General features: G+C 45.5%; 53 protein-coding genes, 3 tRNA genes and 1 pseudogene (1 of these 57 running past the window's edge). 40 read left to right on the forward strand and 17 right to left on the reverse strand.

Annotation, left to right across the window (positions count from 1 at the left end; all coding sequences use genetic code 11):
- Nucleotides 1-310: 310 nt before the first annotated feature.
- The 9 genes from QJ036_RS09365 to dnaA all read right to left on the reverse strand — a co-directional run bounded on the left by QJ036_RS09365 (nucleotide 311) and on the right by dnaA (nucleotide 10,416).
- Nucleotides 311-398: transfer RNA gene (locus QJ036_RS09365), tRNA-Ser, on the reverse strand.
- Between the two features lie 71 nt (nucleotides 399-469).
- A complete protein-coding gene (locus QJ036_RS09370) occupies nucleotides 470-1,018 on the reverse strand; it encodes a Fe-S-containing hydro-lyase (RefSeq protein ID WP_283231132.1) in 549 nt (182 codons plus the stop codon).
- Nucleotides 1,019-1,031: 13 nt separating this feature from the next.
- Entirely contained in the window at nucleotides 1,032-1,877 is an 846-nt protein-coding gene (locus QJ036_RS09375) for a fumarate hydratase (RefSeq protein WP_283231133.1), read from the reverse strand.
- An 18-nt stretch (nucleotides 1,878-1,895) separates the two neighbouring features.
- On the reverse strand, nucleotides 1,896-4,409 hold the full coding sequence (gene gyrA, locus QJ036_RS09380; protein WP_283231134.1) for a DNA gyrase subunit A: 2,514 nt from the start codon (nucleotides 4,407-4,409) through the stop codon (nucleotides 1,896-1,898).
- A 20-nt stretch (nucleotides 4,410-4,429) separates the two neighbouring features.
- Nucleotides 4,430-6,349, reverse strand: coding sequence for a DNA topoisomerase (ATP-hydrolyzing) subunit B (gyrB, locus tag QJ036_RS09385; protein ID WP_283231135.1), 1,920 nt, complete (start codon nucleotides 6,347-6,349; stop codon nucleotides 4,430-4,432).
- A gap of 11 nt (nucleotides 6,350-6,360) precedes the next feature.
- Nucleotides 6,361-7,455, reverse strand: a complete 1,095-nt coding sequence (gene recF, locus QJ036_RS09390) for a DNA replication/repair protein RecF (RefSeq protein ID WP_283231136.1) — start codon at nucleotides 7,453-7,455, stop codon at nucleotides 6,361-6,363.
- Between the two features lie 10 nt (nucleotides 7,456-7,465).
- Nucleotides 7,466-7,675 carry an RNA-binding S4 domain-containing protein gene (locus tag QJ036_RS09395; protein WP_283231137.1) on the reverse strand — a complete coding sequence of 70 codons (210 nt, stop codon included), beginning with the start codon at nucleotides 7,673-7,675 and terminating at the stop codon, nucleotides 7,466-7,468.
- Nucleotides 7,676-7,684: 9 nt separating this feature from the next.
- Entirely contained in the window at nucleotides 7,685-8,782 is a 1,098-nt protein-coding gene (dnaN, locus tag QJ036_RS09400; RefSeq protein WP_283231138.1) for a DNA polymerase III subunit beta, read from the reverse strand.
- 251 nt (nucleotides 8,783-9,033) lie between these two features.
- Nucleotides 9,034-10,416 carry a chromosomal replication initiator protein DnaA gene (dnaA, locus tag QJ036_RS09405; protein WP_283231139.1) on the reverse strand — a complete coding sequence of 461 codons (1,383 nt, stop codon included), beginning with the start codon at nucleotides 10,414-10,416 and terminating at the stop codon, nucleotides 9,034-9,036.
- 386 nt (nucleotides 10,417-10,802) lie between these two features.
- Between dnaA and rpmH the strand changes: the two genes are divergently transcribed.
- The 8 genes from rpmH to rsmG all read left to right on the forward strand — a co-directional run bounded on the left by rpmH (nucleotide 10,803) and on the right by rsmG (nucleotide 17,717).
- Nucleotides 10,803-10,937 (forward strand): 50S ribosomal protein L34, encoded by a 135-nt coding sequence (gene rpmH / locus QJ036_RS09410; protein WP_283231140.1) that lies wholly within the window; start codon nucleotides 10,803-10,805, stop codon nucleotides 10,935-10,937.
- Between the two features lie 51 nt (nucleotides 10,938-10,988).
- A complete protein-coding gene (gene rnpA / locus QJ036_RS09415) occupies nucleotides 10,989-11,324 on the forward strand; it encodes a ribonuclease P protein component (protein ID WP_283231141.1) in 336 nt (111 codons plus the stop codon).
- A gap of 16 nt (nucleotides 11,325-11,340) precedes the next feature.
- Nucleotides 11,341-11,553 carry a membrane protein insertion efficiency factor YidD gene (yidD, locus tag QJ036_RS09420; RefSeq protein WP_283231185.1) on the forward strand — a complete coding sequence of 71 codons (213 nt, stop codon included), beginning with the start codon at nucleotides 11,341-11,343 and terminating at the stop codon, nucleotides 11,551-11,553.
- A gap of 16 nt (nucleotides 11,554-11,569) precedes the next feature.
- Nucleotides 11,570-12,796 (forward strand): YidC/Oxa1 family membrane protein insertase, encoded by a 1,227-nt coding sequence (locus QJ036_RS09425; protein WP_283231142.1) that lies wholly within the window; start codon nucleotides 11,570-11,572, stop codon nucleotides 12,794-12,796.
- A 14-nt stretch (nucleotides 12,797-12,810) separates the two neighbouring features.
- Nucleotides 12,811-13,509 (forward strand): RNA-binding cell elongation regulator Jag/EloR, encoded by a 699-nt coding sequence (jag, locus tag QJ036_RS09430; RefSeq protein ID WP_283231143.1) that lies wholly within the window; start codon nucleotides 12,811-12,813, stop codon nucleotides 13,507-13,509.
- A 103-nt stretch (nucleotides 13,510-13,612) separates the two neighbouring features.
- Nucleotides 13,613-15,004: a tRNA uridine-5-carboxymethylaminomethyl(34) synthesis GTPase MnmE gene (gene mnmE / locus QJ036_RS09435; protein ID WP_283231144.1), complete on the forward strand. Its 1,392-nt coding sequence runs from the start codon at nucleotides 13,613-13,615 to the stop codon at nucleotides 15,002-15,004.
- A gap of 55 nt (nucleotides 15,005-15,059) precedes the next feature.
- A complete protein-coding gene (mnmG, locus tag QJ036_RS09440) occupies nucleotides 15,060-16,982 on the forward strand; it encodes a tRNA uridine-5-carboxymethylaminomethyl(34) synthesis enzyme MnmG (RefSeq protein ID WP_283231145.1) in 1,923 nt (640 codons plus the stop codon).
- An 18-nt stretch (nucleotides 16,983-17,000) separates the two neighbouring features.
- Entirely contained in the window at nucleotides 17,001-17,717 is a 717-nt protein-coding gene (gene rsmG / locus QJ036_RS09445; protein ID WP_283231146.1) for a 16S rRNA (guanine(527)-N(7))-methyltransferase RsmG, read from the forward strand.
- A 67-nt stretch (nucleotides 17,718-17,784) separates the two neighbouring features.
- On the opposite strand, the gene QJ036_RS09450 is transcribed toward rsmG, so the two are convergent.
- Nucleotides 17,785-18,741, reverse strand: a complete 957-nt coding sequence (locus QJ036_RS09450; protein ID WP_283231147.1) for an alpha/beta fold hydrolase — start codon at nucleotides 18,739-18,741, stop codon at nucleotides 17,785-17,787.
- A gap of 317 nt (nucleotides 18,742-19,058) precedes the next feature.
- On the opposite strand from QJ036_RS09450, the gene QJ036_RS09455 reads away from it, so the two are divergent.
- The 4 genes from QJ036_RS09455 (at nucleotide 19,059) to adhE (ending at nucleotide 24,255) form a co-directional block, all read left to right on the forward strand.
- Entirely contained in the window at nucleotides 19,059-19,838 is a 780-nt protein-coding gene (locus QJ036_RS09455) for a ParA family protein (RefSeq protein ID WP_283231148.1), read from the forward strand.
- 38 nt (nucleotides 19,839-19,876) lie between these two features.
- A complete protein-coding gene (locus QJ036_RS09460) occupies nucleotides 19,877-20,809 on the forward strand; it encodes a ParB/RepB/Spo0J family partition protein (RefSeq protein ID WP_283231149.1) in 933 nt (310 codons plus the stop codon).
- 24 nt (nucleotides 20,810-20,833) lie between these two features.
- Entirely contained in the window at nucleotides 20,834-21,355 is a 522-nt protein-coding gene (locus QJ036_RS09465) for a DUF4446 family protein (RefSeq protein ID WP_283231150.1), read from the forward strand.
- 251 nt (nucleotides 21,356-21,606) lie between these two features.
- On the forward strand, nucleotides 21,607-24,255 hold the full coding sequence (gene adhE, locus QJ036_RS09470; protein WP_283231151.1) for a bifunctional acetaldehyde-CoA/alcohol dehydrogenase: 2,649 nt from the start codon (nucleotides 21,607-21,609) through the stop codon (nucleotides 24,253-24,255).
- A gap of 115 nt (nucleotides 24,256-24,370) precedes the next feature.
- Here adhE and QJ036_RS09475 read toward each other — a convergent pair whose 3' ends face one another.
- Nucleotides 24,371-24,586 (reverse strand): hypothetical protein, encoded by a 216-nt coding sequence (locus tag QJ036_RS09475; protein ID WP_283231152.1) that lies wholly within the window; start codon nucleotides 24,584-24,586, stop codon nucleotides 24,371-24,373.
- A 198-nt stretch (nucleotides 24,587-24,784) separates the two neighbouring features.
- Between QJ036_RS09475 and QJ036_RS09480 the strand changes: the two genes are divergently transcribed.
- Genes QJ036_RS09480 through QJ036_RS09495 form a run of 4 tightly spaced genes read left to right on the forward strand, consistent with a single transcriptional unit; the run spans nucleotide 24,785 to nucleotide 29,550 of the window.
- Nucleotides 24,785-26,140, forward strand: coding sequence for a TrkH family potassium uptake protein (locus tag QJ036_RS09480; RefSeq protein WP_283231153.1), 1,356 nt, complete (start codon nucleotides 24,785-24,787; stop codon nucleotides 26,138-26,140).
- A 29-nt stretch (nucleotides 26,141-26,169) separates the two neighbouring features.
- Nucleotides 26,170-26,814 carry a potassium channel family protein gene (locus QJ036_RS09485; protein ID WP_283231154.1) on the forward strand — a complete coding sequence of 215 codons (645 nt, stop codon included), beginning with the start codon at nucleotides 26,170-26,172 and terminating at the stop codon, nucleotides 26,812-26,814.
- A gap of 59 nt (nucleotides 26,815-26,873) precedes the next feature.
- Nucleotides 26,874-28,856: an ATP-binding protein gene (locus QJ036_RS09490; RefSeq protein WP_283231155.1), complete on the forward strand. Its 1,983-nt coding sequence runs from the start codon at nucleotides 26,874-26,876 to the stop codon at nucleotides 28,854-28,856.
- Nucleotides 28,849-29,550 (forward strand): response regulator, encoded by a 702-nt coding sequence (locus QJ036_RS09495; protein WP_283231156.1) that lies wholly within the window; start codon nucleotides 28,849-28,851, stop codon nucleotides 29,548-29,550. The genes QJ036_RS09490 and QJ036_RS09495 overlap by 8 nt, the downstream gene beginning before the upstream one ends.
- A 154-nt stretch (nucleotides 29,551-29,704) precedes the next feature.
- Here the strand turns inward: QJ036_RS09495 and gdhA are convergent, their stop codons facing one another.
- From gdhA to QJ036_RS09515, 4 genes are all read right to left on the reverse strand, one after another.
- Nucleotides 29,705-31,039, reverse strand: a complete 1,335-nt coding sequence (gdhA, locus tag QJ036_RS09500) for an NADP-specific glutamate dehydrogenase (protein WP_283231157.1) — start codon at nucleotides 31,037-31,039, stop codon at nucleotides 29,705-29,707.
- Between the two features lie 150 nt (nucleotides 31,040-31,189).
- A complete protein-coding gene (locus QJ036_RS09505; RefSeq protein WP_283231158.1) occupies nucleotides 31,190-32,188 on the reverse strand; it encodes an asparaginase in 999 nt (332 codons plus the stop codon).
- Between the two features lie 13 nt (nucleotides 32,189-32,201).
- Entirely contained in the window at nucleotides 32,202-33,368 is a 1,167-nt protein-coding gene (locus QJ036_RS09510; RefSeq protein WP_283231159.1) for a hypothetical protein, read from the reverse strand.
- A 16-nt stretch (nucleotides 33,369-33,384) separates the two neighbouring features.
- Nucleotides 33,385-34,638: a dicarboxylate/amino acid:cation symporter gene (locus QJ036_RS09515; protein WP_283231160.1), complete on the reverse strand. Its 1,254-nt coding sequence runs from the start codon at nucleotides 34,636-34,638 to the stop codon at nucleotides 33,385-33,387.
- 300 nt (nucleotides 34,639-34,938) lie between these two features.
- On the opposite strand from QJ036_RS09515, the gene QJ036_RS09520 reads away from it, so the two are divergent.
- From QJ036_RS09520 to QJ036_RS09565, 10 genes and pseudogenes are all read left to right on the forward strand, one after another.
- Nucleotides 34,939-35,130: a hypothetical protein gene (locus QJ036_RS09520; protein WP_283231161.1), complete on the forward strand. Its 192-nt coding sequence runs from the start codon at nucleotides 34,939-34,941 to the stop codon at nucleotides 35,128-35,130.
- Between the two features lie 38 nt (nucleotides 35,131-35,168).
- Nucleotides 35,169-36,461 carry a serine--tRNA ligase gene (gene serS, locus QJ036_RS09525; protein WP_283231162.1) on the forward strand — a complete coding sequence of 431 codons (1,293 nt, stop codon included), beginning with the start codon at nucleotides 35,169-35,171 and terminating at the stop codon, nucleotides 36,459-36,461.
- A gap of 28 nt (nucleotides 36,462-36,489) precedes the next feature.
- Complete coding sequence (locus QJ036_RS09530) at nucleotides 36,490-37,371, forward strand: DUF3881 family protein (RefSeq protein WP_283231163.1); 882 nt, start codon at nucleotides 36,490-36,492, stop codon at nucleotides 37,369-37,371.
- 347 nt (nucleotides 37,372-37,718) lie between these two features.
- A tRNA-Arg gene (locus QJ036_RS09535) sits at nucleotides 37,719-37,790 on the forward strand.
- Between the two features lie 361 nt (nucleotides 37,791-38,151).
- Nucleotides 38,152-39,048, forward strand: coding sequence for a ParB/RepB/Spo0J family partition protein (locus tag QJ036_RS09540; protein WP_283231164.1), 897 nt, complete (start codon nucleotides 38,152-38,154; stop codon nucleotides 39,046-39,048).
- Between the two features lie 12 nt (nucleotides 39,049-39,060).
- Nucleotides 39,061-39,228 carry a ParA family protein gene (locus tag QJ036_RS14345; protein ID WP_283231165.1) on the forward strand — a complete coding sequence of 56 codons (168 nt, stop codon included), beginning with the start codon at nucleotides 39,061-39,063 and terminating at the stop codon, nucleotides 39,226-39,228.
- A gap of 165 nt (nucleotides 39,229-39,393) precedes the next feature.
- Nucleotides 39,394-39,771: a hypothetical protein gene (locus tag QJ036_RS09550; protein ID WP_283231166.1), complete on the forward strand. Its 378-nt coding sequence runs from the start codon at nucleotides 39,394-39,396 to the stop codon at nucleotides 39,769-39,771.
- A 27-nt stretch (nucleotides 39,772-39,798) separates the two neighbouring features.
- Nucleotides 39,799-40,803 (forward strand): type II toxin-antitoxin system antitoxin SocA domain-containing protein, encoded by a 1,005-nt coding sequence (locus QJ036_RS09555; RefSeq protein ID WP_283231167.1) that lies wholly within the window; start codon nucleotides 39,799-39,801, stop codon nucleotides 40,801-40,803.
- A gap of 155 nt (nucleotides 40,804-40,958) precedes the next feature.
- Nucleotides 40,959-41,093: a hypothetical protein gene (locus QJ036_RS09560; RefSeq protein ID WP_283231168.1), complete on the forward strand. Its 135-nt coding sequence runs from the start codon at nucleotides 40,959-40,961 to the stop codon at nucleotides 41,091-41,093.
- Nucleotides 41,094-41,338: 245 nt separating this feature from the next.
- Nucleotides 41,339-43,163, forward strand: a pseudogene (locus tag QJ036_RS09565) (DNA topoisomerase).
- 593 nt (nucleotides 43,164-43,756) lie between these two features.
- Here the strand turns inward: QJ036_RS09565 and QJ036_RS09575 are convergent.
- Together QJ036_RS09575 and QJ036_RS09580 are read right to left on the reverse strand one after the other, a co-directional pair.
- Complete coding sequence (locus QJ036_RS09575) at nucleotides 43,757-44,290, reverse strand: HdeD family acid-resistance protein (protein WP_154433055.1); 534 nt, start codon at nucleotides 44,288-44,290, stop codon at nucleotides 43,757-43,759.
- Between the two features lie 72 nt (nucleotides 44,291-44,362).
- Nucleotides 44,363-44,803, reverse strand: a complete 441-nt coding sequence (locus QJ036_RS09580) for an Hsp20/alpha crystallin family protein (RefSeq protein WP_283231169.1) — start codon at nucleotides 44,801-44,803, stop codon at nucleotides 44,363-44,365.
- Nucleotides 44,804-45,143: 340 nt separating this feature from the next.
- Between QJ036_RS09580 and QJ036_RS09585 the strand changes: the two genes are divergently transcribed.
- The 14 genes from QJ036_RS09585 to QJ036_RS09650 all read left to right on the forward strand — a co-directional run.
- Complete coding sequence (locus tag QJ036_RS09585; RefSeq protein ID WP_283231170.1) at nucleotides 45,144-45,575, forward strand: MarR family winged helix-turn-helix transcriptional regulator; 432 nt, start codon at nucleotides 45,144-45,146, stop codon at nucleotides 45,573-45,575.
- Between the two features lie 211 nt (nucleotides 45,576-45,786).
- Nucleotides 45,787-46,071: a co-chaperone GroES gene (locus QJ036_RS09590; RefSeq protein WP_154433058.1), complete on the forward strand. Its 285-nt coding sequence runs from the start codon at nucleotides 45,787-45,789 to the stop codon at nucleotides 46,069-46,071.
- Nucleotides 46,072-46,099: 28 nt separating this feature from the next.
- Entirely contained in the window at nucleotides 46,100-47,713 is a 1,614-nt protein-coding gene (gene groL, locus QJ036_RS09595) for a chaperonin GroEL (protein WP_283231171.1), read from the forward strand.
- 105 nt (nucleotides 47,714-47,818) lie between these two features.
- Nucleotides 47,819-48,322, forward strand: coding sequence for a flavodoxin family protein (locus tag QJ036_RS09600; protein WP_283231172.1), 504 nt, complete (start codon nucleotides 47,819-47,821; stop codon nucleotides 48,320-48,322).
- A gap of 72 nt (nucleotides 48,323-48,394) precedes the next feature.
- Complete coding sequence (locus tag QJ036_RS09605) at nucleotides 48,395-48,901, forward strand: helix-turn-helix domain-containing protein (protein WP_283231173.1); 507 nt, start codon at nucleotides 48,395-48,397, stop codon at nucleotides 48,899-48,901.
- Complete coding sequence (locus QJ036_RS09610; RefSeq protein WP_416388544.1) at nucleotides 48,885-50,216, forward strand: citrate/2-methylcitrate synthase; 1,332 nt, start codon at nucleotides 48,885-48,887, stop codon at nucleotides 50,214-50,216. Before QJ036_RS09605 ends, QJ036_RS09610 begins: the two co-directional genes overlap by 17 nt.
- A complete protein-coding gene (locus QJ036_RS09615) occupies nucleotides 50,210-51,088 on the forward strand; it encodes a DUF445 domain-containing protein (RefSeq protein WP_283231175.1) in 879 nt (292 codons plus the stop codon). The genes QJ036_RS09610 and QJ036_RS09615 overlap by 7 nt, the downstream gene beginning before the upstream one ends.
- A 381-nt stretch (nucleotides 51,089-51,469) precedes the next feature.
- A complete protein-coding gene (locus QJ036_RS09620) occupies nucleotides 51,470-51,655 on the forward strand; it encodes a helix-turn-helix domain-containing protein (RefSeq protein ID WP_075671598.1) in 186 nt (61 codons plus the stop codon).
- Nucleotides 51,656-51,736: 81 nt separating this feature from the next.
- Complete coding sequence (locus tag QJ036_RS09625; protein ID WP_283231176.1) at nucleotides 51,737-52,708, forward strand: helix-turn-helix domain-containing protein; 972 nt, start codon at nucleotides 51,737-51,739, stop codon at nucleotides 52,706-52,708.
- 3 nt (nucleotides 52,709-52,711) lie between these two features.
- Nucleotides 52,712-54,103, forward strand: a complete 1,392-nt coding sequence (locus QJ036_RS09630; RefSeq protein WP_283231177.1) for a tyrosine-type recombinase/integrase — start codon at nucleotides 52,712-52,714, stop codon at nucleotides 54,101-54,103.
- 120 nt (nucleotides 54,104-54,223) lie between these two features.
- Nucleotides 54,224-55,285: a Fic family protein gene (locus tag QJ036_RS09635; RefSeq protein ID WP_334305451.1), complete on the forward strand. Its 1,062-nt coding sequence runs from the start codon at nucleotides 54,224-54,226 to the stop codon at nucleotides 55,283-55,285.
- 526 nt (nucleotides 55,286-55,811) lie between these two features.
- Nucleotides 55,812-55,883, forward strand: a tRNA-Arg gene (locus tag QJ036_RS09640).
- A 361-nt stretch (nucleotides 55,884-56,244) separates the two neighbouring features.
- Nucleotides 56,245-57,141, forward strand: a complete 897-nt coding sequence (locus QJ036_RS09645) for a ParB/RepB/Spo0J family partition protein (protein ID WP_283231178.1) — start codon at nucleotides 56,245-56,247, stop codon at nucleotides 57,139-57,141.
- Nucleotides 57,142-57,153: 12 nt separating this feature from the next.
- A protein-coding gene (locus tag QJ036_RS09650) for a ParA family protein (RefSeq protein WP_283231179.1) crosses the window boundary here: on the forward strand, nucleotides 57,154-57,671 show its 5' portion. 268 nt of this gene lie beyond the right edge of the window; the window shows 518 of its 786 coding nt (coding positions 1-518); the start codon lies at nucleotides 57,154-57,156; the stop codon falls past the right edge of the window.

Raw genomic sequence — 57,671 nt, forward strand, 5'->3', positions numbered from 1 at the left:
AGCTCTAGCTTTTCCTTTTATCCCGTTTACTTTACTTAAAGGTGATGCTTTCGCATCTGTTCTCTGAAACTTCTTTTTTAGAATTTTCAGGGGTTGGAATATACTGTTCAGTTATCAAGGTTCGTTTTTGTTGCATTAGCGACAACTTCTATATCTTAGCACAGTCATCACATTTTGTCAACAACTTTTTGAAGATTTTTTTCACCGTTTTTCGCGGTGGAACTTTACTATATCATGTGCATTCTTTTTTGTCAATATGTTTTTTAAAAAACTGCAAAAAAATAACGACACATGATGATGGAAAAAGGAGCGGAGAAAGAGGGATTTGAACCCTCGCGCCGGTTGCCCGACCTACACCCTTAGCAGGGGCGCCTCTTCGGCCTCTTGAGTATTTCTCCGAACTTTACTTTCCATATGTTACGCCACATGACGCATAGGTAATTATACTAAATCACTTTTCCATTGTCAATCACTTTTTATAATCTTTTATCGCGGTTTCATACAAATTATGACCTTCGCTGTCGATGACTACAATGGCAGGAAAATCTTTTACCGTCAGTCTGCGGATGGCTTCTGTTCCCAGATCATCATAAGCCAGCACCTCTGCCGAAGTGATACATTTGGAGAGAAGCGCTCCTGCTCCTCCCACTGCTGCAAAATAAACCGCCCCGTTTCTCACAATGGCATCAATGACTGCCTGGGAACGCTTTCCCTTTCCGATCATTCCCTTAAGTCCCATATCAAGAAGTGTCGGTGCATATTTATCCATACGGCTGGCCGTGGTGGGACCTGCGGAACCGATCACCTGGCCTTCTCTTGCGGGAGAAGGCCCCATATAATAGATTACATTATCTGCCACGGAAAGGGGAAGCTCCTTCCCCTTTTTCACAGCTTCGTACATTCTTTTATGAGCTGCATCCCTGGCCGTATAAATGGTTCCGGAAATATAGACATAATCTCCGGCCTTTAATTTTTTTGCTTCATCCCCCGAAAAAGGAACGGTAATATGCTGATTCATAAGTCTGCCCCCTTTATCCGATGACTCTCGTCACATGACGGTTCACATGGCAGCAGATATTGACAGCCACCGGAAGTCCCGCGATATGAGTCGCATAAGTTTCAATATTTACCGCAAAGGCAGTTACTCTTCCTCCAAGACCGCCGGGACCGATTCCCAGACTGTTGATCTTTTCCAGGAGCTCCTCCTCCATTTCCTTCACATAAGAGATGTTGGAATGGGTGAGCGCATTTCTTGTAAGGGCTTTCTTTGCCAGAAATGCACATTTTTCAAAGGTTCCGCCGATTCCAACCCCCACGATCATGGGAGGACAGGCATTGGGACCAGCATCCTTCACTGCCGTCAGCACTGCTTCCTTCACACCTTCGATACCGTCAGCCGGTTTCAGCATGAAGACACGGCTCATATTTTCGCTGCCGAATCCTTTCGGAGCCACTGTGATCTCAATCTTATCGCCGGGCACCATCTCATAATGGATGACTGCGGGAGTATTATCCTTCGTATTTTCACGGATCAGCGGGTCTCCCACCACCGATTTCCGTAAAAAACCTTCCACATATCCACGGCGAACGCCTTCATTGACCGCGTTTTCCACAAAATCCCCCTGGATATGCACATCCTGTCCTATTTTCAGGAACACGACTGCCATGCCGGTATCCTGGCAGATGGGGATCTGCTCTTCACCGGCAATGGCAAGATTTTCCTTAAGCTGATTCAGAATCTGTTTTCCAAGGGGAGCCTCCTCCCTTTCCAGAGAAGCTGCAAAAACTTCCTGCATATCGGCAGAAAGGTGAAGATTCGCCTCGATACACATTTCCTTTACGGCATTTACGATTTCATCTGAATGAATGATATTCATAAAGAAATTGCTCCTTCTTTAATTCCCTTCCGGCAGCTCCAGAGTCAGCTGTTCGTTTTCTTCTTTTTTCTCTTCGTCGGCGTTATTGGGATTTTCCCGAACCTTCGCTATGCTTGCCACGGAAATATCCTTATCGTCAATGTTGATCAGCTTCACACCGGAGGTGATTCGTCCGAGGATGGAAATATCCTCCACATTGATACGGATAATGATTCCCTCTGTGGTAATGATCATGATCTCCTGATCGGGCTTAACCACCTTGGCGCCTACGATTGCACCTGTCTTATTGTTGATCTTGTAGCACTTCACGCCTTTGCCGCCGCGAAGCTGAGGGGTAAACTCTTCCAGAAGCGTTCTCTTGCCCATGCCGTTTTCCGACACAATGAGAAGCGCCTCTCCCTGAGTATCCATCTGCATGCCCACAACCTCATCATTTTTGGAAAGCTTCATGCCGATCACACCCATGGAAGCGCGGCCGGTGGGTCTTACATCCTTTTCATGGAACCGGATACACTGTCCTTCCTTGGTGACAAGGATAATATCCTTCTGATCGTTGGTAGATTTTACCTCGATCAGCTCGTCATCCTCCCGCAGGTTGATCGCCTGAAGGCCGGATTTTCTGATATTTTCATATTCAGTGATGGCAGTCTTCTTCACCATGCCGTTTTTGGTGGCCATAAACAGATACCGGCCGGGCTCATATGTGCGGATGGGAATGATGGCCGTTACCTTTTCACCGGGCAGAAGCTGCAAAAGGTTTACGATTGCTGTTCCTCTGGCCGTCCGTCCGGCTTCCGGAATCTCGTAGGCCTTGAGCCGGTAGACCTTTCCTTTGTTGGTAAAGAACATCAGGTAATGGTGGGTGCTGGTCATGAGAAGATCTTCAATGTAATCCTCCTCAATGGTCTGCATTCCCTTGATTCCCTTTCCGCCTCTGTGCTGAGCCTTGAAATTATTCTCGGACATTCTCTTGATGTAACCGAGATTTGTCATGGCAATAATGGTATTCTCATCAGCGATCAGATCCTCCATGGACATATCGCTTTCGTCAAAGCCGATGGTGGTTCTTCTGTCATCTCCGTATTTTGCGGAAATAATGAGAATCTCTTCCCGGATCACGGCAAGGAGCTTCTTCTCATCAGCCAGGATTGCCTTCAGCTCTGCAATGCGGATCTGAAGCTCTTTATATTCATTCTCGATCTTCTCCCGCTCCAAGCCGGTCAGAGCACGCAGACGCATATCTACGATGGCCTGAGCCTGAGCGTCGGAAAGACCGAATCTCTCCATCAGATTCTGTTTTGCATCCTGCGTATTTTTGGAAGCCCGGATGATGCGGATCACTTCATCGATGTTGTCCAGGGCGATGAGCAGACCTTCCAGGATATGAGCCCGCTCCTCCGCCTTATTCAGATCGTATTTTGTTCTTCTGGTAACGACCTCCTCCTGATGGAGAAGGTAAACCTTCAGCATCTCCAGAAGATTCATGACCTTCGGCTCATTGTTTACAAGAGCCAGCATGATCACACCGAAGCTGTCCTGCAGCTGGGTATGCTTAAACAGCTGATTTAAAATAATCGTCGGGTTTACATCACGGCGAAGCTCGATGCAGATGCGCATACCGCTTCTGTCGGACTCATCCCGAAGATCGGTAATGCCGTCAATTTTTTTATCTCGGACAAGCTCGGCAATTTTTTCGATCAGCCTTGCCTTGTTGACCATATAGGGAAGCTCCGTCACAACAATGCGGTGCTTTCCGTTTGCCATGGGTTCAATATCTGTAACAGCACGGACACGAATCTTTCCGCGGCCGGTCCGATAAGCGTCTTCAATTCCTGTTTTTCCGAGAATCTGTGCTCCGGTCGGGAAATCGGGACCCTTTACAATATCAAGGATCTCATCGATATCGGTATCCCGATCCTCCATGATCCTGTTGTCAATGATCTTTACTACCGCATCGATCACCTCACGAAGGTTGTGAGGCGGAATGTTGGTAGCCATACCTACGGCAATACCGGAGGTTCCGTTGACTAAAAGATTTGGAAATCTGGAAGGCAGTACCGAAGGCTCCTTTTCCGTATCGTCAAAGTTGGGAACAAAGTCCACCGTATCCTTGTTGATATCAGCCAGCATCTCCATGGAGATCTTGCTCAAACGGGCCTCCGTGTAACGCATGGCTGCTGCGCCGTCGCCGTCAACGGAGCCGAAGTTTCCATGGCCGTCCACCAGAGTATAACGCATGGACCATTCCTGAGCCATATTGACAAGAGCTCCGTAAATGGAACTGTCACCGTGGGGATGATATTTTCCCATGGTATCTCCGACAATACGGGCACATTTTCTGTGAGGCTTGTCGGGACCGTTGTTAAGCTCAATCATGGCATAGAGGACACGCCGCTGAACCGGCTTCAGTCCGTCCCTTGCATCGGGCAGGGCACGGGCCGCGATGACACTCATGGCATAATCGATATAAGATTTTTCCATGGTCTTCTGCAGGTCGACCTCATGGATTTTATCGAAAATCGTGTTATCCATCGTTTCTTCCTCCATTTATTCTAAATATCCAGCTCTCCGTATTTTGCGTTGAGCTCAATGAATTCCCGGCGGGGTTCCACCTTATCTCCCATCAGGGTCGTAAAGGTGAGATCAAGCTCCGAGGAAGTCTCCTCATCCATAGTTACCTTGAGGAGAACTCTTCTCTCCGGATCCATGGTCGTCTCCCAGAGCTGTTCCGGATCCATTTCACCCAGACCTTTGTACCGCTGGATCTTGTTGCTGTTGTCGCGGCCGATCTCCTTTAAAATCTGGTTCAACTCATTGTCATCATAGGCATACCAAACCTTTTTATTCCGCTCTATCTTGTAAAGAGGCGGCTGCGCCAGATACACATACCCCTGCTTGATAAGCTCCGGCATGAACCGGTAGATAAAGGTCAGAAGCAGTGTATTGATATGGGCGCCGTCCACGTCGGCATCAGTCATAAGGATGATCTTATGATACCTCAGCTTGGAAATATCAAAATCATCATGAATTCCGGTACCAAAGGCTGTTATCATGGCCTTGATCTCCGCGTTGGCATAGATCTTGTCAAGACGTGCCTTTTCCACATTGAGAATCTTTCCGCGAAGTGGAAGAATCGCCTGAGTATTCCTCGACCTGGCCGTCTTTGCGGAGCCGCCGGCGGAATCTCCCTCTACGATGTAGATCTCACAGTTTTCCGGATTCTTGTCGGAGCAGTCTGCCAGCTTGCCGGGAAGGGCTGCGCTCTCAAGGGCCGTCTTTCTTCTTGTCAGATCCCTTGCCTTTCTTGCTGCTGCTCTTGCTCTCTGAGCCACAATGGACTTCTCACAGATCACCTTGGCCACAGCAGGATTCTGCTCCAGGAAATAGGTGAGCTGCTCACTTACCACGCTGTCCACTGCATTTTTTGCTTCGCTGTTTCCAAGCTTCTGCTTTGTCTGTCCCTCAAACTGAGGATCGCTGATCTTAACACTGATGATGGCTGTCATTCCTTCACGGATATCCTCACCGGACAGATTGGACTCCTTCTCCTTTAAGAGTCCGTTCTTTCTTGCATAATCGTTGAAGGTCTTGGTGAGGGCATTCCGAAAACCGGTCACATGGGTACCGCCCTCCGGCGTATTAATGTTATTGACAAAGCTGTAGGAGCTTTCCGTATAGGAATCATTGTGCTGCATGGCAATCTCGACAGCCACACCGTCAACAGTTCCCTCACAGTAGATGATCCCAGGGTAAAGTGCCTCCTTGCTTTTATTGAGATACTGGACAAATTCCTTGATTCCTCCGGTATAATGGAATTCCCGCTTCTGTTCCTTGCCCTCTCTCTTATCTTCGAGAGTAATCTTGATTCCTTTCGTGAGAAAAGCCATCTCCCTGAGACGCTGTTTCAGGATATCATAATCATAAACAGTCTCCTCAAAGATCGTGCCGTCCGGCTTAAAGGTGACTGTGGAACCGTGTCTGGATTTTCTGCAGGTTCCGACGATCTCCAGTTTAGAAACCGTATCACCCTTTTCATATCTCTGCTTATACACATTTCCATCCCGGTAAATGGTAACCTCCAGCCAGTCGGAAAGAGCATTTACCACCGAGGCGCCTACGCCGTGAAGTCCGCCGGATACCTTATAGGCCCCGCCTCCGAATTTTCCGCCGGCATGCAGCTGGGTAAAAATAACCTCTACGGCCGGGATTTTCATTTCCGGATGCTCATCTACCGGCATTCCACGTCCGTTATCTACAACAGTAATAGAGTTATCCTGATTAATCGTCACTTCGATCGTGTCGCAGAAGCCTGCCAGTGCCTCGTCGACGGAATTGTCCACAATCTCGTATACCAGATGATGAAGGCCTCTGGCCGAAGTGCTGCCGATATACATACCGGGTCTTTTCCTTACGGCTTCCAGTCCTTTTAACACCTGGATTTGTTCTGCGCCATAATCAAATTCGGAACTCATAAGTCTCCTCCTCAAATTTTTTCTTTTTCACACACAATACTGCCGTTCACCACTTTGAAAACCTGATTAATAGAAAAATGATTATTAACAAAATCATCCAGACCGGTACAGGTTATGATGGTCTGAATATTTTTAATACTTTCCAGAAGATGATTCTGTCTTCCGCCATCCAGCTCAGAAAGGACATCGTCAAGAAGCAAAATGGGCGTATCCCTGATTTCTCTCCTGATCATTTCAATTTCCGATAGCTTCAGAGACAGCGCAGCGCTTCTCTGCTGTCCCTGGGAACCATATTTCCGGATGTCGATCCCATTGACCAGAAACATAATATCATCTCTGTGGGGACCTCTTGTGGAAACTTTATTTCTGATATCCTTTTCTTTGACCTCAGAAAGCACGGTCTCAAACAACTCCGGATCCGTGTCCGGCTCATAGGATATTTCCAGCCTCTCCCGGCCGCCGGTCAGCCTTTCGTGGATTCCCCGGATCAGTTCATTGAGCTCCTCAAGAAATTTCTTCCGGATCTTCATGAGCTCCTGTCCGTATTTCACCAGCTGCATATCCCACACAGGAAGAGTATCCTCGTATTCCGGCCGGAAAGGAAGATCCTTTAAAAGCCGGTTTCTCTGGGCCAGTATCTTATTATAGCCCACAAGCTGCGCCGTATAAACTTTATCCAGCTGACAAAGCTCCATATCCAGAAAACGCCGTCTCTCAGCCGGTCCGTTTTTGATAATGTTGAGATCCTCCGGTGAAAAAAAGACCACATTAATATTACCAAAAAGCTCGCTTGCTTTCCTGATCGGTATCCCGCCGATGGCAATTCCCTTCGCCTTATTCTTTTTCAGGTGCATGTCAATGCGGGTCTCAACTCCTTTTTTATCCACCAGAAGCTTAATGTGTGATTCTTCGTCGTTGAAATGAATGATTTCTCTGTCCTTGCTTCCCCGATGAGATTTGGATGTGGCGCACACATAAATCGATTCCAGGATATTTGTTTTTCCCTGAGCATTGTCCCCGTAAAGGATATTTGTTCCGGAATCAAATTCAATATGCAGTTTTTCATAATTCCGGTAATTTTTAAGCTCCAGGGATTTTACAAACATGCCTGCACCATTAATTTTCTATTTTGATCAATTTTCCTTCAAACTCAAAGATATCTCCGCCGTACAGCTTTTTGCCCCGCTGAAGGCAGATTTCTCCGTTTACCTTTACTTTTCCGTCCTGGATCACAAGCTTGGCCTCCACACCGGAATCCACCAGGCGCGCAAGCTTCATGGCCTGTCCCAGTTTGATAAATTCATCTCTTATCGCAATCGTTTCCATAGCTTCTCCTTAAATATTGACAGGAAGAATCAGATAAATATAGCTTCCCTCGCTGTCCTTGATAAAGCAGGGAGCCTTGGAATTCACCATATAGATATCCACAGTCTCATCGTCGATTACCCTGAGGGCGTCGATCAGAAATCTGGGATTGAAACCGATGGTAATATCCTTGCCTTCCTTGCGGATCATGATATCCTCCTTCAGGGAACCGATGGCAGAACGGATCGCCACCTCCATTCCCATTTCGGTAACGGTTAGGATAATGGGTTTTTTATCACTTTCCCGGATCAGAAGGACTGCACGCTCAATGGCATTTAAAAATTCCTGCTTATTCAGAGACATTTTTGTCTCGTAATCGTTGGAAAGCATCTGATCCACATTGAAGTATTGACCTTCAATGAGTCTTGAAACCACAATGGTATCATCAAATTCAAAAAGAATATGATTGTTGGTGAAATAGATCAGAACCTCTTTCTCCGCATCTCCGGACAGAATCTTGCTCACTTCATTGAGGGTTTTCCCGGGAACGATCACCTTCTCATCCTCGTAATGATCCTTTAACTGTACCTTCCGGATGGAAATACGGTGTCCGTCCAGGGAAATGACCCGCAGGAAATCATTCTTTACCTCGAAAAGCTCACCGGTCATCTGCTTGTTGTTTTCATTGGCAGCGATGGAAAAAATGGTCTGCCGGATGATCTCTTTCAGAGTAAACTGGGAAACACTGATGTAATGATTCCTCTCGATGTAAGGGAGATAGGAAAATTCATCTCCCGGCTTTCCTGCAATTTTGAAATTGGACTTTTCACAGTTAATGGTCACATTCAGACTGTCATCCGTCTCGATCCAGACCTCGCTGTCAGGAAGCTTCCGGATGATTTCAGAAAAGAGCTTTGCATCAATGGCAATTTTCCCCTGTTCCAGAATGTTTCCTTTTACTTTTGTCTCGATTCCAAGCTCCATATCGTTGGCTGTCAGCTTGATCTCCTCATCGGAGGCGTCAACGAGGATACATTCCAGAATCGGCATGGTGGTCCGGGAGGGAACCGCCTTCATAACGATGTTTATGGCATTCAAAAGAGTTGATTTTTCAAATGAGAGTTTCATGTTGTGCATAACTCCTTTCGCGTAGAAATACAGATATATATTAAATGATTCAGTAGCAGTAGTAGTAGGCGTTGTGGATTTGTTGATAAGTGGCTTGAAGGCCCTTAATCAAAGGGTTTAAGCTATGGATAACTTTGTGGACAGGTTCTTGATTTTCTGTGGATAAGGGTTATTTTTTCCACAGCCTGAAAGAAAAATTTTTTTATCCACAAATCATCCACAGGATATCCACATGGTTTTCCACATATTAATTAAGAAGGATTCAGCTTCTTTTTTAAAATTTCGATGGTATTCTGCATGCCCTCATCCACTTCTAGAAGGTTCTGGATCTTCCTGATACCGCTCATAACAGTACTGTGGTCCTTGCCGCCGAGAAAAGCACCGACTGCCTGGAGGGAAAGGCCTCCCACAAAGCGGATCAGATACATGGATACCTGTCTCGGAAGAACGATTTCCTTATTTCTTCTGGTGGAAATGATATCCTCGGGTGTACATTTATAATGGTCAGCCACTACCTTCAGGATAAATTCCGGAGTAATGGCTTTTTTCTGGTCAGGAGAGAAGAAATCCTTTAGGGCTTCCTCCGCCAGTTCCATATTGATCTCTTTATTGTCGAGCCTGGAGAGGGCAATAACCTTGGTGAGCGCTCCCTCCAGTTCACGGATATTGGATTTAATGTTGGTGGCAATGTATTTGATGACTTCATTGTCGATGTTGTAGCCTTCCATATCCTCCTTCTTCCGGAGAATTGCCATTCTGGTCTCGTAGTCGGGAGACTGAATGTCAACGGTGAGGCCCCATTCAAACCGGGAAACAAGTCTGTCCTCCAGGGTCTTAAAATCTCTGGGAGGCCGGTCGCTGGAAATAATGATCTGTTTTTTCGCCTCGTGAAGGGTATTAAAGGTATGGAAGATCTCCTCCTGGGTACTTTCCTTTCCTATTATAAACTGGATATCGTCCACAAGGAGGACATCATTATTTCTGTATTTTTCACGAAACTGGGTGGCGGTTGCCTGGTTTTTGTTTCGGATGGCGTCGATCAGCTCGTTGGTGAACTTTTCCGAGGTCACATACATGATCTTTTTTGTCGGATCGTTTTTCAAAATAAAATTGGCAATGGAATGCATCAGATGAGTCTTTCCAAGGCCGACACCGCCGTAAATAAAAAGAGGGTTATAGATCTCGGCGGGGGACTCGGCCACAGCCAGGGCTGCTGCATGAGCCATTTTATTGTTGGATCCAACAACAAAGGTATCAAAGGTGTATTTCGGATTTAGGTTTGCACTCTGCATAATGCCGAGAAGGGAGGAATCCGCTGCTTCCTGAACAGGAGCTGTCTGTGGATTCAGATTCTCGGCCTGATTTTTAGAGTAGAAATTGACCGTACACTTGAAACCCGTCACTTCCTCAATGGAAATGCTGAGGATGAAGGAATATTTCTTCTTAATGAAATTCAGTCCTATGGATTCAATGTTGGGGTCTGTTATGACAATATTTACGATATGATTGTCCTCGTCGACAGATTCCACCTGAAGGGGTTTTAACCAAGTGTCATAGACAACGGGAGCCAGATCATAGTTTTCTCTCATCAGCTGTAAAATTTTTTCCCAGTTTTCCTGTATTTTCTGAAGCATTTTTTTGTCTCCTGAACAAAAGATCATTTGTGGATAAGTCCCGCTTCGGAATAAAGCGCAAAATAATCCATATACTCTTATATTCTATAACAGATTGAGAAAATTTTCAACGAGAATATTGTGGATAACTTTTATACACAGTAAAAACCCTGATAAAATGGGCTTTTTATATAGTTATAAACAGGAAATCAACAAGAAAACCACATGGTTATCCACAAGTAATCCACAATTTGTGGATAAACTGTTGATAACTATGTGGAAAGCATGTGTATAAGCTGTGTATAACTTTTTTCTTAAAAATAAGCTTGACGGAATACTCATCCTTGCATATAATTGAAATGATGTTTTATTTTACGCAAATTTGAGAAAAAGGAGGTGTCCGTATTATGAAAATGACATTTCAGCCTAAGAAAAGATCCCATGCAAAGGTTCACGGCTTCCGTGCAAGAATGAGCAGCAAAGGCGGAAGAAAGGTGCTGGCCGCCAGAAGAGCAAAGGGAAGAAAGAAATTATCCGCGTAGGCCGCAGCTTTGTGGCCTTTTGTTTTCTCTTCATATGAAACAGGTAATAGTATGCAAAAATTTCATTCGCTTACGAATAACAGGGACTTTCAGTCCGTTTACCGAACAGGGAAATCCCTTGCAAATCAGTATCTTGTCATGTATGTGAAAAAAAGAGACGATGAAGAAGAAAACAGAGTAGGGATTTCCGTCAGCAAAAAAGTCGGAAACAGTGTGGTGAGACACAGGCTCAAACGTCTCATCCGGGAAAGCTATCGTTTAAACTGCGGACAGGCAGCGAGAGGCTTTGATTTGGTGATTATTGCCAGAGAAAAAAGTAATGGAAAAACATACCAGGAAATAGAGGGAGCCCTTTTAAGCCTTTTAAAAAATCATCATCTTATTTGAGTGTGGGAAAGCCATGATGAAAAAGCTGTTGATTGGAATGATACGTTTTTATCGGAAGTATCTGTCGGGTCTGAAAACAAGGACCCGCTGCATGTATACTCCGACATGTTCTCAGTATGCCATCGAGGCGCTGGAGAAATATGGAGCATTAAAGGGCTCATTTCTGGCAATAAAAAGAATCTTGAGATGCAATCCTTTTGCAAAGGGAGGGTATGACCCGGTTCCCTGATTTGGAGGTCAGAACATTGGATTTTCTATTATTGACAAAAAGCACGACATTTATTATAGGGCCCATTGCCACACTTCTGGGTTACATCATGGATGGGATTTACAGGATCGGCGTTCATAATGTGGCCTGGTGTATTATTATCTTTACTGTTATTGTTAATATCCTTCTGCTGCCGCTCACCATTAAGCAGCAGAAATTTATGAAGCTCAATTCCATTATGCAGCCGGAGCTTATGGCGATCCAGAAGAAGTATAAGGACAAAAAGGATCAGGCTTCTGTGCAGAAGGCTCAGCTTGAGCAGCAGGCCGTTTATGACAAGTATGGTGCAACGCCTACCGGCGGCTGTATGACTACTTTTATCCAGCTTCCCATTCTGTTTGCACTCTATCAGGTTATATACCGGATCCCTGCTTACATTACCGGAATTAAGGACATGCTGATGAATGTGGTCACTCCTGTGATGCAGCAGCCGGATTATATCAATAAGATCGCGGAGCTGGCTGAGGCCAACAAGCTTCCCATTGACAAGATCGATTATACAGTTGCAGACAAGCTGGTGGATCTGTTTGGTAAGTTCAATGAGGCTGCCTGGGAACAGTTAAAGGGAATTTTCCCTGCACTGGAAAATGTGATCACACAGAGCTCTCAGGAGTTTCTGAAGGTCAATTCCTTCCTTGGAGGCCTGAATCTTACTGAGGCGCCCGGCTTCAAGTTCTCCATTGCTCTCATTATCCCCATTCTGGCCGGTCTGACCCAGTGGCTCAGCGTCAAGACCATGGGAAACAATCAGACTCAGAGCGATGATATGCCAGGTGCAGGCGCCATGAAGTCCATGAATACCATTATGCCGATCATGTCCGTGTTCTTCTGTATCACCTTCCCCATCGGTATCGGTATTTACTGGGTGGCCAGCAGTACGGCACGTATGCTGATGCAGATCGGCATCAACCAGTATATGAAGAAGATTGATGTGGATGACATGATCAAGAAAAACATTGAGAAGCGCAATAAAAAGCGTGAGAAAAAGGGACTTCCGCCCATCAATGCCAACGCTACGATCAAGAGTGCCAACAAGGCTGCAGAGGCAGCTGCAAGGAAGAAGGAGCTGGAGGAGGAGCGCGCAAAGAAGCCTCTGACCAATTCCACAGAGTATTACAAACAAAAGAGTGAAAATATGGGAACCATCGCTTCCAGAGCCCGTATGGTACAGGACTATGAGGAGAAGAAGGGGAAAAAGAAATAAAGGAGGCTGCTGTCATGAGTGATTATATCGAAATATCGGCAAAGACTGTTGATGATGCGGTAACAAAGGCTTTGATTCAGCTGGAAACGACCAGTGACAAGCTGGAGTATGTAGTGATTGAAAAAGGCAGCACAGGAATTCTGGGTATATTCAACAGCAAGCCTGCTGTGATCAAGGCCCGGAAGATCATGACCGTATGCGATGTGGCAGAAGAATTTCTTCTTAAGGTATTCGAAACTATGAATATGACAGTTACCGTTTCCTGCGTCATGGATGAGGAAGAGGGATGTCTGAATATCGATCTGAGCGGCGATGATATGGGCGTTCTCATTGGAAAAAGAGGACAGACTCTGGATTCCCTTCAGTATCTGGTAAGCCTGATCGTAAATAAGGATCGGGAAGAATATCTGAGAGTGAAGCTGGATACGGAAAATTACAGGGAAAGAAGAAAGGCAACCCTTGAGAGCCTGGCGAAGAACATTGCAGCGAAGGTGAAGAGAACAAAACGTCCTGTTTCCCTGGAGCCGATGAATCCTTATGAAAGAAGAATCATTCATTCCGCTCTCCAGAATGACAAATATGTTGTGACCAGGAGCGACGGAGAGGAGCCTTACCGTCATGTGATCGTTTCCCTCAAGAGGGAAAACAGAAGAGACCGTTATGACAGGTATGAAAAGAGAGCTCCCAGAGAGCGTCAGAATTATCGGGCATAGGAATAATGGAAATGATAAAAGGGGTTGCGCAAGGGATTGTGTCAGCCCCTTTTCTGAATACAAAACAGATTTCTCTGAGGTCATATAAAACAGGAGTTTAAGTATGAGTGTAACAAATCAAGTCACGGAGACCATTGCTGCTGTTTCCACAGCCATGACAAATTCCGGTATCGGAATTGTACGGATAAGCGGAAATGAGGCTCTGGATGTTCTTTCGGCCATGTTCCGTCCGGCAAAAAAGGAACGGAAGGTGAAGGAGATCGAAAGCCATACAGTCACCTATGGTCATATTTATGACGGAGATACCATGATCGATGAGGTTCTTGTCATTTATATGAAAGGGCCTCACAGCTATACAGCGGAGGACACTGTGGAGATCGACTGCCACGGCGGTGTGCTGGTAGTGAAGAGGGTGCTGGAGACAGCCCTGAAAAACGGAGCCAGGCCGGCTGAGGCAGGAGAATTTACAAAGAGGGCTTTTTTAAACGGGCGGCTGGATCTTTCCCAGGCGGAAGCAGTCATGGAACTGATCGATTCCAAAAATGAATATGCAAGAAAAAACTCCTTAAAACAGCTGAAGGGATCTGTCTCTGAAAAAATCGGCGCTCTCAGAAAAACGATCATCTATGAAATTGCTTATATTGAGTCCGCTCTGGATGATCCTGAGCATATTTCTCTGGACGGATACGGGGATCATCTTTTTGACGTTGTGAAAAAAGTGAAGGATGAGATCGATGGATTGGCTGCTTCGGCGGATAACGGAAGGCTTCTCTCAGAAGGAATCAAGACGGTTATTTTGGGAAAGCCCAATGCGGGAAAGTCTTCGGTTTTAAATCTTCTTCTCGGTGAGGAGCGGGCAATTGTGACAGATGTGGCCGGAACGACGAGGGATACTCTGGAGGAGCATCTCAATCTGAACGGGATCAGTCTGAATCTGATGGATACGGCAGGTATTCGGAATACAGAGGATATTGTAGAAAAAATCGGGGTGGAACGGGCTTTGAACCACGCAGAGGATGCAGATTTGATTCTGTATGTGGTAGATTCCTCGGTGGCGCTTACCGCGGAAGATGAAACGATCATGGACATGATAAAGGATAAGCAGGCAATCATCCTTTTGAATAAGTCGGATCTTGCTCCCGTTGTTGACGGAGCATATCTGGAAGAAAGGACAAAGAAGCAGGTGATATCCTTTTCTGCCACAAGGGAGTTTGGACTTTCGGAGCTTTCCGATGCCATCTCCGGCCTGTTTTTTTCCGGTTCCCTTGCATTCAATGACGAGGTTTATATTACCGGGGCCAGACAGAAAAATGCTTTTTTGAAGGCTTCCGATAGTCTCAGACAGGTCCTGTCTTCCATTGAGGCAGGAATGCCGGAGGATTTTTATTCCATTGATCTGACTGACGCCTATGAAGCTCTCGGTTCCATTACCGGTGAATCCGTGGGAGAAGACCTGATCAACGAGATATTCAGCAAGTTTTGTATGGGAAAATAGAGAATTTCCCGGACTGCAGTCGTTGCAGCCTGAGAAATTTGATGTGGAGGAAAGTATGTCAGATAAGGTGTTACGAGAAGAATACGATGTGGTGGTGGTAGGCGCTGGCCATGCGGGCTGCGAAGCAGCACTCGCCTGTGCCAGACTGGGTCTTGAGACCATCATGTTTACCGTTAGCGTGGACAGTATTGCACTGATGCCCTGCAATCCAAATATCGGAGGAAGCTCCAAGGGACATCTGGTAAGAGAACTTGATGCGTTGGGCGGTGAAATGGGAAAAAACATAGATAAGACCTTCATTCAGTCCAAAATGCTGAATCAGTCAAAAGGGCCTGCCGTTCATTCTCTTCGGGCCCAGGCAGATAAACAGAATTATACGAGACAGATGAGAAATACCCTGGAAAACACAGATCATCTGACGATCCGTCAGGCGGAGGTCTCTGAGATCATCGTGGAGAATGGAAAACTGACTGGTATAAAGACGGTATCAGGGGCAGAATATTCCTGCAAGGCGGCAGTTCTTGCCACAGGCGTGTATCTAAGGGCAAGATGTATTTTTGGCAATGTCAGCAATCCCACAGGACCGAACGGACTTCAGGCTGCCACCCATCTTACGGATTCTCTGAAGGCAAACGGGATCACCATGTACCGGTTCAAGACAGGAACACCTGCCAGAGTTGATAAACGAAGCATTGATTTTTCAAAGATGGAGGAGCAGTTCGGAGATGAGCGGATCATCCCCTTTTCGTTTACCACAGATCCTGAATCGATCCAGAGGGAACAGGTCTCCTGTTGGCTGACCTATACAAATGAAGAGACTCACCGGATCATCCGGGAGAATCTGGACCGCTCTCCCCTCTTTTCCGGTTTTATTGAGGGAACCGGCCCCCGCTACTGTCCTTCCATAGAGGATAAGGTGGTAAAATTTGCTGATAAAAACCGTCATCAGGTATTTATTGAGCCGGAGGGAGAGTATACAAACGAAATGTATCTGGGTGGTATGTCCAGCTCTCTTCCCGAGGATGTTCAATATGCCATGTACCGGACAGTTCCCGGTCTGGAGCATGTAAAGATCGTCCGCAATGCCTATGCCATCGAATATGACTGTATCGATGCAAGGCAGCTCTATCCGACTTTGGAGTTTCGAAAAATCGAAGGCCTTTTCAGCGGCGGCCAGTTTAACGGAAGCTCCGGATATGAGGAGGCGGCAGCCCAGGGACTTATGGCCGGAATCAATGCCGCCAGAAAGGCAAAGGGACTGGAAGGAATCGTCCTTGACCGTTCCCAGGCATATATCGGTGTACTGATCGATGATCTTGTGACTAAGGAGAGTCATGAGCCTTACCGGATGATGACCTCAAGAGCAGAATATCGTCTTTTGCTCCGGCAGGACAATGCAGATCTTCGCCTCTCGGAGATCGGTCATGAGATCGGTCTGATCGATGATGAACGCTATGAAGCAGTTCTCAGGAAAAAAGAAGAGATCGGGAAGGAAATCTGTCGTCTGGAGCATACGACCGTAGGTGGAACAGAAAAAGTCCAGAAATTTCTGGAGACTCACGGCAGTACGCTTCTGAAAAACGGAATCACTCTGGCAGAGCTGGTGAAGAGGCCGGAGCTTTCCTATGAGGCAGTCGGCGAGATCGATCCGGACCGCCCTGCTCTCTCACCACAAGTCTGCGAGCAGGTGGACATTAATTTAAAGTATGAAGGTTACATTAAGCGTCAGGAAAATCAGGTAAAGCAGTTTAAGAAGCTGGAGGGAAAGAAGCTTCCGCAGGAACTTGATTATATGCAGATTAAGGGACTCAGGAAGGAAGCAATGCAGAAGCTTGATCAGTTAAAACCGGTGAATATTGGTCAGGCTTCCAGAATATCCGGCGTTTCTCCGGCAGATATCTCCGTGCTTCTTGTATATCTGGAACAGCTCAGGGCAAAAACCAGGGAAGAAAAAAAGCAGACAAATCAGCCTGTCTGATGCAGAGAGGGAAAGAAAATGGGTTCAGGTTCAGAATATATCAAGCAGAGATTTGCAGAGGAAGGCATAGCAGTCACCGACAGACAGGCGGCTTCTTTTGAACGCTACTATGAGCTTTTGGTGGAAACAAACAAGGTGATGAATCTCACTGCTGTCACAGAATTTAAAGAGGTGGTAGGCCGTCATTTTGTGGACAGTGCACTGATCACAAAGTATTATGATTTTTCTTCTGTGAATAAAATGATCGATATGGGAACGGGTGCTGGATTTCCAGGCATTCCCCTGAAGATCCTTTATCCACATTTATCTGTTACTCTGCTGGATTCTTTGCGCAAAAGAGTGGATTTTTTGCGGAATGTTGTGGATAACCTGGGATTAAAGCAGGTAACAGCGGTCCACGGCCGTGCGGAGGACTTTGGAAGAGATCCGGAATATCGGGAAGCATACGATTTGTGCGTTTCCAGAGCTGTGGCAAATCTTTCCACGCTTTCTGAATATTGTCTTCCCTTTGTTCAGGTGGGAGGTTTCTTTATTTCTTACAAATCGGGAACAGTGGATGAGGAGCTGGAACAGGCAAAGCCAGCCATAAAGATGCTTGGCTCCAAAACAAAAAAGGTGGAAAAATTCTTCCTTGAGGATGCGGGAAGAAGTATGATTCTTATTGAAAAGAAGGAGAAGCTGTCAGGCAGATATCCGAGGAAAGCCGGCCTGCCCTCAAAACAGCCTCTGAAATAAGAAATGATTCAAAAAATGTACGATTTACAGGATAAATTAAATATCCTGTAAATCGTACATTTATGCTTTATACTGCAAGAAAGTCTTCCATCAGCTTTGCTGTTTCTTCCGGACGCTCCAGCTGCGGAAGGTGTGCACATTCCTTTAAGATCTCTGATTCTATAGCAGGATTCAATGCGCTATATTCCGATATGATTTCTGAAATATTCTTTTCATATTCCCCGCCGATAATAAAAAGACTATTGTCAATTTTCCTGAGAGCGTGGGAAATACTTAACCTTGTATAATTCCCCTTTATACTGGAATAAAGAGCCCTGGCAACGGAATCTCCCAGATGAGATGATTCATGATATACGGAAATGACCTTGGGATCAATTTCACAAGGATTGGCAAAATTGACGGTCAGGAATTTTTCTGTAATGCTTTTTTTACTGTTTGCGATATTGTAGATCAGAGTGCCAATGACAGGCAGATCGATGAGAAACTTGTATGCCTTCACATATTGATTGGGAGTCTGGCCACATTGCAGCATGGAATCCGGATTGATCATAAGGATACGGTCAAACAGTTCTGCATTGTTGTTACAGGTAGTTATTACAAGGGGGCAGGAGCTTCCACTCACTGCCACATCGGTTCGATGGCCGATGACAGATTTGATAAAATCAGTCAGAAGCTGAACATACAGAAAATTGGTGTAAGTAATATTCGGCTTTTGAGAGCGTCCACAGCCAAGCAAATCGATGGTATACACCGTGTGGGATTTAGAAAGCTCTTTGATGACTCTGCTCCATTCATATCCGGATGATGCAGTCTGAAGATCATGGATCAGAAGAAGAGGCTTCCCCTCTCCCGACTTCGTGTAATAAACATCACCAAATCTCCAGTTATACACACAGAACTTTTCCTGGTCAAGAAGCTTTCCTGAGATGGCTTTCATAAATAGGGACTTATTGATAGCGGCAATCACACCGGCAGTTGCTGCACTTAAAAGAATTCCTTTTGCAAAATGACTTTTCTTACTCATAACGGACTCCTCATAATGTGTGAGAGTGAATGAGGTTGCTTCTATATTATAGTATATTCTAACAGAAGATACAAGAAGAGGAAATCTTAAAAAGTGATTAACATAAATGTTTCACGTGAAACAATGTAGATTTATGTCTGAGCAATGTTTCACGTGAAACATCGTGAATCTATCCTATAATCATGTGAAATACATTACCGTCAGACTTCTGAATGTTTCACGTGAAACAAAATTATGAAAGAATTAATAATATTTCTATGGCAATGCCATTTGGATGATGTTATAATAAAAAAGAATTGTAGAAAGGACTTTTGCTTATGGGAAGAATTATAGCTATCGCCAACCAAAAGGGCGGTGTCGGAAAAACAACTACAGCCATTAATCTTTCAGCTTGTCTTGCCGAAGCAGGTAAAAAGGTATTGACCATTGACCTGGATCCACAGGGAAATACTACCAGTGGTTTGGGAGTAAACAAAAATGAGCAGGAAAAGACTACATATGAGCTTCTCATCGGGCAGAATTCCATCGAGGAGTGTTTATTGAAGGAAGTCCTTCCCGGACTCGATGTGCTTCCGTCCAATGTGAATCTTTCAGGCGCAGAAATTGAGCTGATCGGCATTCGGCAGAAGGAATTTATTTTAAAGAAAGAAATTGATAAAGTACGGGATAATTATGATTTTGTTATCATTGACTGTCCTCCATCCTTAAATATGCTGACAGTCAATGCCATGACGACGGCAGATACGGTTCTCGTTCCAATCCAGTGCGAATATTATGCACTGGAGGGATTGTCTCAGCTGATCCATACGATCAATCTTGTAAAGCAGCGTCTGAATCCAAACCTGGAACTGGAGGGGGTTGTCTTTACCATGTACGATGCAAGGACAAATTTGTCGCTCCAGGTAGTGGAAAATGTCAAGAGCAATCTGAAAAACACTGTATATAAAACAATTATTCCAAGGAATGTGAGACTGGCAGAGGCGCCCAGCCATGGAATGCCCATCACGCTCTATGATTCAAGGTCTGCCGGTGCAGAAAGCTATCGTCTGCTGGCAGAAGAAGTGATCCAAAGAGATGAGGAGAGTGGACAGCAGTAAACGCAATTGTTTGAATGACAGAGGAAAGGAAAAACAATATGGCGCGAGTGAAGAAAAGTGGTTTGGGGAAGGGATTGGATTCGCTGATACCCATGGGACTGGAGCTGGAATTGACGGAGAAACCGATCAGTACACCTGGAAAAACCGTTGAGAATCCGACCGAAACAGACGAAAAGAGACAGCCGGTCTTTTTAAAAGTCAGCCTGATCGAGCCGAACAGAGATCAGCCGAGAAAACAGTTTGATGAGGAGGCTTTGGCTGAACTCGCAGAGTCTGTAAAGAGATATGGAATTCTTCAGCCTCTTCTGGTTCAGAAAAAAGGAGATTATTATGAGATCATTGCAGGCGAAAGACGCTGGAGAGCTGCAAAGCTGGCCAAGCTGAAAGAAGTGCCGGTGATCATTAAGGATTATACTCCACAGGAAATTATGGAGATCTCTTTGATTGAGAATATTCAGAGAGAAGATCTGAATCCCATCGAGGAAGCTTCTGCATATCAGAGACTGATCGATGAGTTTCATCTGAAGCATGAGGAAATTGCAGCAAGAGTTTCCAAGAGTCGGACTGCCATTACGAACTCCATGCGGCTGCTGAAACTGGACAAGAGAGTACAGCTGATGCTGATCGAGGGAGAGATATCCGGAGGGCACGCCAGAGCTTTGCTTTCCCTTGAAGACAAAGAAATGCAGTATGTGGCGGCGGAACGGATCATTGAGCATAAGCTCAGCGTCCGGGAGACAGAAAAGCTGGTAAAATCCCTGCTTAAGCCGAAGACTGCGGAAAAACCGGCATCCCAGGATGCAGGTGCAGATCTCGTTTACAGAGAGATCGAGGGAAAAATAAGGGAAATACTGGGAACGAAAGTAAGCATTAATAGAAAAGATGAAAATCGTGGAAAAATAGAAATAGAATATTATTCTATGGAAGAGCTGGAACGGCTTATGGATTTATTCGGAAATTTAAAAGGATAAGAATCTGCATCAGGAGGAAAGACAATGGACAGCAGCATTTTGAATAATTTGGGATTTGATCCGGTATTTATCATACTGGGACTGGTTGTATTGGTGGCGATTCTGGCGATTCTGGTGATCGTCCTGATCGCTAAAACATCCAGGCTGGCAAAAAAATACGATAGATTTATGCGGGGACGGGATGCAGAATCTCTGGAAGATGTGTTTGCACAGGCTTTTGATGACATTCATGCGCTTCAGGCAGAGGAAAGGGCGACAAAAGATGCTCTGAAGGTCGTCAACAAGGTTCTGCTCAAATCCTTTCACAAGACAGGCCTTGTGAAATATGACGCCTTCCCCGGTATGGGAGGAAAGTCAAGCTTTGCACTGGCTCTCATGTCTCAGAATAAAAGCGGCTATATTCTCAACGCTGTACACAGCCGCGATACCTGCTATGTGTATGTGAAGGAAATTATCAAGGGAGAGACCGATGCTCCTCTTGGAAGAGAAGAGGAGAAGGCAGTGAGAATCGCTCTCGGTCTTGAAAAGCCGGAACCCTGGTCATAAAAAGTTTGGAAAATAATTAAAACGAGCTATCAGAGGGAGTGTTGTTCAATGTCCTGAAATCAGAATGATTTCGTGGCAGGGCAGCACTCCTTCATTTTATTTTCAAACTCTGTTAAAAATATATCATATAAATATTGACAAAGAATTAACACAGTGCTATAATCCGAATAAATTGTTAATAAGTTATCAAACAAGGCGACCATTGATCGGAAGTGAGATATATCATTTCCACAGCTTCAAGGAGGAAAAGCATGGACAGAAAAGAGAGACAGGAAAGGAACACACAGGAAACGGAAATGGCCATGGTCATTGACAATGTGGAGAAACTCCGGGAGAAAATGGACAGAATGCAAAAGGCCCAGAGAAAATTTGCTTCCTACACCCAGGAGCAGGTGGACCGGATCTTTTATGAGGCTGCCATGGCGGCCAATCACCAGAGGGTTCCCCTTGCAAAAATGGCTGTGGCAGAAACCGGAATGGGAGTTGTGGAAGATAAGGTCATCAAAAACCACTATGCGGCTGAATATATTTATAATAAATACAGAAACGAGAAAACCTGCGGAGTTCTCGAGGAGGACAAAGCCTTTGGATATAAGAGGATCGCTGAACCCATCGGTCTCATTGCAGCGGTGATTCCCACCACGAATCCTACGTCCACTGCGATCTTTAAGACGCTGATTGCGCTGAAAACCAGAAATGCAATCATCATTTCTCCCCATCCCCGGGCAAAAGAATGTACCATTGCGGCAGCTAAAATCGTTCTTGAAGCGGCAGTGAAGGCGGGCGCCCCGGAGGAGATCATCGGATGGATCGATGTGCCGTCTCTGGAGCTGACCAACGAGGTCATGAAGGAGGCAGATATCATTCTGGCTACCGGAGGCCCCGGAATGGTGAAGGCAGCGTATTCCTCCGGAAAACCGGCCCTTGGCGTAGGTCCCGGAAATACTCCGGCGATCATCGACGATACGGCAGATATTCTGATGGCAGTCAATTCCGTTATCCATTCCAAAACCTTTGACAACGGTATGATCTGCGCATCGGAGCAGTCGGTGATTGTTCTGGAGAAAATTTATAAGGAAGTGCGGGCTGAATTCAGACGGAGGAAATGTTACTTTTTAAATAGGGAAGAAACAGAGAGGCTGCGGGGAATCATCCTCACAGAGGCGGGAACGGTCAATGCGAAGATCGTGGGACAGCCGGCATCGGTGATCGCCGGGATGGCAGGCATTGATGTTCCTTCAGATACAAAGATCCTTATCGGCGAGGTGGATTCGGTGGATGTGACTGAGCCCTTTGCCCACGAAAAGCTTTCTCCTGTTCTTGCCATGTATAAAGCAAAGGATTTCGACGATGCGGTGGCGAAGGCCGAGCGGCTGGTGGCAGACGGCGGATACGGACACACTTCCGTGCTTTATGTAAATACGGCCACCGAAGATGGAAAAAAGAAAATGGAGAAGCATCAGGCAGTTATGAAGACCTGCCGGATCCTTGTGAATACGCCTTCTTCCCAGGGCGGGATCGGTGACATCTACAATTTCCGCCTGACACCCTCCCTGACCCTCGGATGCGGCTCCTGGGGAGGCAACTCGGTATCGGAGAACGTAGGAGTGAGACAGTTGATCAACATTAAGACCGTTGCCGAAAGGAGAGAAAATATGCTGTGGCTCAGGACGCCGGAAAAGATCTACTTTAAAAGGGGCTGTATGCCGGTGGCTCTTGATGAGCTGGGTACGGTTATGAATAAAAAACGGGCCTTCATCGTGACTGACACCTTCCTTTATAAGAACGGTTACACAAAGCCCATCACCGATAAGCTTGATGAGATGGGAATCGTATACACCTGCTTCTACGATGTGGAGCCGGATCCCAAGTTGAAGTGTGCCAAAGCGGGAGCAGAGCTTATGAGAAGCTTTGAGCCGGATACGATCATCGCCCTGGGCGGCGGTTCCGCCATGGACGCGGCGAAGATCATGTGGGTCATGTATGAACATCCCGAGGTGGATTTCATGGATATGGCTATGGATTTCATGGATATCCGGAAGAGAGTCTACACCTTCCCCAGGATGGGAGAGAAGGCATATTTTGTGGCGATCCCCACCTCCGCCGGAACCGGTTCCGAGGTAACGCCCTTTGCCATCATTACCGACGAGAAAACAGGTAAGAAATGGCCTCTTGCGGATTATCAGCTGCTTCCCAATATGGCCATTGTGGATGCGGACAATATGATGAATATGCCGAAGGGACTGACCAGCGCGTCCGGTATTGACGTTATGACCCATGCACTGGAGGCTTATGTCTCTGTGATGGCTTCCGACTATACTGACGGCCTCGCCCTTAAAGCCATCAAAAATGTGTTCACCTATCTGCCCCGCGCTTATGAATACGGAGCGGCGGATGCCGAGGCCAGAGAGAAGATGGCCGACGCTTCCTGCATGGCCGGCCTTGCCTTTGCCAATGCGTTCCTGGGTGTAAACCACTCCCTGGCCCATAAGCTGGGAGCCTTCCATCATCTGCCCCACGGCGTAGCCAACGCGCTGGTGCTGACTTATGTGATCCGCTACAACTCGGAGGAGGCGCCTGCAAAGATGGGAACCTTCCCCCAGTACAAATATCCACATGCCTTCGAGCGTTATGTGGAGGCGGCCAGATTCGCGGGAATTACAGGAAAAGATGACCATGAGGTATTTGAGAACTTCATAAAGGCGCTGGAGGATTTAAAGGAGAAGATCGGAATTAAAAAGAGCATTAAGGATTACGGAATCTCCGAAGAGGACTTTATGGCGACTCTGGACGAGATGGTGGAACAGGCCTTCGATGACCAGTGCACCGGAGCCAATCCCAGATATCCGCTGATGAGTGAGCTGAAGGAGATTTATCTGAAGGCTTATTACGGAAAATAAAAAAGCCTGCTGCTTTGTCAGAAGATCAGGCGGGCTTTCAGGCGGGAGGCTTCCCTTTACAGGGAGGTCTCCTTTTTATCAGCGTCGGTGAACAGGGGACTGTACTGCCCTCTGTTCACCGACGTTTATCCGTTTTTTTATTGATCTGTTTATTTTCGGAAGCTTTCTTCTTCCCGGAGGGCGGTTCATACGGCTCCAGAAGGGAATCCAGATCCAGATCGAAACCTTTCGGGGAGCAGTTTTTCTTTATGAAACGATCTACGCCGCCGGTGGCGAAGTAACCGACAAAAAACACAAATACAAACAAAAGAATAATGACAAGAAGCTTCATGTGACATTCACCCGCTTTTTCTTTCTTTCTTTTAAAATAGCATGTTTCATATTAAGGTTGCGTTATGGCATTGGCCGGTGATGTAAAGATTTTGTTAAGAAAATCTCAGTCTTTATGGAATCTTAATACCATTCCGATATGTTTAATTCTTTCTTTATTATGCGGACTGTAGAATAACGGTATACGGAGGATGGAGGTATGGGAGAATTTCGGAAAAAATTGCATCGCGTTTCTCCGATGAAAATTATTCTTACGGGGTATTTGTTTATTATTCTTGTGGGGGCCGGGCTTCTCTGCCTGCCGATATCAGTGAAGGCGGGAGAAGGCCTTACTTCATTTTCGGATGCTGTTTTTACGGCTGCCTCGGCAACCTGTGTCACCGGCCTGGTCCGGTTTGATACATACACCCACTGGTCTTTCTTTGGCCAGCTGGTGATTCTGGGGCTGATCCAGGTAGGCGGCATCGGATTTATGACCTTTGCCATTTATGTGGTATCGATGACAAAGAAGAAAATAGGGCTTACCACCCGGGTGGTCATGCAGAATGCGATTTCGGCGCCGCAGATGGGCGGTATCGTAAAAATGACCCGCTTTATTTTAATGGGATCCCTGTTGATGGAGGGAATCGGCGCCCTTCTTTTAAGTTTTTATTTTTGCCCGAGGCTGGGGTTTTTCAAGGGGATCTGGTTTGGAATCTTTCACAGCATCTCTGCCTTCTGCAATGCAGGCTTTGACCTGATGGGAAATATGGCAGCCTTTTCCTCTCTCACAACGGTGGGAAATAACTGGTATGTGAACGGGATCATTATGGCGCTGATCGTTATCGGCGGTCTTGGCTTTTTTGTCTGGAAGGATCTTCTGAACAATCGGTTTTCCTTCAAAAAGCTCCGGCTTCACAGCAAGCTGGTGGTGACCATGACCGGGGCTCTGATCCTGATCGGAGCAGTGCTTTTGTTCCTTTTTGAGCAGGGAAATCAGAATTTTGTCAATATGCCGGCTTCAGAAAAAACCTTATCGGTGCTGTTTCAGTCGATCACAGCAAGAACGGCCGGATTTAACAGTATGGATCTGACGACGATGACACAGGCGGGACAGTTCCTCTTGATCTGTCTGATGTTTATCGGAGGCTCTGCCGGTTCCACGGCAGGCGGCATCAAGACAACGACCTTTGCCGTTTTTCTGATGAGTATCACGGCTACTATGCGCCAGAAAAAGAATATGGAAGCTTTCGGAAGAAGGGTGGAGGACAGCGCAGCCAGAGTAGCGGCCAGCATTTTCTGCATGTATCTGCTGCTTACGCTGGTGGTTTCCATGACGATCTCGTCTCTGGAGGGACTGCCGCTTTTGACAGCGCTGTTTGAAAGTGTTTCTGCCATGGGTACGGTGGGTCTTACTCTTGGTGTGACTACGAGCCTTGGCATGGTATCCAAATGGCTGCTGATTCTGTTGATGTTTATCGGACGCGTCGGTTCCATTACCTTCCTGATCGCTTTTTCGTCGGATAAAAACCGGGCGGTCTCCAGACTGCCGGTGGAAAAGATCCAGGTGGGTTAGATTGAGAAATACAGTAAGGGGGAAGCATTATGAAGTCAATACTGGTCATTGGCCTTGGAAGGTTCGGGCGTCATATGGCTCAGAAGCTTTTGGAGGAGGGGAATGATGTCCTGGCAGTGGAAAAAAACGAGGAGCGGGCGGATAAGGCGGCTTCCATTCTGCGGGACATTCAGATCGGGGATGCCACCGATGAGGAGTTTATTGCATCTCTCGGTGTGAATCTTTATGACATGTGTGTGGTGGCCGTGGGAGATAATTTTCAGAGCGCTCTGGAGATCACTGTGCTTTTAAAGGATATGGGTGCACGGTTTATTCTGGCCAGAGCCAGTCGGGATGTACACAGAAAGCTGCTTCTTCGGAACGGTGCGGATCACGTGGTATATGCCGAGCGGGAGATGGCAGAGCGGCTGGCAGTCAAATATGGAGCAAAAAATATTTTTGATTATATTGAGCTGACGGAGGATATCGGCATTTATGAGATCGCAGTGCCCGCTTCCTGGTATGGAAAGAGTATCGTGGAGAAATCCATCCGAAACCGGTATAATGTCAGCATTCTGGCAACGAAAAGAAACGGTAAAATTTATCCGCTGCCTCCGGCAGACCACCGGTTCTCCCCGGAGGAGACATTGATGGTCATGGGTTCCGAGGCGGATCTTCGTGCTCTTGTAAAATAATACTTTCTTTCGCCGCCTGATAAGCTTATAATGAAGGGGAGAAAGGGAGGCGAAGACTTATGGAGATGACCGGAAATTATAATAAGGAAAACGAAGAGCATATTCTGGTCTGTCTGTCCACTTCTCCCTCCAATGAAAAAATCATCCGGACGGCTGCCAGACTTACCGGAGCGTTCCGGGGCACGATGACGGCTGTGTTCGTGGAAACGTCCGGATTTCGGACGGCGTTGGCGTCTGATAAAAAACGGCTGGCAGACCATATTCATCTGGCAGAGGAGCTGGGAGCCAAGGTTGAGACGGTGTACGGTGATGATGTGCCGTTACAGATCGCAGAATATGCCAGACTTTCCGGGGCTACAAAGATCGTCCTGGGAAGGAGCAATACAGGAAAACATTATCCCATAGGGAGGCAGACCTTCGCGGAGCGGTTGGCGGAGCTGGCTCCCCATCTGGACATTTATATTATTCCCGATGACCAGGCTGTTCGTTACCGCAGGCTGGCAGCCAGGCCCTCGGCAGAAGCACTTTCGCTGATCGACTGGTTAAAAACTCTCGGGATCCTGGTGGGGGCTTCCCTGCTGGGGATGATATTCCATCAGATCGGTTTTAATGATTCCAATATTATTATGGTGTATATTCTGGGTGTTCTGCTTACAGCCATTGTCACCACCGGAAGGATATACAGCATCGTCCTTTCTATTATCAGTGTTCTGGTGTTTAATTTTCTCTTCACGACGCCGAAGTTTACCTTCCGGGCTTACGGACCGGAATATCCGGTGACGTTTCTTGTCATGTTTCTGGCAGCCTTTATTACAAGCTCCCTGACGACCCAGATCAAAAGGCAGGCAGTCCATTCCACAGGAATGGCTTACCGGACGCAGGTCCTTCTGGACACCAATCAGCTTCTGCAGCAGCAGCGGGATGCAGGGGAGATCATCGAGGTGACAGCGGGACAGCTGACAAAGCTGCTTCACAGGGATGTCGTGTTTTATGAGGTGAAGGATCAGGAGCTTAAGCCTCCTGTGCTGTATCTGGCTGACAAGGAAGCCTCCGGCGGAGAGGATTATCGGAAGGAAGAGGAACGGGCGGTTGCGGCCTGGGTATTTCAGAATAACCGGCGGGCAGGAGCGGGAACCGATGTCATGGAAGATGTCAGGTACCGGTATCTGGCCGTGCGCACCTCAGATGTGGTTTATGGAGTGGTGGGCATTGATATGAGGGGAGAAAACTTCGGCACCTTTGAAAACAGTCTGCTCCTTTCCATTCTGGGAGAATGTGCCATGGCCCTGGAGAAGGAATTCCTGGCAAGGAAGAGGGAGGAAGCTGCCGCTCAGGCGAAAAATGAGAAGCTGCGGGCCAATCTTCTGCGGACGATTTCCCATGACCTGCGAACACCGCTTACCAGCATTTCGGGCAATGCGGGCGTCCTTCTGGCCAGCGGGGAACGGCTGGATGAGGAAAAGAAAAAGAAGCTTTATGAGGATATTTATGACGACTCTCTTTGGCTGATCAGTCTGGTGGAGAATCTTCTCTCGGTTACCCGCCTTGAGGACGGGACCATGCATCTGAATCTGCAGACGGAGCTTCTGGAGGAGGTCGTGGCCGAGGCCATGCGCCATGTGGGAAGGAAGAGCGAGGAGTATGAAATTTCTGTCGTTCAGGAGGACGAGCTCATTCTCGCCGCCATGGATGCCCGGCTGATCATTCAGGTGATCATTAATCTTGTGGACAATGCGGTCAAGTATACGCCGCCCGGTTCCCATATCACAGTGTCTGTCCGAAAGGACGGGGAGGAAGCTGTGGTGGAGGTGGCTGACGACGGACCGGGCATTGCCGATGAGGCCAAGGATAAGATTTTTGAGATGTTTTATACGGTAAACAACGGGATCGCCGACAGCAGGAGGAGCCTGGGGCTGGGACTTTCCCTCTGCAGGACCATCATAACGGCCCACGGCGGGACCATTACCGTCAGGGACAATGAACCGCAGGGAACCGTGTTCCGGTTCACCCTGCCGCTCAAGGAGGCAAAGATTTATGAATAAACCATTGATTCTCATTGTCGAGGACGATGCCGCAGTACGGAATCTGATCGCGACAACACTGGAGATGCAGAATTATAAATACCTGACGGCGGGGACCGGGCAGCAGGCAGTGATGGCGGCCGCTTCCCAGAATCCGGATATCATGCTCCTTGATCTGGGGCTTCCCGACATGGATGGCGTGGAGATCATTAAAAAGGTCAGAGGCTGGTCCAACATGCCCATCATCGTCATCAGCGCCAGGAGTGAGGACAGGGACAAGATCGATGCCCTGGATGCCGGCGCCGATGATTATCTGACAAAGCCCTTTTCCGTCGATGAGCTTCTGGCCAGACTCCGGGTGACCATTCGGCGACTCTCCTATATCCAGTCGGTGAAGCAGGAGGATGACGCTGTTTTTGTGAATGGCGATCTGCGGATCGATTATGCGGCAGGCTGCGCCTATCTGTCGGGAAAGGAGCTGCACCTGACTCCCATTGAGTACAAGCTTCTGTGCCTTCTGGCAAAGAATGTGGGAAAGGTCCTGACCCATACCTTTATCACACGGGAGGTCTGGGGAAGCGCCTGGGAGAATGATGTGGCTTCATTGCGGGTGTTCATGGCTACCCTGCGAAAAAAGCTGGAGACGGATCCGTCCCAGCCCAGGTATATCCAGACCCATGTGGGAGTGGGATACCGTATGATGAGAATTGAGTGAGCGGGCGCTGCCCCGCAATGGATACAAAAATAAAAACCCTGTCTCATGGGCGCTGCCCGAGACGGGGTTTTTATCTTCTGCTGTTAAAAGGGTTACAGCAGCATACTTTAGGGGGTGTATTTACAATACCTTATTATGGGTATTATAAGCAGATTTATACGATACCCTGGGAGTGCATTGCATCGGCCACCTTCTTGAAGGCTGCGATGTTGGCACCGATCACATAATTGCCCTCAACGCCGTATTCCTTGGCGGCACTGCTGATCTGGGCGTAAATGTTGACCATGATCTCCTTTAAGCGGGAATCGGTCTTCTCAAAGGACCAGTATACACGCTCGCTGTTCTGGGTCATTTCCAGAGCGGAGGTGGTTACGCCGCCGGCATTGGAAGCCTTGCCGGGCAGGAAGAGGATCTCATTTTCCAGAATGAAATCGGTGGCATCCTGGGTCGTAGGCATGTTGGCGCCCTCGCAGATGGCGAAGCAGCCGTTTGCCTTCAGAGTCTTTACATCCTCCAGCGTCAGCTCGTTCTGAGTTGCGCAGGGAAGAGCGATGTCGCAGGGAATGTTCCAGATGCCCTTGCCTTCCACATACTGAGCAGTGGGGATCTCATCCAGATATTCCTTGATCCGTCCTCTGCGGACTTCCTTGATCTTTTTGACCACATCCAGACGAATGCCCTTGGGATCGTAGATATATCCGTTGGAATCGCTCATGGCAACGACCTTTGCGCCAAACTGCTGTGCACGCTCCGTTGCATAAGTGGCCACGTTTCCGGAACCGGATACCACAATGGTCTTGCCGCTCATGGTGGTGTCATGGTTTCTGAGCATTTCCTCGGTAATATAGATCAGACCGTAGCCGGTGGATTCCTTTCTCACCAGGGAACCGCCGAAGGTCAGTCCTTTTCCGGTCAGCACGCCTTCGTAAAGGCCGGTCAGTCTCTTGTACTGGCCGTACAGGTAGCCAACCTCACGTCCGCCTACACCGATATCGCCGGCAGGAACATCAATGTTTGCACCGATGTGACGGTACAGCTCATTCATGAAGCTCTGGCAGAAGGCCATGACCTCACGGTCAGATTTGCCCTTGGGGTCAAAGTCAGCGCCGCCCTTGCCGCCGCCGATGGGAAGTCCCGTCAGAGCGTTTTTGAAGATCTGCTCAAAGCCCAGGAACTTCACGATACCCTGATTTACGGAAGGGTGGAAGCGAAGGCCGCCCTTGTAGGGGCCGATGGCACTGGAGAACTGCACACGATATCCACGGTTTACCTGAACCTGTCCCTTATCATCGATCCAGGGTACGCGGAAAGAGATCACGCGATCCGGCTCAGTCAGACGCTCCAGAATGGCATCCCGTCTGTATTTTTCCTCATCTCTTTCGATTACAGGACGAAGAGAGTCAAGCACCTCACGTACTGCCTGATGAAATTCCGGTTCACCAGGATTTTTTTCGATCGTACGAGTGATCATTTCATCTACATATGACATATTTCCCTCCACGGACCTTTATTTTCCTGCGCCTGGTGCGCAAAAAAAGGAGCCAAAAGAAGCAGGTCGAACCTGCTCTGTTTGACTCCATTGTCCTGCAGATAATATAGCACGTTAAAGAGAAAAAGTCAAATGAAACAAGCACTTATGTCATTTTTTGTTGATTTCGCCAATATAATCCTGATAAAACATGGAGATAATCCGCTGAAAATCGTCAGTTTGCCCTAAAATCCACATCAGTTTGGCGACAATGGCCTCGGTAGTCATGGTTCCGGCGGAGAGGACGCCTGCCTTTGAGGCATCGACGCCTACGTCATAAACATTCAGATCGCAGCCGTCATGGATACACTGGGTGGTTACGACCACAGGGATCTTTTGGGAGATCAGCGAATGAATGGCCGGCAGCAGGGTCCTCCGCACATTGGGAATGCCGCCCAGACCGAAGGCCTCGATGACGACCGCGCGGTAACCGAGATCAGCGGCAGCCTCAATGAGCTCCGGCTTGGTGCCGGGAACCAGCTTGATGAGAAGCACGGAGGGATCGTAGTTGGCGTTCAGGGTCAGACTCTCTCTGGCAGGCGGTTCCGGCTCGGAGGTGAGGACCACTTCATCGTTCACGATCTCTCCGGCGGGCTTGCGGTTGATGCTCTCAAAGGCGTGGAAATTTCTGGAGCAGGTCTTTCTGGCGCAGTAGCCGGGGATGATGAGGCCGTCAAACACGATGTAAACACCGCAGAGCCGTCCGTCGACCGCTACCCGGAAAGCATCCAGAATATTTTTCTTGCCGTCGGTGCCGGGATCCTCAATGGGAAGCTGGGATCCGGTCAGGACCACCGGCTTATGAAGGTGCTGCAGCATAAAGGAAAGAGCAGCTGCGGAATAAGCCATGGTATCGGTTCCGTGGGTAATGACAACACCGTCAAAGATGGAAAGGGCAGTGAAGGCCGCACTGGCCATGGAGGCCCATTCCTCCGGCTGCATATTGCTGCTGTCAAGATTTAAAAGCTCGGTGTAGTGGATCTCACATAAGCCTTCCAGCTCAGGGATCAGCTGTACCATATCGGAGCCGCTCACCGTGGGAGTGAGACCGTTAATGGTAGGGGTGGAGGCAATGGTACCTCCTGTGGAAATCAAAAGAATTTTTTTCAAACGGGTTCCTCCTTTACATTGAACCATGGTAACGCTTCATACCCTCCAGGACGACGGATACATACCAGGAAGCGTCCTCCTCGGTCAGCATGGGGATTTTTACATAGTCTTTGTAATCGGTCGTGACGATCATGGACAGGATCGCTCCGGAGCCGGGAATGATGCCCGCGCCCCGCATCTGGTCATTGACCGTATTGCCCATGAAGGTAACGCCGCCGGCATCCTGACTGATGAGGGAAGCCAGATCGGCTGTGATCGTGACCTTTTCCAGACAGTCGTCGGCAGTTTTCAGCTTCTCAGCCAATGCGATGAGCCGGTCGGCATAAGCGGCCGTGGCCTTTGCCAGACTGCCGGAGACAAGCGGCATGGCATTTGTCTTTAAACAGCAGGGAATGCCCAGTTTATCTGCGGTTCCCAGCAGTGCTTCTGCCAGTGGCAGATTGTCGATTCCTTCCTCGGCGCGGAGCATCAGCTTGTTTTCCGTAAGCTCCGGCGCAAGGGCGGGGATATAAGCCTTGCTTTCCAGAATAATGGTGGGAACGGTATCCAGGCCCACCGCCTTCATGACGGGCTCCTTGAAGTCCCAGGGCACATTCCCCTCATAGTCTTCCGCCGGGCCGATGCCGCCTTCGGTAAAGTTTACAAGAAGCATGAGCGCCATAGGGATGCCGTCCACATCCAGAACGGTGGTGATGGCTTTATCCAGGTATCCCTTTTTCGCAGGGGGAGATACGTGAAACCGCTCCGGTGCGGCCTTCACGAAGGTATCCAGGACTGCCAGGGCACAGGCACCCTGAAAGCAGGAGGCTGCCTCACAGACACCCTGTCCGTAAACACGGCCAAAAACACGGACAGCGGCATTCTGAGAGAACGCCGCATCCAGACCGGGGGCTCTCGTTTCGAGAAGCTCCTTTTCATAGGGTGCAATACCACGGCGGGGGGAAGCTTTCGCTTCCCCGCCTCCGTTTGTGTACACTGTGATGGTGCCTTCTTCTATGGATACCTGAACATGGGAAATGGCGGTATCGACAGGAAGCGCCTTTTTGAGAATGAACGCGGCTGCCGTCAGCCCTGCGGAATCATCCTGCACGAAACCGGAATGACTGTGTACATGGCCGACTCCTGCATGACCGGAGATACCAAGAATTCCTTTTTGCTGCTCAGAAAACAGTATTTCCATAAAAAGGCCTCCTTATTTACTGATCAACAGGCTTGTGGTTGGTATTGAATACCTCTCTGTCCAGATCGCCCATCATGGCAGAAACGGTTACCATGCCGACGGTATCGCCGGTTACGTTGAGCATGGTGTTGGGCATATCGATGAGACGGTAGATGCCTGCCACCCAGGGAACGATGGTAAGAGGAAGCCCCATGGTTTCCATCATGATCGCACTCATCATGATGCCGCCGCCGGGAACGCCTGCCACACCTGCTGCCATGATAACACCCAGGAAGATGATCATTGCCAGCTCGCCGATTCCGTAGCTGCGTCCGAAGAGCTGTGCAGCAAATACGGCATAGATCGCCATCTCAGCACAGCATGCCTGCATGTTGATGGTTGCTGCCGGAGGAGCAATGAGGCCTACTGTTTCCTCGGGAACACCGCAGCGCTCCTTTGCACACTTCATGGTAAGAGGAAGTGTAGCGGAGGAGGAGCAGGAGGAGAATGCGAGGATCATGGCAGGGAATACGTTCTTGTAATGCTTGATGGGGTTCACCTTTGCAATAAAGATGAGGATCAGAGGGAAGACAATGACGATCAGAGTTGCGTATGCAACGTACTGAGTCACAAGCATCTTGCCCAGAGCGCCGAGAACCTCTGCTCCCAGAGTACCGGAAACTTCTGCCATCAGACAGAAAACGCCGATGGGAGCCAGCTTCATAACCATTTCCACGATACGGATCATCAGATCGTTGCCGGACTCGAAAAGACCGGTCAGGAAATCCTTGGCCTTGCCTGCGGGCAGAGTGGAAATACCGATGCCTGCGAAGATGGCAAATACGATGACCTGAATAATGGAGAAGTTGGCCATGGAAGCAAATACGTTGTCAGGGATGTAGTTGATCACGGTCTGCAGAAGGTTTACGCCTTCAGTAGAGTAGGATTCTGCAGATTCTGCCAGGTTGACGCCGACACCGGGCTGAATGATGTAGGACCATACAAGGCCGCATACAGCTGCCAGGAAGGAAGCCAGAATCCAGTAAATGATGAAGCGGATACCGATTTTTTTCAGTCGTTTCAGGTTTGCAATACTTGCAATACCGCCGATAATGGAACACAGAATCAGCGGAAGGATGGTCATCTTCAGCAGTCGGATGAAGATGGTTCCCACGGTATCGGTCACGTAGGTCCAATACTCATGCTGGCCCTTAAAAATGAAGCCGCAGATGAGACCAAGTACCATACCGATCAGGATCTTGATGGCGAGACTGATCTTTTTCTTTTTCATATCATACCCTCCTATAGATAAAATAAAACCTCAATAAAAGCAGTGTAGCATCTTCGCCGCAATTACCAAGGTGTATGGCTCTAGTTTACAAAAAATTTATGATTTTGTCAATAAAAACGGAAAGGCAAATATGACAAAGAATTATCAATAACAATCTGGTAAATTCTGTAAGAATAAAAACACATTCAGAAAAATTTGGCAAATCAGTGTGCTAAAGAAGTGAAGCGAAGGAAGAAATCCCTTGAAAAAATACAACGGCTGATATATAATAAGGAACAGCAATGAAATAACGAAAACGCGATGAGGAAAGCTAAAGCGTGTGACACCCTTTCAGAGAGCCGGTGGCTGGTGGGAACCGGCAGGGGAGCAGGCCCTTCCACTTTCGTAGCGGTTGGCGATGAGTCAAATGGCCGGTGGCCTTTATCCCACCACAAAAGAGGCCGGATCCTGTCCGGCAATATGGGTGGCAACGCGGAAACCTTTCGTCCCTGATCCGGACGGAGGGTTATTTTTATTTTAGGAGGAAGATCATGATCGATATTAAGTTTCTGAGAGAAAACCCTGACGCAGTGAAGGAAAACATTAAGAAAAAGTTCCAGGACCACAAGCTTCCGCTGGTGGACGAGGTCATTGCCCTGGATAAGGAAAACAGAGAGATCAAGCAGGAAGTCGAGAGCCTTCGTGCCGACAGAAACCGCCTGTCCAAGGAGATCGGAGGACTGATGAAGCAGGGAAAGAAGGAGGAAGCCGAGGCAGTCAAGGCTCAGGTCAATGCCAATGCAGCCCGGGTGGAGGAGCTTTCCGCCCGTGAGCGCGAGGTGGAGGCCGCTATCAAAAAGGATATGATGACCATTCCCAACATCATTGATCCTTCCGTTCCCATCGGAAAAGACGATTCCGAGAACGTGGAGGTGACAAAGTACGGAGAACCGGTGGTTCCCGATTTTGAGATCCCCTATCACACCGCCATCATGGAGAGCTTCGACGGCATTGATCTGGAGAGCGCAGGACGGGTGGCCGGAAACGGTTTCTATTATCTTATGGGGGATATCGCAAGACTTCATTCTTCGATCCTGGCTTACGCAAGGGATTTCATGATCGGCCGCGGCTTTACCTACTGTATTCCGCCCTTCATGATCCGCAGCAATGTAGTGACCGGTGTTATGAGCTTTGACGAGATGGATGCCATGATGTACAAGATCGAGGGCGAGGATCTTTATCTGATCGGAACCAGCGAACATTCCATGATCGGCAAATTCATCGATACCCTGAATCCGGAGGAGAAGCTTCCTTATACATTGACCAGCTATTCTCCCTGTTTCCGCAAGGAGAAGGGGGCTCACGGCATCGAGGAGAGAGGCGTTTACCGGATCCATCAGTTTGAAAAGCAGGAAATGATCGTTGTCTGCAAGCCGGAGGAAAGCCCCATGTGGTTCGATAAGCTGTGGCAGAATACCGTCGACCTGTTCCGCTCCATGGACATTCCGGTCCGGACCCTGGAGTGCTGCTCCGGCGATCTGGCGGATCTCAAGGTGAAGTCCTTCGATGTGGAAGCCTGGTCTCCCAGACAGAAGAAATATTTTGAGGTGGGCAGCTGTTCCAACCTGGGCGATGCCCAGGCACGTCGTCTCGGCATCCGCGTGAAGGCCGCCGACGGCAGCAAATATTTTGCCCATACTCTCAACAATACCGTTGTAGCTCCGCCCCGTATGCTGATTGCATTTTTGGAGAATAATCTCAATGAGGACGGAAGCGTGAACATTCCCGCAGTGATCCAGCCTTACATGGGCGGTCAGACGAAGCTTGTTCCCAAGGCAAAATAATCACTGCAAAAGAATAACAGGAGCGCATATGCATAAGTTTTTACGGGCGGTCGGATTCAGCGAATACACAAAGAAAAAAGAGATCAGGGAGCTGCTTTCCCGTATCCAGGACCATCATGACGAGCTTCAGGTGATTCAGGTGCCGGGAGACGGGACCCGGGCACAGCTTTATACGGAGGTGGGAAACGGTATCGGTATCTCGGTATATGGGGAATTGAATGAGCAGGATGAGCTGGAACGGGAATATTATTTCCCGTTCCTCAGAAGCACCTGTATCAGCACCCAGGCGCCCTGCCAGATCCAGCGTCATGCAGAGAAGGAGTCTTATGCGGGAATCTGTGAGGAGTACCGGGTGGGGGTCTCGCTGATCTTTTACCTTCAGAACGGGGGCGAGTATATGAAGCGTCTCCAGGATTCCTTCCGCAGCACCCAGATCTCCTCAGTGATGCTGTCGGCACTTTCCGTATTTGGCAAGATCCTTTTGCCGGTCCAGAAAACGGAAACGCAGAAGGAGCGGATCAAGGTGGCCGCGGCCAACAGGACCAGCCTTCTGGAAGCGGCAAGGCGGGGAGATACCGACGCCATGGATTCCCTTGCCATGGAAGACATGGATCTGTATGCGTCCATTTCCGGACGAGTCCGGGAGGAGGATGTCTATTCCATCGTGGATTCCTGCTTCATGCCTTTTGGAGTGGAATGTGACCAGTATTCCCTTCTGGGAGAAATTTTGGAAGTGGAAAAGGTGACAAACCGGTGGACAAATGAGGAAATTTATGTTTTAATGGTAGAGTGCAGTGATTTGATGCTGCAGATCGGCATCAACAAAAAGGATCTGCTCGGAGAACCTGTGGTGGGCCGGCGTTTCAAGGGGCCGGTCTGGGTGCAGGGCCAGGTGAATTTTCTGGAGTAGCGCCCGGTGCACGCTGCAGTTTTATAAAATGTCTCTGTAGCTCAGCAGGATAGAGCGACCGCCTCCTAAAGGCCGCTGGCTCTTATCCAGAAGAGCAGTTTGACAGAGGGTTCGAAAGCAGCCGGTGAGCGGCACAAGGCTTAGAAGAAAAGTGGTGCTACCGAACTGCCGACACAGCCTTTACCTGATCGCGAGGTCAGATGAAGATAAAATGGTCACCGATTCCATTAGGTGAAAAACCCAGTGTTTGCGCGTAAGCAACGAGCCGAAAAACCGCATATCATGCGGGTTTGCGGCGACTGCCGCGTCACTGAGCGTTAGCGAAGTAAGCCAAAAATCGGTGGTTTGTCCTGTTAGTTTAATGGATAGAACGGGCGCCTCCTAAGCGTCTGATGTGGGTTCGATTCCCGCACGGGACGGCGAAAGAGCGGAAATGGTTAGAGGAAAACCTCAAAATCACTTCCGCTTTTTTCATTTTCGTCATATTTTTATGATCACCGATTCTTGGAACGGCTCAGATCCCGATGAATTTGAAAAAGCATTTTTTCAAACCGAAAAGTGTCATTTTCTAAGATTTTTAAAAGAGGGGTGCAAATGAGCCGTGACAGGAGGGCTGCATTACTTAAGTTGAAGAAGTGTTCAGCTTAGTTAAAATCAGCTTCGGAAGCGGCACTTTTGATGGCAATTCAATAAAAGCATGAAAATGCTCATTCATTCTGAACCACATGTGGGTTCATTGTGAATGAGCATTTTTTAGTGCGCGGAAGGAGGTTCATAACCATGACGAGAAAAAAGAAGGAAGAAAAAGAGCCGCAAAAGATCCCAATGTATGATTTTCAGGGGGAAAAAGTGGTAGAAATCGAGACAAAAAGGCTTAGAAGCTTCGTTGGTCATCCTTATAAAGTGTTAGATGACGAGTCGATGAGGCTTCTGACGGACAGTATCCGAAAGAACGGGATCATCACACCGTTGATTGTGATGCCGACAAGGGAGGGGAATTATCAGATCATATCCGGTCACAGGCGCAAGTATTGCGCAGATGTGCTTGGACTTGAAAAGGTTCCGGTGATCATAAGAACTATGCCGGATGAGGACTCGATTATATCTATGGTTGATTCGAATCTGCAAAGGCAATCCATTACCTACAGTGAAAAAGCTTATGCCTACAAAATGAAGAATGAGGCTATGAAGCGCAAGACAGGAAAACGCAGAAAGACTGCTGATGGGAAGTTGGACCATTTCAGGGGAGAAAGCAAGAGAACCGTTGAGATTATCAGTGATCAATGCGGTGACAGTCCCAGACAGATAACCCGGTATATCCGACTCACTTATCTGATCCCGGAATTGATGGAGAAGCTGGATATCGGGGAACTTTCCTTTAATCCGGCTGTTGATCTGGCATTTCTTTCGGAAGAAGAACAGAGATGGGTGCTGGATGCCATGGACTTTGCCCAGGCAGCACCTTCCCTGTCACAGACTCACAGGATCCGGGACATGAGCAGAATGGGAACGATCAGCGAAGAATCCGTAAAGGAAATTCTAATTGAACCAAAGAAAAAAGAGGCCGGTCAGATTACTTTTTCTAAGGATCAGCTAAGAAAATATTTTCCCGGGGATTATTCTCCGGAACAGATAAAAATCGAGATTTTGGAAATATTGGATCAGATATTCAAATAGGAGGGCAGGCAAATGTGTACGGTTATTTCAATCTCAAACCAAAAAGGCGGCGTAGGGAAGACCACAACGGCGGTCAATTTAGCAGTCACTTCATATTATCTAAAATGGGCTTCGCACCTTGCTACAAATTTTATTTTCGTAGCAAGGTTCAACACACCGTATCGGTGTGGGAAGTTTTAGTTAGTAAAATAAGATAGTAACTGTAGAGCTTGGTAAAATATACGAATGATAGAAAAAATAAAAAAATCGATCACAAGTGCTTGACATTAAAGATTCTCACTGTTATTCTAATGATAGAAAAATATAAAAATCCAATCATGTGACAGGTGAGGAGGATGGTTATAGATGCACTTTGAAAAAAAGGATATAGAAATATATCTTCAGGGCGTATGGGATGCTATTGATGCTGGAAAGTATCAGATAGCTCCCCGTCCTAAAAACAGGGAACTTTTAACCGATTATATAATATCTGAAAAGGAAGAATTAGATATAATCAAGACATTGACACCAATGGATTTTTCTGATGCTGTGCCGAATGACCATAGAGGCAGAGAATATGAGATATTGTATATTTTCGGAAAAGATATAAATTTGTTAGAGAGATTTGGAAACCAGGAAAGAACCGTATCACTTTATATTAAGTTCAACAAAATTTCAGACCAGTATTTATTCGTTATTTCTTTCCACGAACAAGAGCACCCGTTATCATATTATTTTAAATAGATATAGGAATCTTAGGAGGAAAATAAAATGGCAGGCAGAAGGAGGGCATTTTGTATGGAGTGCAGAAAAGAAACAGCATATGCGCTTCATAAAACGCCGATAACGAAAACTATTCGAGAAAAGGAGTATCAGTTTCTAATAACAACAGCACATTGCAAAGAATGCGGATGTGAGGTTGGAATAAAAGGAATCCTTGATTACAATGCAAAAGAAATCGACGAACAATTTCGTAAGTCAGAAGGAATCGTTTCATTAGAGGAAGTTGAAAAACTGGGTAAGATTTACAATTTAGGAAAGGCGCCTCTGTCAATTGCGCTTGGCTTTGGAGAAGTGACAATAACTCGTTATCTTGCGGGACAGATTCCTTCAAAAGAATACTCTGATATTATAAGAGCAGCATTATCTGATACGAAGGTAATGAAAGGTTTACTGGAAAGCAATAAGGATAAGCTTGCAGAAGCTGCTTACAAAAAAGCCATGTCTGCGATAGATGAATTAGATGCATTATTCAGTGTACCGTCGAAAATGTTGATGGTTATTTCTTATGTATTTGAACAATTAGGAGAGGTAACCCCGTTGGCATTACAGAAAATTTTATATTTTATTCAGGGATTATATTTTTCCAGATACGGAAAACCGTTGTTTAACGATAATTGTCAGGCATGGGTTCATGGTCCGGTATATGCGGAAATTTACGATATGTTTAGTAGCTTTAGATATGATCCTATTGACGATCCCAGGTTTGAATTGTTAAAGGGAAAATCAACTAATCTTGATGAAAAAGAAAGAGAAGTTATAGATCTTGTAGTCAATACATTTGGAATGTATGGTGGAAAAGTTCTTGAAAGAATAACCCATAAAGAAGATCCATGGATTGATGCACGAGAAGGATATTCGGAGAACGAACCTTCTCATGAAGAGATTTCAAAAGAATCTATTAAAGAATACTTTGTTTCTGTTAGAGAAAAATACGATTTAAACACGGAAACAGGTATTATGGACTATATCCAAAATATGCTTATTTCATCATAGGTTGTTCAGACGTTTGTCTTTACAATAGAAAAAGCCGGGTATAACCGGCTAATCCCTTGCCAAAGATGTGCTCTTTGACATATTAACTTTGCAAATTAATAATATCAAAGAGACGATCCTTTAGCAAGGAGAACTTGCGAAGGGAGGGAAAAAATATGGCTAAAACAGTCCATCATGGTGGTAAAGTTGGCGCAGCTGGAAAAACCTTGGCTAGTAATTCTTCTAGCAAATCAGCGAAAAGCAAAGCAGGCACAATCTTAGCAAACCATAAGAATTCATGTCATAAATAATATGGCAAAAACCGCTGGATATTGTCATGCAAATGGTGAAAGCCTTTGTGGTATTGGCGGAGGGCTGTGTGTTAGATCGGATTATGTTAGGGACGCCAGCTTATTATTGCGGAAGGTTTTTTACAAAATCTTCCGCATTTCTTTTTTGAGGAGGTGATGGCTGCTTGAGCAGCATAATCTATTTCGGGTCGATTTTCCTGTCCAAGGTCCTGGATAACGCCCTCAGTACAACAAAAACAATATTGATCCAGAGTAGTCGGTGGTTACTTGCAATTGCTGAGAAACCGAGTGTGGCGCGGTCAATTGCCAATGTCATCGGTGCCTACAAGCGGGAGGATGGTTATCTGGAGGGCTCCGGATATATTGTTTCCTGGTGTGTGGGACATCTGGTGGAGCTGGCACAGCCGCAAGCATATGATGAACGCCTTAGAAAATGGTGCATTGAGGATCTGCCGATTCTGCCGGATACCTGGAAATATCAGGTGTCAGACGGTACGAAGAAGCAGTTTTTTATTTTGAAAAAGCTCATGGAGAGAAAGGATGTGACAGGGATCGTGGCTGCGACTGATGCAGGGCGGGAAGGCGAGCTGATTTTTCGCCTGGCCTATGAGCAGGCCGGATGTAAGAAACCATTCAAGCGATTATGGATCAGTTCCATGGAGGACAGTGCCATCCGGGATGGTTTTGAAAATCTGAGAAATGGCCATGATTTTGATCTTCTCTATGAAGCCGCGCAGGCAAGGTCCTGGGCGGACTGGCTGGTAGGCATAAACGGAACCCGGCTGTTTACCGGGCTTTATGACAGGAAGGTGAAAGTTGGCCGTGTTCAGACACCGATACTTGCCATGCTTGTTGAAAGGCAGAAGCAGATCAATGGCTTTCAAAAGCAGAAATACTGGAACGTGCATCTGGATCTGGACGGCCTGGATGTGGTGAAGGAAAAAATATTTGATCGGGCAGAAATGGAGACACTTGTTGAAAAATGTCAGAATCAGTCGGCAACGGTTACCTGCGCCAGGAGTATGGAAAAGACTGTCAGTCCGCCAAAGCTATATGATCTGACTACGCTTCAGAGGGAAGCCAACCGTTACTATGGATATACAGCCAAAAAAACGCTGGAATATACCCAGAGCCTGTATGAGAAAAAGTTGGTGACGTATCCGAGAACGGACAGCCAGTTTCTGACGGAAGACATGGCTTCTACCGCAGAGCGGATGGTCCATAGGGTGAAGCGGGTGTTTGACATGTTTCGTCAAAGTTCGGCAGAAATTGATATATGCCGGGTTTTAAATAACAGCAAGGTGTCCGATCACCATGCCATTATCCCGACGGCAGAAATTGAAAAGCAGGATCTGTCTGTGCTTTCTGAGGGAGAGCGGGATATTTTGCTGCTGATTTCTGTGCGGCTTTTGATGGCAACCGGAGTGAAGCAGCGGATCTCGGAAACAGAGATCAAGGTCAGCTGCGGAGGGGAGGAGTTTTTTGCAAAAGGGAAAACAGCTGATCCCCACGGAGGATGGGATTGCCCTGGTACAGGTTTTACCGGAGGCGGTAAAGTCACCAAAGCTCACCGCTGATTGGGAGAACGCATTAAAGCAGATTGAGAAAGGAGCGATTTCAAAGGAAGAATTCATGTCCGGAATCACGGATATGGTGAAAGCATTGGTGACGAAATACGGAGGCGCAGAAAGAAAACGGGAAAATCCGTTTTCCGAAAGTGACAGTGGAAGGTCGCAGCGGGAGGTGATAGGAATATGTCCCCGCTGCGGGTCTTCTGTTTTTGAGGGAACGAAGAGTTTCTTTTGCAGCAGCAGAGCGTGCAGCTTTTGACTTTGGAAGGAAAACAAATGGCTGGCCTCCATGAGAAAGAAGCTCACGAAGAAGATGGCCGTCGCCTTGTTGAAGGACGGCCGTGTGCACGTATCCGGATTTTACTCCGAGAGGAAAGAACGCAATTTTGATGCGGATCTTGTGATGGAAGATACCGGAGAGCGTGTGAACTACTCATTGGATTTTAGCGGCAAGAAAGCCGCTAAGCATATACCTCCCTTTCAAGTATTGATACCGTGATATCCACCAACGATTATCATCGTAGACTTGATTGAAATAAGAACTCTCGGACTGCTGAGCAGCCACCGGCGCATCCAGCTATAAACAATTCAGATAAAGGTAACGGCAATACACTCCATCAAGTAGTCAAGCTACAGGGAAAAATCAATTGTCCACAGTATCTGAGTTGTATTGAACCACGATATAAAACGAAAGGAAATATGGTGTATCTGCTTCTGACTACATCATACAAGGAACAAAATGAAACAAGAAAAAGTTGGAAGTTTTCTTAAAGAGCTTCGAAAAGAAAAGAATATTACACAGGAACAGTTGGCAGAAAGCATGTGATTGATGGCGCGTTTTGGTTTGAGTAGGAAAAACATGGGAAGTTAGCAATAAAACATTACGCGAGTAAACTCGCATAAGATGATTTCCACTTCCCAGACATCTGATTTCCAGATTTCCGGAAGTGCGATTTCATCGCACAAGAATATTCAAATTGTTTTTGGAATTAGGCATTCGTTAAAAAAGGCTGCACACAATTTTGTATGCAGCCGAATCTATATGAAGAGGTGCCTTTTTTCCTCCTTGGCAATGTTATTTTTTGTTATATTTTACATCCAGAAGCGATTGGAAAAGCATCCACGCATGACAGATACAATACCCTGTAGGATCAGGAAAAATCCGATTACCCAGGCCATAGCTGCAATACTTGCAAATGGATGTGTGAATGACAGAAAACCAATCACAGTCAGAAGGATTCCAAGTACTGTAAACCAGCCCCAGCCCTTTACTCCCAGTTTTTGAAGGTCAAAGGAATTAACCAGTTTGGTGATACCTGAAAAAATCAGCCACATTCCTAAAATAAAGGAAATAGTCATTGCTGTAAACCATCCATTTCCCAAAATGAATAAAGACATCAGTACGGTTAGAATGCCGTCAGCAAGAAACCAGCCAGATCCTGCCATATAATCATGACCGGCTGCAAATATCACAATATCTATAATGCCGGAAAACATCATGGCAACTCCAAAGATAATGGGAAGACCATAAAGAATTTTTCCGGGATTCCTCAAACATCCGATCCCGGTTATAATCAGAAAGATTCCGGCTAAAATCCATAATACTCTTGATGTCGTTTTACTCATATCAAAAACCTCTTTTCCGATTGCATTTGGCTTTTAAAACAGGCAGGGGTTTTATTCCCTGCCCGTTTGAGATTAACCTTCGATGGAAATATAATGTGAGTTGTTTTCTACTGCCTTCTGCTCTTTTGGAACAGTAAAGGAAAGAATACCATTTTCAAATTTCGGATGGATGTCTTCTCTCTGAACATTATTTCCTACATAAAAGCTTCTGCTTACATTTCCGGTATAACGCTCGCGGCGGATATATTTTCCTTCCTTATCTTTTTCATCTTTATCCAGACCTTTTGCTGCACTTACAGTTACATAACCGTTTTCAAGCTGGATCTGAATCTCGTCTTTCTTAAATCCAGGAAGATCAATTGCCACTTCGTAAGCGTTGTCTTTTTCCTTCACATCAGTCTTCATGATATGGGGAGTATGTTTTCCATACAATTTTTTATCGATGTCCGGAAAAGCAAAATCATCCATAAAATCATCAAATAAATTTTCTCCAAAAATACTAGGCATTAACATAAGTCATATCTCCTTTCATGACATAAACTAAAGTTTGCACTATCGGAGAAACCCGAAGTGTTGATTTATGAATATCAGGAAGAAAAATCATATTCTCTTTCTTTGTTCTATGTGTAATATAACATATGAATTAGCACTCGTCAATAGAGAGTGCTAATAATTACGTGAAGATTTTGTGAACTTTGCGAAATAAAATAATTACTGATATTAGATTCAGCGGAATAGATTCCAGATGTTAATCATTAATTAAGAGGAAACAAAAAAGTCGTTTAAAATTAAATGGTGACGAATTATTAAACTTGTGATAGAATGAAAAAAACATTGAAAGAAGCTGAACTAAATGGATACACAAATTGATATCATATTGCAGGGAGGACAATTTAAAAAGCTGTTAGAGGAACAGAGCGTTGAATTACGAGAAAAATATGATATGAAAAGAGCAGAACTGGAGATATTATACTTCCTGTCAAAATGCGGAACACATAATACCTCTACGGATATCCACCATCAGTTGATGATGAACCGTGGACATATTTCGCAGGCAGTTGACAGTCTCTGCAGGAGAAATTATCTTATTGCGATACCGGATAAGAATGATAGAAGATATATTCATTATGAAATATCTGATTATGCGAAGGATCTGGTAACAGAAATGACGAAGAGAAGGGAAGCAATGAACGGGATGATTTTAAAAGGTGTGTCGGAAGAAGAATTGAAGGTTTTTCGGGAAGTATCGGAAAAAATCAGGAAAAATATAAGTGAATTAATTTAGATGATCAAAAGATGCAAAGTAATGGTTAAGGTGCTTCGCATCTTTTTTAAATTATTTTGGAAACCTATTGACAAGAGAAATACAGGTGATATAATACTTTAAAAATAAATAATTTAAAAATAAAACATGTTTCGCGAGAAACATATTTTTTGCGAAACACGATGGCACTCAACAAGCAAGAGTGCTAACAAAAGAAAGGCAGGTTATTCATATGAAATTAAAACCATTGGGTGACAAAGTAGTTCTTCAGTATCAGGATGTTGAAGAAAAGACAGAATCAGGAATCATTCTGCCAGACAGCGCAAAAGAGAAACCGCAGGAAGCTGTAGTAATTGCAGTTGGTCCGGGAAAATGTAAAGACGGACAGAGGGTTGCCATGCAGGTAAAAGAAGGAGATAAAGTCATTATTTCTGAATACGGCGGCACAGAAGTAAAAATTGGCGACGAAGAATATAAAATTGTAATCCAGGATGACATTCTGGCAATTGTCGAGTAATAGAAACAGTAGAAAGAAGGAAATTATCATGGCAAAAGAGATTAGTTTTGATATTGATGTTCGAAAAAAAATGGAAGCCGGCGTAGACAGACTGGCAGATACAGTAAAGGTAACATTGGGGCCAAAAGGAAGAAATGTTGTACTGGATAAATCTTACGGTGCACCATTAATTACAAACGATGGTGTGACCATTGCAAAAGAGATCGAACTGGAAGATCGTTTTGAAAATATGGGCGCACAGCTTGTAAAAGAGGTGGCTACCAAGACAAACGACATTGCGGGAGATGGAACAACAACAGCTACAGTTCTGGCACAGGCACTTGTAAAAGAAGGAATGAAAAATATCGCAGCAGGTGCAAATGCCATTGTTTTAAGAAAAGGAATGAAGAAGGCAGCAGATGTGGCTGTACAGGCAATTGAAGAAATGAGCCATCCTGTTACTGGGAAGGATCATATTGCAAAAGTAGCTGCAATCTCTTCCGGTAATGAAGAAGTCGGTGAGATGATTGCCGATGCAATGGAAAAAGTCGGAGAGAACGGCGTTATTACGATTGAAGAATCAAAGACCATGAAGACGGAGATCGACGTAGTCGAAGGTATGCAGTTCGATAATGGATATCTTTCCGGATACATGTGTGATGATAAAGAAAAAATGATCGCCAACATGGAGGATCCTTATATCCTCATGACTGATAAGAAGATTTCAAATATCCAGGACATCCTTCCCATTTTGGAAAATGTGATGAGAGAGAGGAAAGAACTCCTCATCATTGCAGAAGATGTGGAGGGAGAGGCACTTACCACATTGATTGTCAACAGACTGAGAGGTACCCTGAAGGTCGTTGCTGTAAAGGCACCGGGATATGGTGACAGCAGAAAGGCAATGCTTGAAGATATCGCAACACTTACCGGCGGTCAGGTGATCATGGAAGATCTTGGCCTTGAACTTAAAGATACCACGATGGATATGCTTGGCCGTGCAAAATCTGTAAAGGTTACAAAGGAAAATACCACGATCGTAGACGGTGCCGGGAACAAGGAAGACATTGATGCACGCATCGCCAGCCTGAAGAGACAGATGGCTGAAACAACATCCGATTTTGATAAAGATAAACTCATGGACCGTATCGCGAAGATGGGCGGAGGCGTTGCAGTGATCCGTGTCGGCGCGGCAACAGAAACAGAAATGAAAGAAGCTAAATACCGCATGGAAGATGCCATGAACGCAACAAAAGCAGCCGTATCGGAAGGCATTATCTGCGGTGGAGGATCTGCATATATCCATGCACAGAAAAAGGTAGAGGAACTGTTAGCAGCCCTGGAGGGTGATGAGAAGACCGGAGCCAGAATCGTAGCAAAGGCACTGGAAGCACCACTGTATACGATTGTGGAAAATGCAGGTCTGGAAGGCCCGGTTATCGTAGACAAGGTAAAGAAGAGTGAGCCTGGCATGGGATTTGATGCAGCCTCAGAAACCTTTGTGGATATGATGAAACAGGGTATTATTGATCCGGTGAAGGTAACAAAGAATGCATTAATGAATGCGGTAAGTGTGGCAGCTACACTTCTTACTACAGAAGCTGCGGTAGCGGACATTAAGGAAAATACACCTGCGCCGCAGCCACAGCCGGAAATGTATTAAAGAGAACAGGTAAAATCAAATCATTGGCGAGCAACAAAATGGGGAGATGGCTGGTACATCTCCTCTTTTTGTTCGCTTCTGTTTTTATGTGAAATGAGGTCCATTATGAAATATGCAGTTATATATCAGTCAAAAAGTGGCAATACACGTTTAATAGCAGAAAAGATCTATGGTGCTTTAAATACAGAGGATAAAACAATTGTAGATATTGATACAGAGCAGGATATACCTGCGGCGGATGTCTATCTGATCGGGTTTGGAATTCATGGTTATTCCTGCAGCATGGATATCTCAGATGTATTTGAGCAGATTACAGGCGGAAAATATGCAGTGTTCGTTACCTGCGGTTATGTGCCGACAGAACAATATAAAGAAAAGCTTGAAAAAAATCTTGAAGTCTGGTACCCGGACGAGGGAGAGTATCTGGGAATGTTTCTCTGTCAGGGGAATGTGGAGTCAGATAGAAGGAAAATTATGATCAGCCAGATGCCAAGTAAAGAAAAAGAGATGCAGCAGATGTTTCGACTGGGAAATACCCATCCGGATGAAGAAGATCTGGAAAATGCGGTTGATTTTGCCATTAAAATTCAGGCAGAAATTGGGAATTAAATAAGAAAATAACATGTATTGATGTAAATAAAAAGAGAGGAGCGGTTGAAGATGCCAGAGCAGAGAGAAATATTGAATGCAAATGAAATCAGAAAGTTTACAAATGAATTAACCTATCGTCGGTATCTGATGAACAAAGGAAAAATACAGGAACTGTTTCGTAAAATGACACTTCAGGAGTATATTGCTTTGTATACTATAGAATCTGAGAGAGAAAATTCTCCGAATAATAATGGGAGAACGTATTTAAAGGATTTATCAGAAAAGATGCAGCTGACAATACGGCAGGCATCAAAAATGGTAGAAAAGCTGAAAGATCGTGGACTGGTACTGTGGTCTTATGAAGGAAGCGGAAGTGAAGGAACATATGTGACTGTTACAGAAACGGGACAGAAACTGTTTAAGGGTCAGGAAATGATTCTGAGAGAATGTTATGGAAAAGTGATCAACAAATTCGGAAAAGATAATTTGATCATGTTATTAAAAATGATGAAACAACTGGATAACCTGATGTGCAGCGAAATAAAAGGGATGGGAGAGGTCGATTCGTATGGGAGAGCTGATGAAGCGGATGAATGATTATGCTGTGCAGAATGAAGCTATCTGCCGGAAAAATGATCATATTGATCCTAGATTGTATGAAGAGTTTGGTGTTAACCGGGGGCTGCGGGATGAAAATGGAAAAGGTGTGCTTACCGGTTTGACTAAGATTTCCCGTATTGTATCATCATGTGTGAAAGATGGAGAAAAAGTACCTTGTGACGGGGAATTGTGGTATCGTGGATATAAGGTAGAAAAATTGATTGGCAATCTTGGAGAAGAACAGCTTGGTTTTGAAAAGATCGCTTATCTTCTGTTGATGGGGGAATTGCCTTCAGAAGATGAAGAAAAAAAGTTCCGGGAAGTGATTGGCACATGCAGAACGCTTCCAACGAACTTTACCAGAGATGTTATTATGAAGGCACCATCTGAGGATATTATGAATTCAATGACAAGAAGTATTCTGACACTGGCTGCTTATGATAAAAAGGCAAAAGACATCAGCGTCAGTAATTCGTTGCGGCAGTGCATCCAACTGATTAGTGAATTTCCACTCCTTGCTGTATATGCATATCATGCCTATAATCATTACGAAAAAAACCAGAGTATGTATATCCATAATCCGGATCCGAAACTGTCTACAGCTGAGAATCTTCTAATGATGCTCAGGCATGATCAGAAATACACACCGGTTGAAGCGAAAGTTCTGGATACTTCATTGATTCTTCATATGGAACATGGCGGCGGAAATAATTCTACTTTTACAACCAGAGTGGTGACCTCTTCCGGTTCAGATACATATTCAACAATTGCTGCCGCTATGTCATCTTTGAAGGGACCGAAGCATGGCGGCGCAAACATAAAAGTTGTGGAGATGATGGATAATATACGGGAAAATGTAAAGGATTTTTCTGATAAAGAAGAAATATCAGCATATCTTATGAAGATAATTGACAAACAGGTATTTGACAAAAAAGGGTTGATTTACGGAATGGGACATGCGGTGTATACATTGTCGGATCCAAGAGAAAGAGTATTTAAAAAATATGTGGAAGCACTGGCAAGAGAGAAAGGCCGGGAGAGCGATCTCCAGCTCTATGAGAATGCTGAAGTGATTGCACCTAAACTGATTGCAGAAAACAGAAATACTATAAAACGAGTGAGCCCGAATGTGGACTTTTACAGCGGATTTGTATATGACATGCTAGGCATTCCACGTGAATTATATACTGCGATTTTTGCAGTAGCGAGGGTAGTCGGGTGGAGTGCACATCGTATGGAAGAACTGATCTGCACAGATAAGATTATCCGTCCGGCTTATATGAGTGTTATGGAGGAAAAAGAAAAATGTTAGAAAAACTGGCAGGACCCATTATAGGGGCATTGATTGGATACTGTACTAATTATATCGCTGTCAAAATGCTGTTTTATCCTAAACAGGAAGTCAGAATCTTTGGACGAAAACTTCCTTTTACTCCGGGGGCAATTCCTAAAGGAAAGCCAAGGCTTGCCAGAGCAATCGGAATTATTGTGGCGGACGATCTTCTAACGAAAGATGATATTAAACAGAAAATGATTTCTTTGGAAACAGAAAATGCTGTTGTGGATCAGATTGTTCAGGGATTATCTGTTGATCTTCATACCTGTGTTTCAAAAGTATGTTCGTCCGAGTTGAATTATGAAGAGATAAAAAACAGATTGATTTCTGAACTGTCCAGCCAGATCCTTGATTCTGTTCAACATATGAATCTGGATAATCTTATTGTTCAGGAAGCCGGAAAAGCTGTTAAAGCCAAAACAAAGGGCTCCATGTTGGAAATGTTTCTGAATGATGAAATGCTTAATTCCCTGATACAGCCTGTTGGAGGAGAAATAGTAAAGTATATTAATGAAAAAGGACCAGATTTTATAAAGGAAGAACTGGAAACTAAAATTGATACGTTAGGAGAACAATCTGTCATAGATCTCTGTAACCATATGAATATTTCGGAAGGAGCCGTTCGAAAAATAGTAGCAGATTTTTATCACAAAGCAATTGATTCTGTCATCGGAAAGCTGATCGGTAATTTGAATATTGCAGAAATTATCGAAGATAAAATCAATGCTATGAATGTAGATAGTCTGGAGAAACTGGTGCTGACTGTGATGAAAAAAGAATTGGATACGATTGTAAATCTTGGGGCTTTAGTAGGTGCAGTTTTAGGAGTTTTAAATATTATTATATAATTTCTTATGTAAAGAAGATAATGATTGTAAACTAAGTTTTCATGGATGAATGAAAAGATATATATGATATAGCACAAATAGGACAAGAGGACAACAGGAATTTACTGTGTAGTTGTGATTGTATTGATGAACACTGTTTGTAAGAGATAACCTCCAGTTTATCTGTTTCTTAAAATGACAATATCATGGAATAAATACAACATAATGAGAACATGTTACCTTCGTATGATTCGATTCATACGGAGGTTTCTTTTTGCCAATTTTTCTCATCTTGACATTTTTTTACTGAAACATGTTGTATAAGTCCCTCTGAAACTTTGGATATTATAGAGGGACATTTATATGCCGCCTCCAAAATAATGAAATGTGAGGTAATGACATATGTCAGAGAAAAGATGTTATACAGTAAAAGAGTTACAGGAAATCCTTGGAGTCAGCAGACCGACAATATATAACCTTCTGAAGAAAAATGAGTTCCGGTGGATCCAGCTGGATGGCGGAAAGTACCGTATTTCCAAAAAGAGCTTTGATGACTGGCTGGATAAGCTGCCGGAATCTTCCAACTAATCTCCTATCCGGATGAAAAATCGACATCCTAAATTTTTTTGAAAAAGTGCGGTATGGTATGGGAAGAAGGAGGAAAGCTTCATGGATGAGAAGGGAAAAATGAATACCGGGGAATACGAAGAACTGATAAAGGAAGTGGAAGCAAACAGCCCATACAAGAGACTGTCTTCTGCAAAAAAGAAATGGATGAGTGTTTCTGAGATGGGCGAGCTTTTAGGGCTTAAAAAGACGGATCGGTATTGGCTGGTACATAAAAACTTTTTTGAGACCAAAGAGATTGCCGGAAAGATGCGGGTCAATATTGAGAGTTTTGAAAAGTGGTATGCGAATCAGATTAAATATCATAAAGTCAACGGAGAAGAACCGGGAAAGGAATTGAAAGAATGGTCTTATTCTGTTCCGGAACTTGCAGAAATGCTGGAAGTTACGGATGGTGTCGTTTATGACCTGATCAAGCGGAATAATATCGAAGTCGTGATTGTGGATTACTGGAAACGTGTACCAAAAGCTGCATTTCAGAAATGGTATGACGGACAGTCCAGATACCGCACGAAGGATGATAAAAAGAGGGATGCCGAAATGGAGGCCGCTACTCTCACTATGCCGGAAATGACCAGACAGCTGGGAATCACCAGAAATCAGGTATATGGCATCCTGAATAGTCAAAAGTATCAGCATTTCTTTGAGTTCGTCACGATCGCTGATCGAAAAAGAATCACGAAGGAAAGCTTTCAGAAGTTTCTGGAAGGGCAGGATGAATATCATCTGGATCCGGCGAACGATTATGAAGAACTGGCAATGGAAGAAAATGTAGCACTGGCGAATTATCGGAGAAAGAAACTGGCACAGACCGGGGAACGAGGAAGGAACGGCAATCTGCAGTATCTTACTATAGATGAAGCAGCCTTTATGGCAAAGGTCAGCCGGTCCATGATAAATGTCTGGTACACAAAAGGATCTTTTCCGGTTGTAAAAATAAGGAATCATGTTCGGATCAAACGAAAAGAATTTGAAGCATGGCTGGAAAAGAGAAATACAGAAAGGGGCTGTTAGATTATGGCATCGATCAGAGAACGAAACGGAAAATTTAATGTGATCTATTCCTATACTGATGCAGACGGGAAACGGAAGCAGAAATGGGAAACTTATGCTACAAAGGCAGAGGCAAAGAAACGCAAGAAAGAAATCGAGTATAAAGAAGAAATGGGATCCATGATAATCCCGCAGTGTAAAACCATGAAGGATCCTCTGGCAGAATACGTTGCCCTGTATGGAAAAGACAACTGGGCATTATCTACGTATGATGGAAATGTTTCTCTCATAAATAATTATATCCTTCCGATCATCGGGGATGAAAAACTGTCAGAGATCAATACCCGTTTTATTGAAAAATATTATCAAAGATTGTTGAAAGCTCCGGCTGTGGTCAATCCTATGATTGGGAAAAGAAAGAATGAATATGTATCTACCAGTACCATCAGAGATATCCATAAACTCCTCCGAAGCTGTTTTAAACAGGCTGTCAAATGGGAACTGATGGAGAAGAATCCTTGTATCTATGCGACCGTACCAAAACATAAAACAAAGAAACGTGAGATTTGGACTGCAGAAACTCTGATGTACGCACTGGAAGTATGTGAGGATGATCGGCTAAAGCTGGCAATGAATCTTTCCTTCTCCTGCTCTCTCCGGATCAGTGAGCTTCTGGGGCTTACCTGGGATTGTGTGGACATCTCGGAGGAAGCAATTGAGGAAAACCGGGCATATCTGTTTATTAATAAGGAATCCCAGCGAGTGAGCAAATCCGCTTTAAAAGAGTTGGATGCAAAAGATGTGCTGCTGATATTTCCGGAAAAAAGCAAGACCAATAAAACAGTCCGTGTTTTGAAAACACCGAAGACAGACAGCAGTGTCCGAAAGGTTTTCCTTCCAAAGTCTGTCGCAAAGATGCTGATCGAGTGGAAAGAAAAACAGGATGAGACAAAGGAAGTTCTTGGAGATGAATACATGGACTATAACCTGGTCATGGCAAGTACGTTTGGTCTTCCTTTGGGGGATGGCGCGATCCGGAAGCCATTAAATCAGTTGATTAAAGACTATGATCTCCCACCGGTTGTTTTCCACAGTCTCAGACACAGCAGTGTTACCTATAAGCTGAAACTGAATGGTGGAGATATCAAGGCAGTTCAGGGCGACTCCGGACATGCTCAGGTCAGCATGGTTACGGATGTATATTCTCACATCCTGGATGACGACCGGAAGAAAAATGCAGAATTATTTGAAGAGGCATTTTATGAGAAAAAAGATCTGGATCCGCAGATGCATCCGAATACAGCACAAAACACGGTAGCGGTTCCGGAAGGCGTGGATGCAGAGCTGCTTGCAAAGGTCCTTAATAATCCTGAGATGGCAGCACTTCTTACGTCACTGGCGAAGACAATGAAGTGAAAAATAGTGTAATTTTAGTGAAAAAACGGGTTTCGTTAAAAGGAATGTTAAAAATATATCTCCATCATGCTAATTGATATCACCGTCATTTGATGGTAAAATGATGGAGATAATATTAAAATGAAGGAGATTTCGATGAGAAGTTTTGATTATATAAAAACTCCGGAGCAATTGCTAAAACCTGAAATTGTTCAGATGGTCGGAAGCATTCATGAGCATAAAGGTAAGCAGGAATTGTTCCTTGAAGCCAATATAGACGAATTGAAAACTCTGCTGGAAGTTGCTTTGATTCAAAGTACAGGGGCTTCTAACAGGATTGAAGGTATTTATACTACCGACAAACGGTTGGAAGAATTAGTAAGACAGAAAGCCGAACCGCGTAACCGGTCTGAACAGGAAATATCCGGATACCGGGAAGTTCTTGCCACTATCCATGAAAGTTATGAGTATATTAATCCGAGACCCAATATTATTTTACAATTGCATCGGGATTTATACTCATATTCCGGAGGAAATGCTGGTGGAAATTATAAAAATTCGGATAATGTAATTGCAGAAACAGATGCAGAAGGTCATCAGAAAGCGCGTTTTATCCCGGTGCCGGCATTTCAGACTCCAGAAGCTATGAATGAACTTTGTACAAATTTTCTGGAAGCATGGGAAGCAGATCGAATAGATAAGTTGATTCTTATCCCTATGTTTATTCTTGACTTTCTGTGTATCCATCCATTTAATGATGGAAATGGGCGAATGAGCCGCCTGTTAACACTTCTTTTGTTTTATAAAGCCGGCTATATTGTCGGAAAGTATGTCAGTGTTGAAATGCTGATTGAAAAGACAAAAGAAACTTATTATGAGGCATTACAGGAAAGTTCTAATGGATGGCACGAAAATGAAAACAGTTATGAGTCATTTGTAAAATATTATCTGGGAATTATACTGAAAGCATATAGTGAGTTTGAGGGGCGTGTAGAGCACCTGAAAAACAGAAGCCTTTCAAAGCCGGATCGTATAAAGGCAGTGATTGATAATAAGGTAGGAAAAATTACCAAAAAAGAAATCATGGAGTTATGTCCGGATATAAGCAAGGTAACTGTAGAAAGGACCCTGACGGAACTGGTTAAAAGTGGATATATCGCAAAAGTAGGTGCCGGGCCGGCAACTGGATATGTTCGTATTTAAGTCGGCTGTCGTGGTCGAAACACCATAGACAAATTTTCAATAACGGTGTATAGTAATAATAGAAATCTGGTCAATTGAATATTGTTTATCATTCCCGCTTGTAAGGGGATGGTAGCCGGAAGATGATATCTGTCAGTAACAACAGAGCTTTCCCCGGATGTTAGCAGCTGCAAAGAATCTGCTAATTTTCAGGTCTTATCTGGTCTTGACAGAAAGGGTATTCAGATTACCAGAATTTGATTCGAAAATAAAAAAAGTCCTTGATAATAAAAGGCTAAACATATCAGTTCTTGACAGGGATTGACAGAACCACAGAGCTCTCCTAAAGGCCGCTGGGTCTTATCCAGAAGAGCAATTTGACAGAGGGTTCGAAAGCAGCCGGTGAGCGGCACAAGGCTTAGAAGAAAAGTGGTGCTACCGAACTGCCGACACAGCCTTTACCTGATCGCAAGGTCAGATGAAGATAAAATGGTCACCGATTCCATAAGGCGAAAAACCTTGGTTTTAAGCCAAAAATCGGTGGTTTGTCCTGTTAGTTTAATGGATAGAACGGGCGCCTCCTAAGCGTCTGATGTGGGTTCGATTCCCGCACGGGACGGCGAAAGAGCGGAAATGATTAGAGAAAAACCTCAAAATCACTTCCGCTTTTTTCATTTTCGTCATATTTTTAAGATCACCGATTCTTGGAACGGCTCAAATCCCGATGAATTTGAAAAAGCATTTTTTCAAACCGAAAAGTGTCATTTTCTAAGATTTTTAAAAGAGGGGTGCAAATGAGCCGTGACAGGAGGGCTGTATTACTTAAGCTGAAGAAGTGTTCAGCTTAGTTAAAATCAGCTTTAGAAGCGGCACTTTTGATGGCAATTCAATAAAGGCATGAAAATGCTCATTCATTCTGAACCACATGTGGGTTCATTGTGAATGAGCATTTTTTAATGTGCGGAAGGAGGTTTATAACCATGACGAGAAAAAAGAAGGAAGAAAAAGAGCCGCAAAAGATCCCAATGTATGATTTTCAGGGCGAAAAAGTGGTAGAAATCGAGACAAAAAGGCTTAGAAGCTTCGTTGGTCATCCTTATAAAGTGTTAGATGACGAGTCGATGAGGCTTCTGACGGATAGTATCCGGAAGAACGGAATCATCACTCCGTTGATTGTGATGCCGACAAGGGAGGGGAATTATCAGATCATATCCGGTCACAGGCGCAAGTATTGCGCAGATGTGCTTGGACTTAAAAAGGTACCGGTGATCATAAGAACTATGCCGGATGAGGACTCGATTATATCCATGGTCGATTCGAATCTGCAAAGGCAATCCATTACCTACAGTGAAAAAGCCTTTGCCTACAAAATGAAGAATGAGGCTATGAAGCGCAAGACAGGAAAACGCAGAAAAACTGCTGACGGGAAGCTGGATCATTTCAGGGGAGAAAGTAAGAGAACCGTTGAGATTATCAGTGATCAATGCGGTGACAGTCCCAGACAGATAACCCGGTATATCCGACTCACATATCTGATCCCGGAATTGATGGAAAAGCTGGATATCGGAGAGCTTTCCTTTAATCCGGCTGTTGATCTGGCATTTCTTTCAGAAGAAGAACAGAGATGGGTGCTGGATGCCATGGATTTTGCCCAGGCAGCACCTTCCCTGTCACAGACCCACAGGATCAGAGACATGAGCAGAATGGGAACGATTAGCGAAGAATCCGTAAAAGAAATTCTAATTGAACCAAAGAAAAGAGAGGCCGGTCAGATTACTTTTTCTAAGGATCAGCTAAGTAAATATTTTCCCGGTGATTATTCTCCGGAACAGATAAAAATCGAGATTTTGGAAATATTGGAGCAGATATTCAAATAGGAGGACAGGCAAATGTGTACAGTCATTTCAATCTCAAACCAAAAGGGCGGCGTAGGGAAGACCACAACGGCGGTCAATTTAGGAATCGGTTTTGTAAAGGAAGGAAAGAAGGTTTTGCTGATCGATGCGGATCCTCAGGGAAGCCTGACGGCAAGTCTGGGCTACGGACAGCCGGATGAAATAGGGGTTACGTTGGCGACGATACTGCGAAAGATCATCTCGGAACAGGAACCGGATCCGGATGAAGGAATTTTACAACATCATGAAGGCGTGGATCTCCTTCCGGGGAATATTGAGCTTTCGGTTATGGAATTGACCATGGCAAATGCGATGAGCCGGGAGCTGATTCTGAAGGAATACATAGAAACACAGCGTTTAAGGTATGACTACATCATTATTGATTGTATGCCATCTCTTGGAACCATGACGATCAATGCACTGGTTGCTTCCGATGTTGTACTTATACCGGTCCAGGCAGCGTATCTTCCAGTGCTTGGCCTTCAGCAGCTGATCAAAACCATCTATATGGT

This window comes from Fusibacillus kribbianus, assembly GCF_030053595.1.
In the GTDB taxonomy this organism is placed as follows: domain Bacteria; phylum Bacillota; class Clostridia; order Lachnospirales; family Lachnospiraceae; genus Lientehia; species Lientehia kribbiana.

Excerpts from the sequence above, each read along its gene's own strand:
- QJ036_RS09370 (WP_283231132.1), bottom strand. The coding sequence starts at position 1,018 with ATGAATCAGCATATTACCGTTCCTTTTTCGGGGGATGAAGCAAAAAAA.
- QJ036_RS09375 (WP_283231133.1), bottom strand. The coding sequence starts at position 1,877 with ATGAATATCATTCATTCAGATGAAATCGTAAATGCCGTAAAGGAAATG.
- gyrA (WP_283231134.1), bottom strand. The coding sequence starts at position 4,409 with ATGGATAACACGATTTTCGATAAAATCCATGAGGTCGACCTGCAGAAG.
- gyrB (WP_283231135.1), bottom strand. The coding sequence starts at position 6,349 with ATGAGTTCCGAATTTGATTATGGCGCAGAACAAATCCAGGTGTTAAAA.
- recF (WP_283231136.1), bottom strand. The coding sequence starts at position 7,455 with ATGTTTGTAAAATCCCTGGAGCTTAAAAATTACCGGAATTATGAAAAA.
- QJ036_RS09395 (WP_283231137.1), bottom strand. The coding sequence starts at position 7,675 with ATGGAAACGATTGCGATAAGAGATGAATTTATCAAACTGGGACAGGCC.
- dnaN (WP_283231138.1), bottom strand. The coding sequence starts at position 8,782 with ATGAAACTCTCATTTGAAAAATCAACTCTTTTGAATGCCATAAACATC.
- dnaA (WP_283231139.1), bottom strand. The coding sequence starts at position 10,416 with ATGCTTCAGAAAATACAGGAAAACTGGGAAAAAATTTTACAGCTGATG.
- rpmH (WP_283231140.1), top strand. The coding sequence starts at position 10,803 with ATGAAAATGACATTTCAGCCTAAGAAAAGATCCCATGCAAAGGTTCAC.
- rnpA (WP_283231141.1), top strand. The coding sequence starts at position 10,989 with ATGCAAAAATTTCATTCGCTTACGAATAACAGGGACTTTCAGTCCGTT.
- yidD (WP_283231185.1), top strand. The coding sequence starts at position 11,341 with ATGAAAAAGCTGTTGATTGGAATGATACGTTTTTATCGGAAGTATCTG.
- jag (WP_283231143.1), top strand. The coding sequence starts at position 12,811 with ATGAGTGATTATATCGAAATATCGGCAAAGACTGTTGATGATGCGGTA.
- mnmE (WP_283231144.1), top strand. The coding sequence starts at position 13,613 with ATGAGTGTAACAAATCAAGTCACGGAGACCATTGCTGCTGTTTCCACA.
- mnmG (WP_283231145.1), top strand. The coding sequence starts at position 15,060 with ATGTCAGATAAGGTGTTACGAGAAGAATACGATGTGGTGGTGGTAGGC.
- rsmG (WP_283231146.1), top strand. The coding sequence starts at position 17,001 with ATGGGTTCAGGTTCAGAATATATCAAGCAGAGATTTGCAGAGGAAGGC.
- QJ036_RS09450 (WP_283231147.1), bottom strand. The coding sequence starts at position 18,741 with ATGAGTAAGAAAAGTCATTTTGCAAAAGGAATTCTTTTAAGTGCAGCA.
- QJ036_RS09455 (WP_283231148.1), top strand. The coding sequence starts at position 19,059 with ATGGGAAGAATTATAGCTATCGCCAACCAAAAGGGCGGTGTCGGAAAA.
- QJ036_RS09460 (WP_283231149.1), top strand. The coding sequence starts at position 19,877 with ATGGCGCGAGTGAAGAAAAGTGGTTTGGGGAAGGGATTGGATTCGCTG.
- QJ036_RS09465 (WP_283231150.1), top strand. The coding sequence starts at position 20,834 with ATGGACAGCAGCATTTTGAATAATTTGGGATTTGATCCGGTATTTATC.
- adhE (WP_283231151.1), top strand. The coding sequence starts at position 21,607 with ATGGACAGAAAAGAGAGACAGGAAAGGAACACACAGGAAACGGAAATG.
- QJ036_RS09475 (WP_283231152.1), bottom strand. The coding sequence starts at position 24,586 with ATGAAGCTTCTTGTCATTATTCTTTTGTTTGTATTTGTGTTTTTTGTC.
- QJ036_RS09480 (WP_283231153.1), top strand. The coding sequence starts at position 24,785 with ATGGGAGAATTTCGGAAAAAATTGCATCGCGTTTCTCCGATGAAAATT.
- QJ036_RS09485 (WP_283231154.1), top strand. The coding sequence starts at position 26,170 with ATGAAGTCAATACTGGTCATTGGCCTTGGAAGGTTCGGGCGTCATATG.
- QJ036_RS09490 (WP_283231155.1), top strand. The coding sequence starts at position 26,874 with ATGGAGATGACCGGAAATTATAATAAGGAAAACGAAGAGCATATTCTG.
- QJ036_RS09495 (WP_283231156.1), top strand. The coding sequence starts at position 28,849 with ATGAATAAACCATTGATTCTCATTGTCGAGGACGATGCCGCAGTACGG.
- gdhA (WP_283231157.1), bottom strand. The coding sequence starts at position 31,039 with ATGTCATATGTAGATGAAATGATCACTCGTACGATCGAAAAAAATCCT.
- QJ036_RS09510 (WP_283231159.1), bottom strand. The coding sequence starts at position 33,368 with ATGGAAATACTGTTTTCTGAGCAGCAAAAAGGAATTCTTGGTATCTCC.
- QJ036_RS09515 (WP_283231160.1), bottom strand. The coding sequence starts at position 34,638 with ATGAAAAAGAAAAAGATCAGTCTCGCCATCAAGATCCTGATCGGTATG.
- QJ036_RS09520 (WP_283231161.1), top strand. The coding sequence starts at position 34,939 with ATGAGGAAAGCTAAAGCGTGTGACACCCTTTCAGAGAGCCGGTGGCTG.
- serS (WP_283231162.1), top strand. The coding sequence starts at position 35,169 with ATGATCGATATTAAGTTTCTGAGAGAAAACCCTGACGCAGTGAAGGAA.
- QJ036_RS09530 (WP_283231163.1), top strand. The coding sequence starts at position 36,490 with ATGCATAAGTTTTTACGGGCGGTCGGATTCAGCGAATACACAAAGAAA.
- QJ036_RS09540 (WP_283231164.1), top strand. The coding sequence starts at position 38,152 with ATGACGAGAAAAAAGAAGGAAGAAAAAGAGCCGCAAAAGATCCCAATG.
- QJ036_RS14345 (WP_283231165.1), top strand. The coding sequence starts at position 39,061 with ATGTGTACGGTTATTTCAATCTCAAACCAAAAAGGCGGCGTAGGGAAG.
- QJ036_RS09550 (WP_283231166.1), top strand. The coding sequence starts at position 39,394 with ATGCACTTTGAAAAAAAGGATATAGAAATATATCTTCAGGGCGTATGG.
- QJ036_RS09555 (WP_283231167.1), top strand. The coding sequence starts at position 39,799 with ATGGCAGGCAGAAGGAGGGCATTTTGTATGGAGTGCAGAAAAGAAACA.
- QJ036_RS09560 (WP_283231168.1), top strand. The coding sequence starts at position 40,959 with ATGGCTAAAACAGTCCATCATGGTGGTAAAGTTGGCGCAGCTGGAAAA.
- QJ036_RS09575 (WP_154433055.1), bottom strand. The coding sequence starts at position 44,290 with ATGAGTAAAACGACATCAAGAGTATTATGGATTTTAGCCGGAATCTTT.
- QJ036_RS09580 (WP_283231169.1), bottom strand. The coding sequence starts at position 44,803 with ATGTTAATGCCTAGTATTTTTGGAGAAAATTTATTTGATGATTTTATG.
- QJ036_RS09585 (WP_283231170.1), top strand. The coding sequence starts at position 45,144 with ATGGATACACAAATTGATATCATATTGCAGGGAGGACAATTTAAAAAG.
- QJ036_RS09590 (WP_154433058.1), top strand. The coding sequence starts at position 45,787 with ATGAAATTAAAACCATTGGGTGACAAAGTAGTTCTTCAGTATCAGGAT.
- groL (WP_283231171.1), top strand. The coding sequence starts at position 46,100 with ATGGCAAAAGAGATTAGTTTTGATATTGATGTTCGAAAAAAAATGGAA.
- QJ036_RS09600 (WP_283231172.1), top strand. The coding sequence starts at position 47,819 with ATGAAATATGCAGTTATATATCAGTCAAAAAGTGGCAATACACGTTTA.
- QJ036_RS09610 (WP_416388544.1), top strand. The coding sequence starts at position 48,885 with ATGAAGCGGATGAATGATTATGCTGTGCAGAATGAAGCTATCTGCCGG.
- QJ036_RS09615 (WP_283231175.1), top strand. The coding sequence starts at position 50,210 with ATGTTAGAAAAACTGGCAGGACCCATTATAGGGGCATTGATTGGATAC.
- QJ036_RS09620 (WP_075671598.1), top strand. The coding sequence starts at position 51,470 with ATGTCAGAGAAAAGATGTTATACAGTAAAAGAGTTACAGGAAATCCTT.
- QJ036_RS09625 (WP_283231176.1), top strand. The coding sequence starts at position 51,737 with ATGGATGAGAAGGGAAAAATGAATACCGGGGAATACGAAGAACTGATA.
- QJ036_RS09630 (WP_283231177.1), top strand. The coding sequence starts at position 52,712 with ATGGCATCGATCAGAGAACGAAACGGAAAATTTAATGTGATCTATTCC.
- QJ036_RS09635 (WP_334305451.1), top strand. The coding sequence starts at position 54,224 with ATGAAGGAGATTTCGATGAGAAGTTTTGATTATATAAAAACTCCGGAG.
- QJ036_RS09645 (WP_283231178.1), top strand. The coding sequence starts at position 56,245 with ATGACGAGAAAAAAGAAGGAAGAAAAAGAGCCGCAAAAGATCCCAATG.